The 52337-nt window shown below is 67.9% G+C and carries 47 protein-coding genes (2 of these 47 running past the window's edge); 14 read left to right on the top strand and 33 right to left on the bottom strand.

What is annotated here, in order from left to right:
- From J3R73_RS05250 to ppaT, 4 genes are all read right to left on the bottom strand, one after another.
- Positions 1 to 389, bottom strand: partial view of an ABC transporter permease gene (locus J3R73_RS05250; protein WP_307423308.1) — the 5' end (the start) only. It extends 442 nt beyond the left edge of the window; 389 of the gene's 831 nt are visible here — the first part of the coding sequence; it begins with the start codon at positions 387 to 389; its stop codon lies beyond the left edge, outside the window.
- Positions 386 to 1366: an ABC transporter permease gene (locus tag J3R73_RS05245; protein ID WP_307423306.1), complete on the bottom strand. Its 981-nt coding sequence runs from the start codon at positions 1364 to 1366 to the stop codon at positions 386 to 388. Before J3R73_RS05245 ends, J3R73_RS05250 begins: the two co-directional genes overlap by 4 nt.
- 239 nt (positions 1367 to 1605) lie before the next feature.
- Positions 1606 to 3210 (bottom strand): ABC transporter substrate-binding protein, encoded by a 1605-nt coding sequence (locus J3R73_RS05240; RefSeq protein ID WP_307423303.1) that lies wholly within the window; start codon positions 3208 to 3210, stop codon positions 1606 to 1608.
- On the bottom strand, positions 3200 to 4414 hold the full coding sequence (ppaT, locus tag J3R73_RS05235) for a pyridoxamine--pyruvate transaminase (RefSeq protein WP_307423301.1): 1215 nt from the start codon (positions 4412 to 4414) through the stop codon (positions 3200 to 3202). The genes J3R73_RS05240 and ppaT overlap by 11 nt, the downstream gene beginning before the upstream one ends.
- A 422-nt stretch (positions 4415 to 4836) precedes the next feature.
- On the opposite strand from ppaT, the gene J3R73_RS05230 reads away from it, so the two are divergent.
- Entirely contained in the window at positions 4837 to 5862 is a 1026-nt protein-coding gene (locus tag J3R73_RS05230; RefSeq protein WP_307423298.1) for a lysylphosphatidylglycerol synthase domain-containing protein, read from the top strand.
- 16 nt (positions 5863 to 5878) lie between these two features.
- On the opposite strand, the gene J3R73_RS05225 is transcribed toward J3R73_RS05230, so the two are convergent.
- From J3R73_RS05225 to J3R73_RS05150, 16 genes are all read right to left on the bottom strand, one after another.
- Positions 5879 to 6793: a bestrophin family protein gene (locus J3R73_RS05225; protein ID WP_307423296.1), complete on the bottom strand. Its 915-nt coding sequence runs from the start codon at positions 6791 to 6793 to the stop codon at positions 5879 to 5881.
- A gap of 123 nt (positions 6794 to 6916) precedes the next feature.
- Positions 6917 to 7219 (bottom strand): hypothetical protein, encoded by a 303-nt coding sequence (locus tag J3R73_RS05220; protein ID WP_307423293.1) that lies wholly within the window; start codon positions 7217 to 7219, stop codon positions 6917 to 6919.
- Between the two features lie 73 nt (positions 7220 to 7292).
- A complete protein-coding gene (locus tag J3R73_RS05215; RefSeq protein WP_307423291.1) occupies positions 7293 to 7916 on the bottom strand; it encodes a GNAT family N-acetyltransferase in 624 nt (207 codons plus the stop codon).
- Between the two features lie 56 nt (positions 7917 to 7972).
- Positions 7973 to 8152 carry a hypothetical protein gene (locus tag J3R73_RS05210; RefSeq protein WP_307423288.1) on the bottom strand — a complete coding sequence of 60 codons (180 nt, stop codon included), beginning with the start codon at positions 8150 to 8152 and terminating at the stop codon, positions 7973 to 7975.
- A 171-nt stretch (positions 8153 to 8323) separates the two neighbouring features.
- Positions 8324 to 9091, bottom strand: coding sequence for an SDR family oxidoreductase (locus J3R73_RS05205; RefSeq protein ID WP_307423286.1), 768 nt, complete (start codon positions 9089 to 9091; stop codon positions 8324 to 8326).
- A 193-nt stretch (positions 9092 to 9284) separates the two neighbouring features.
- Positions 9285 to 10058 (bottom strand): SDR family NAD(P)-dependent oxidoreductase, encoded by a 774-nt coding sequence (locus J3R73_RS05200; protein ID WP_307423283.1) that lies wholly within the window; start codon positions 10056 to 10058, stop codon positions 9285 to 9287.
- 33 nt (positions 10059 to 10091) lie between these two features.
- Positions 10092 to 11453, bottom strand: a complete 1362-nt coding sequence (locus J3R73_RS05195) for a dihydroorotase (RefSeq protein WP_307423281.1) — start codon at positions 11451 to 11453, stop codon at positions 10092 to 10094.
- A 245-nt stretch (positions 11454 to 11698) separates the two neighbouring features.
- A complete protein-coding gene (locus J3R73_RS05190) occupies positions 11699 to 13429 on the bottom strand; it encodes a thiamine pyrophosphate-requiring protein (RefSeq protein WP_307423279.1) in 1731 nt (576 codons plus the stop codon).
- A gap of 26 nt (positions 13430 to 13455) precedes the next feature.
- Complete coding sequence (locus J3R73_RS05185) at positions 13456 to 14484, bottom strand: NAD-dependent epimerase/dehydratase family protein (RefSeq protein WP_307423277.1); 1029 nt, start codon at positions 14482 to 14484, stop codon at positions 13456 to 13458.
- Between the two features lie 43 nt (positions 14485 to 14527).
- The gene (locus tag J3R73_RS05180; protein ID WP_307423275.1) at positions 14528 to 15295 is read right to left on the bottom strand and encodes an SDR family NAD(P)-dependent oxidoreductase; all 768 of its coding nucleotides are present in this window, start codon (positions 15293 to 15295) and stop codon (positions 14528 to 14530) included.
- A 35-nt stretch (positions 15296 to 15330) separates the two neighbouring features.
- Entirely contained in the window at positions 15331 to 16608 is a 1278-nt protein-coding gene (locus J3R73_RS05175) for an MFS transporter (RefSeq protein WP_307423272.1), read from the bottom strand.
- Entirely contained in the window at positions 16605 to 18701 is a 2097-nt protein-coding gene (locus J3R73_RS05170) for a dipeptide ABC transporter ATP-binding protein (protein ID WP_307423269.1), read from the bottom strand. The genes J3R73_RS05175 and J3R73_RS05170 overlap by 4 nt, the downstream gene beginning before the upstream one ends.
- A complete protein-coding gene (locus J3R73_RS05165; RefSeq protein WP_307423267.1) occupies positions 18698 to 19570 on the bottom strand; it encodes an ABC transporter permease in 873 nt (290 codons plus the stop codon). The genes J3R73_RS05170 and J3R73_RS05165 overlap by 4 nt, the downstream gene beginning before the upstream one ends.
- A 4-nt stretch (positions 19571 to 19574) precedes the next feature.
- Positions 19575 to 20588 carry an ABC transporter permease gene (locus tag J3R73_RS05160; RefSeq protein WP_307423263.1) on the bottom strand — a complete coding sequence of 338 codons (1014 nt, stop codon included), beginning with the start codon at positions 20586 to 20588 and terminating at the stop codon, positions 19575 to 19577.
- Positions 20589 to 20804: 216 nt separating this feature from the next.
- A complete protein-coding gene (locus tag J3R73_RS05155) occupies positions 20805 to 22433 on the bottom strand; it encodes an ABC transporter substrate-binding protein (RefSeq protein WP_307423261.1) in 1629 nt (542 codons plus the stop codon).
- Positions 22434 to 22739: 306 nt separating this feature from the next.
- Entirely contained in the window at positions 22740 to 23744 is a 1005-nt protein-coding gene (locus J3R73_RS05150) for a GlxA family transcriptional regulator (protein ID WP_307423259.1), read from the bottom strand.
- Between the two features lie 42 nt (positions 23745 to 23786).
- Between J3R73_RS05150 and J3R73_RS05145 the strand changes: the two genes are divergently transcribed.
- Positions 23787 to 24188, top strand: coding sequence for a VOC family protein (locus tag J3R73_RS05145; protein ID WP_307423256.1), 402 nt, complete (start codon positions 23787 to 23789; stop codon positions 24186 to 24188).
- Between the two features lie 94 nt (positions 24189 to 24282).
- Here J3R73_RS05145 and J3R73_RS05140 read toward each other — a convergent pair whose 3' ends face one another.
- Positions 24283 to 24948 carry an O-methyltransferase gene (locus J3R73_RS05140; protein WP_307423252.1) on the bottom strand — a complete coding sequence of 222 codons (666 nt, stop codon included), beginning with the start codon at positions 24946 to 24948 and terminating at the stop codon, positions 24283 to 24285.
- Positions 24949 to 25043: 95 nt separating this feature from the next.
- Here J3R73_RS05140 and J3R73_RS05135 point away from each other — a divergent pair, with 95 nt between their 5' ends.
- The gene (locus J3R73_RS05135; protein ID WP_307423249.1) at positions 25044 to 25676 is read left to right on the top strand and encodes a TetR/AcrR family transcriptional regulator; all 633 of its coding nucleotides are present in this window, start codon (positions 25044 to 25046) and stop codon (positions 25674 to 25676) included.
- Positions 25677 to 25715: 39 nt separating this feature from the next.
- Here the strand turns inward: J3R73_RS05135 and J3R73_RS05130 are convergent, their stop codons facing one another.
- Positions 25716 to 27425 carry a caspase family protein gene (locus J3R73_RS05130; RefSeq protein ID WP_307423247.1) on the bottom strand — a complete coding sequence of 570 codons (1710 nt, stop codon included), beginning with the start codon at positions 27423 to 27425 and terminating at the stop codon, positions 25716 to 25718.
- 249 nt (positions 27426 to 27674) lie between these two features.
- Between J3R73_RS05130 and J3R73_RS05125 the strand changes: the two genes are divergently transcribed.
- From J3R73_RS05125 to J3R73_RS05105, 5 genes are all read left to right on the top strand, one after another.
- The gene (locus J3R73_RS05125; protein ID WP_307423245.1) at positions 27675 to 28577 is read left to right on the top strand and encodes a metal ABC transporter solute-binding protein, Zn/Mn family; all 903 of its coding nucleotides are present in this window, start codon (positions 27675 to 27677) and stop codon (positions 28575 to 28577) included.
- On the top strand, positions 28574 to 29374 hold the full coding sequence (locus J3R73_RS05120; RefSeq protein ID WP_307423242.1) for a metal ABC transporter ATP-binding protein: 801 nt from the start codon (positions 28574 to 28576) through the stop codon (positions 29372 to 29374). Before J3R73_RS05125 ends, J3R73_RS05120 begins: the two co-directional genes overlap by 4 nt.
- The gene (locus J3R73_RS05115; protein WP_307423239.1) at positions 29374 to 30165 is read left to right on the top strand and encodes a metal ABC transporter permease; all 792 of its coding nucleotides are present in this window, start codon (positions 29374 to 29376) and stop codon (positions 30163 to 30165) included. The genes J3R73_RS05120 and J3R73_RS05115 overlap by 1 nt, the downstream gene beginning before the upstream one ends.
- A 165-nt stretch (positions 30166 to 30330) precedes the next feature.
- Positions 30331 to 30510, top strand: a complete 180-nt coding sequence (locus J3R73_RS05110) for a hypothetical protein (RefSeq protein WP_307423237.1) — start codon at positions 30331 to 30333, stop codon at positions 30508 to 30510.
- A 399-nt stretch (positions 30511 to 30909) separates the two neighbouring features.
- Complete coding sequence (locus J3R73_RS05105) at positions 30910 to 32160, top strand: MFS transporter (protein WP_307423235.1); 1251 nt, start codon at positions 30910 to 30912, stop codon at positions 32158 to 32160.
- Positions 32161 to 32184: 24 nt separating this feature from the next.
- On the opposite strand, the gene J3R73_RS05100 is transcribed toward J3R73_RS05105, so the two are convergent.
- A complete protein-coding gene (locus J3R73_RS05100; RefSeq protein WP_307423232.1) occupies positions 32185 to 33582 on the bottom strand; it encodes an aminotransferase-like domain-containing protein in 1398 nt (465 codons plus the stop codon).
- A gap of 118 nt (positions 33583 to 33700) precedes the next feature.
- On the opposite strand from J3R73_RS05100, the gene J3R73_RS05095 reads away from it, so the two are divergent.
- The 3 genes from J3R73_RS05095 (at position 33701) to sciP (ending at position 36392) form a co-directional block, all read left to right on the top strand.
- Positions 33701 to 34561, top strand: a complete 861-nt coding sequence (locus tag J3R73_RS05095; RefSeq protein WP_307423230.1) for a DMT family transporter — start codon at positions 33701 to 33703, stop codon at positions 34559 to 34561.
- 136 nt (positions 34562 to 34697) lie between these two features.
- On the top strand, positions 34698 to 35987 hold the full coding sequence (locus J3R73_RS05090) for a chloride channel protein (protein ID WP_307423227.1): 1290 nt from the start codon (positions 34698 to 34700) through the stop codon (positions 35985 to 35987).
- Positions 35988 to 36116: 129 nt separating this feature from the next.
- Positions 36117 to 36392 carry a CtrA inhibitor SciP gene (gene sciP / locus J3R73_RS05085; RefSeq protein WP_307423224.1) on the top strand — a complete coding sequence of 92 codons (276 nt, stop codon included), beginning with the start codon at positions 36117 to 36119 and terminating at the stop codon, positions 36390 to 36392.
- Positions 36393 to 36942: 550 nt separating this feature from the next.
- Here the strand turns inward: sciP and J3R73_RS05080 are convergent.
- The 8 genes from J3R73_RS05080 to J3R73_RS05045 form a co-directional block, all read right to left on the bottom strand.
- The gene (locus J3R73_RS05080; RefSeq protein ID WP_307423222.1) at positions 36943 to 37170 is read right to left on the bottom strand and encodes a hypothetical protein; all 228 of its coding nucleotides are present in this window, start codon (positions 37168 to 37170) and stop codon (positions 36943 to 36945) included.
- A gap of 504 nt (positions 37171 to 37674) precedes the next feature.
- Positions 37675 to 39378, bottom strand: a complete 1704-nt coding sequence (locus J3R73_RS05075; protein WP_307423219.1) for an AMP-binding protein — start codon at positions 39376 to 39378, stop codon at positions 37675 to 37677.
- Between the two features lie 242 nt (positions 39379 to 39620).
- Positions 39621 to 41051, bottom strand: coding sequence for a gamma-aminobutyraldehyde dehydrogenase (locus J3R73_RS05070; protein ID WP_307423216.1), 1431 nt, complete (start codon positions 41049 to 41051; stop codon positions 39621 to 39623).
- Positions 41052 to 41074: 23 nt separating this feature from the next.
- Entirely contained in the window at positions 41075 to 41878 is an 804-nt protein-coding gene (locus J3R73_RS05065) for an ABC transporter permease (protein ID WP_307423213.1), read from the bottom strand.
- Positions 41879 to 41890: 12 nt separating this feature from the next.
- Positions 41891 to 42832 carry an ABC transporter permease gene (locus tag J3R73_RS05060; protein WP_307423210.1) on the bottom strand — a complete coding sequence of 314 codons (942 nt, stop codon included), beginning with the start codon at positions 42830 to 42832 and terminating at the stop codon, positions 41891 to 41893.
- A complete protein-coding gene (locus tag J3R73_RS05055; RefSeq protein WP_307423207.1) occupies positions 42832 to 43869 on the bottom strand; it encodes an ABC transporter ATP-binding protein in 1038 nt (345 codons plus the stop codon). Before J3R73_RS05055 ends, J3R73_RS05060 begins: the two co-directional genes overlap by 1 nt.
- Before the next feature lie 248 nt (positions 43870 to 44117).
- Positions 44118 to 45236, bottom strand: a complete 1119-nt coding sequence (locus J3R73_RS05050) for an ABC transporter substrate-binding protein (protein WP_307437110.1) — start codon at positions 45234 to 45236, stop codon at positions 44118 to 44120.
- A gap of 595 nt (positions 45237 to 45831) precedes the next feature.
- Positions 45832 to 46740, bottom strand: a complete 909-nt coding sequence (locus J3R73_RS05045) for a LysR substrate-binding domain-containing protein (protein WP_307423203.1) — start codon at positions 46738 to 46740, stop codon at positions 45832 to 45834.
- 121 nt (positions 46741 to 46861) lie between these two features.
- On the opposite strand from J3R73_RS05045, the gene J3R73_RS05040 reads away from it, so the two are divergent.
- On the top strand, positions 46862 to 48085 hold the full coding sequence (locus tag J3R73_RS05040) for a BaiN/RdsA family NAD(P)/FAD-dependent oxidoreductase (RefSeq protein WP_307423200.1): 1224 nt from the start codon (positions 46862 to 46864) through the stop codon (positions 48083 to 48085).
- Between the two features lie 13 nt (positions 48086 to 48098).
- On the opposite strand, the gene J3R73_RS05035 is transcribed toward J3R73_RS05040, so the two are convergent.
- Positions 48099 to 49064, bottom strand: coding sequence for a nucleoside hydrolase (locus J3R73_RS05035; protein WP_307423197.1), 966 nt, complete (start codon positions 49062 to 49064; stop codon positions 48099 to 48101).
- A gap of 218 nt (positions 49065 to 49282) precedes the next feature.
- On the opposite strand from J3R73_RS05035, the gene J3R73_RS05030 reads away from it, so the two are divergent.
- Positions 49283 to 49792, top strand: a complete 510-nt coding sequence (locus J3R73_RS05030) for a hypothetical protein (protein ID WP_307423194.1) — start codon at positions 49283 to 49285, stop codon at positions 49790 to 49792.
- A 72-nt stretch (positions 49793 to 49864) separates the two neighbouring features.
- Positions 49865 to 51856, top strand: coding sequence for a CocE/NonD family hydrolase (locus J3R73_RS05025; RefSeq protein ID WP_307423190.1), 1992 nt, complete (start codon positions 49865 to 49867; stop codon positions 51854 to 51856).
- Positions 51857 to 51874: 18 nt separating this feature from the next.
- On the opposite strand, the gene J3R73_RS05020 is transcribed toward J3R73_RS05025, so the two are convergent.
- Positions 51875 to 52337: the 3' end of a sensor histidine kinase gene (locus J3R73_RS05020; protein ID WP_307423188.1), read on the bottom strand. It continues 1151 nt past the right edge of the window; only the last 463 of its 1614 coding nucleotides appear in the window; its start codon lies beyond the right edge, outside the window — the gene reads right to left on this strand; its stop codon occupies positions 51875 to 51877.

Genomic DNA, 52337 nt, shown 5'->3' with positions numbered 1-52337 from the left:
ACCAACGCCAGGGCGAGCAGGAAGGCCGGCACGGTCTGGAAGGCATCGCTGACCCGCATCAGCACGTCGTCGGTCCAGCCGCCGAGAAAGCCGGCGACGGTGCCGACGGCGGTGCCGGCGACGAGCGCCGCCAGCGCGGACGACAGCGCGACCAGGAGCGTGGTGCGGGCCCCCCAGGCGAGTTCGGCCAGGAGGTCGCGGCCGAGGCGATCGGTGCCCAGCACATGGCCGATGTCGGTGAAGGGCAGGATGAGGGGCCGCGCATTGATGGCGAGCGGATCGCCGGGGAAGAGCCAGGGCGCGGTCGCGGCGAGCAGGACGAAGAGCGCCAGGACGATCGTACCCGCCCGCCCCTCGCCGCTGCGGACAAGTTCCGCCAGGATCCTCATTGGCTCCCTCCCGCTGTCCCGATGCGGGGGTCGAGCCAGGCCTGCGCGGCATCGGCCAGCAGGTTCATCGCCAGGACGACGACCGCGCTGCACAGGACGACCCCCAGCAGCAGCGGCGTGTCCCGCCTGGCGACGGCCTCCGCCGCGAGGCGGCCGAAGCCCGGGATGGCGAAGACGCTCTCGATCACCACGCTGCCGCCGAGCAGCGAGGCCGACTGCAGGCCCAGCATGGTGATCACCGGCGCGAGGGCGTTGCACGCGACATGGCGCAGCGAAAGGCGGAGGCCCGAAATGCCGCGCGCCCGGGCGGCGCGGATGAAATCGGCGCTCCAGATCTCCTCCATGCCGTCGCGCAGCAGGCGCAGGAACAGCGTCATGTAGACGAGGCCGAGCGAGGAGACCGGCAGGACGAGATGGCGGGCGATGTCGAGGCCCCGCGCCAGGCCCGTCTTGTCCGAGGCGATGGTCTCGAAGCCGCTCGCCGGCAGCCAGCGCAAGGAGACGGAAAAGACGGCGATGAGGACGAGGCTCAGCCAGAAGCCGGGCATGGCATAGAGCGCCAGCGAGCCGACGGACAGGATGCGGTCGAGCCAGACATCCGGCCGTGCCCCTGCGGCGAAACCGAGCACGACGCCGAGCAGCAAGGCCATCGCCAGCGCCGATCCCATCATCGCGAAGGTGACGGGCAGCCGCTCGAGCAGCAGGTCGCGCACCGGCCGCTGGAATCCGGTCGACCAGCCGAGATCCCCGTGCAGCAATGCCACCGCATAGGCCCCCAGGCGCGGCACGGGGCCGCGGTCGAGGCCCCATTCGGTGCGCAGTTGCGCGATCCGCCCGGCATCCGCGCCCCCGATGCCGGCGACATAGGCGTCGATCGCATCGCCCGGCGCCGCCTCGAGCAGGAAGAAGGCCCCGACGACGACCAAAGCGAGGACCACGACGGCGCCGGCGAAACGCCGCAAAAGCAGCCCGGTCATGATGAGCGGTGCTGCGGCAGCGCAGGCTCGCAGATGGCGTCTGGCAGCGTATACGCCCCGTCCACTCTTTCGTGGCGACCGCCGCAGCGAGGCCTTGCGGGCGCGGGGACATGCCGGGCACCAGCCGGGAACTCAACGACATCCGGCCGGCATGCCCGGCCGGAACCGGCGACGACGCGGGAAGACGGAAGCGGGCGGGAGACCCACGATCCCCGGGGATTTCCAGGCACGGGCGTTTCCTACGGTCCGAAATCCTGAAGCGCCGTATCGCCCCAGGACGACACGGCCCAGCGCGGATTGCTGGAGACGTTCAGCACATTCTCGCTCGCCACCGTGATGAAGGAGAACTCGGCGACGTTGATGAGCGCGATATCCTCGACCACCAGCTTCTGGAACTGCCTGTACAGCTCGGCGCGCTTGCCGGCATCGAGTTCGACCGCCGCCTGCGCGATCACGGCGTCGACCTTGGGGTTGGCATAGCCGTACTGGTTCGAGAAGGGCACGCCGGCCGGCAGGCCGCTCTGGAACAGAATGGTGGTGGAAATCGCCGGATCCGAGCGATAGACCGGCGTGCCCACGGTGATATCGAAGGCATGGTCGGTGTAGACGGCCTTCAGATGCGCCGGCGTGTCGTTGGCGACGATCTCCGCGTCGATGCCGATCTTGCCGAGCGCCTGGCGCAGATAGTCGCCGAACTGCCTGGTCTCGTTGAAGAAGGGCGCCGGCAGCAGCTTGAGCCGGAAGCGGGTGCCGTCGGTTCCCTTCCTGTAGCCCGCCTCGTCCAGCAGGGCCTCGGCCTTGGCGGGATCGAAGGCGTATTGCGTGACGTCGGGGGTGTAGAAGGTCTTGTCATATTGCGGCACCGGTCCGGTGGCGGACTTGGCATAGCCGAGGAAGATCGTCTTGATGACGAAATCCCGGTCGATGGCGTGGGCGAGCGCCTGCCGCACCCGCAGGTCGGCGAGTTCCTTGCGGGTGTGGTTGATCTCGACGATCAGCTGGTAGGTCAGCGCCTCATAGCCATTGGCATAGACCTTCATGCCCTGCACCTTCGAGATGCGGTCGAGGTCGGCGAGCGGCACCGCCGAGAACGCGGCGAGCTGGATCTCCCCCGCCTCGAGGGCATCGCTGGCGGAGGCGCGGTCGGACAGCACGCGGAAGAGGAGTTCGTTGATCTTGGGCTCGGTCGGGTCCCAATAGGCCTCGTTGCGGCGCAGGAGATAATATTCGCCCGGCTTGTGCTCGGCATATTTGAACGGCCCGGTGCCCACCAGCCTCTCATTGGCCGGATTCTTCATGATGTCGGTGCCCTCGAACACATGCCGGGGCAGCACCGCCGTCAGGGCCGGCAAGGCGTTGCGGATCAGCTGGAAGGGGGTCGGCGCCGAGAAGCGGAAGATCGCGGTCCGCGCGTCGGGGGTGTCGACGGCTGCGAGGTCCTTGAACACGACCCGGCCGAGATTCTGCAGCTTGCGCCAGACCTCCAGCGCCGAGAAGGCGACGTCGGCGGAGGTGAACTTCTGCCCGTCATGCCACGTCACGCCCTCCCGCAGCGTGAAGGTGATCGACTTGCCGTCGGGCGATCCTTCCCAGGCGGTCGCGAGCCGGGGAGCGAGCCCGTCGGGCGCATTGTAGTCGGCCTCGGCCAGCGGCTCGATCACCTTGCTGGCGACGAAGAACACGCCGTTCGAGGCGGTGATCGCCGGATTGAGGTTGGAGGGCTCCGAATCGGCGGCGACGATGAGCCTGCCGCCCTGGGCCGCGGCGCGCGCCGCTCGCGGCAAAGCGAGGACGAGGGCGGCGCTGGCGCTCCCGAGCAGAAGAGCACGGCGATCAATCGGCATGGACAGCCTCCCGGGAAACATCATGGACGACGGCGGCCGGCGACGGCCCGTCGAGACTGGCGAGGGCGGCATCGACGGCGACGCCGGCGTCCCCCTTGGCGCCGAGACGGCGCAACGCGGCGCCCAGCGCGGCGATCGCCGTCACCGCCAGAAGGGGCTCCGCGCCCGGGCCCATATGCCCGATGCGCAGCACCTTGCCGGCCGTGAAACCGCGTCCGAGCGAGACGAGCACGCCGTAGCGGTCGAGCAGCGTGTCGCGCAGCGCCTTGTCCTCGATGCCGTCGGGCACGCGGAAGACGCTGGCGGACGGAGCGGCGATCGCCTCGCTCTTCGGCCAGAGCCGCAGGCCCAGCGCCGCCAGGCCGGCACGGGTGGCGGCTGCCGTCCGCGCATGGCGCTGCCACACTTTTTCCGGGCCCTCGGCGAGATAGAGATCCAGCGCCGCGTCGAGCCCATGGAACTCGGCCAGCGACGGCGTGACGGGAAACGGGCGGCCCGGCTCGCTCGCCAATTCCCAGTCGAGCAGGCTCAGGAAGGAGACTCTCGGCGCGTCCGGATTGGCCTTGATGCGAGCCCACGCCCGGTCATTGATGCCGATCAGCGTCAGGCCGGGCGTCGCACCGAGGCATTTGGCGGCGGAAGCGACGAAGACGTCGACATGGGCGGCATCGGGATGCACGTCCATGCCCCCGAAGGAAGACACGGCATCGGCGATGACGAAGGCGCCGTGCTCCCGTGCGAGCAGGCCGATCTCGGCGAGGGGATTGAGGGTGCCGGACGGCGTATCGTGGTGGCAGACGGCGATGATCGTGATATCCGGCCTGTCGAGCAGCGCCCGGCGCACCGCTTCGGCGTCGATCGCTTCGTCATAGGGCACTTCGAGCTCGATCACCTCGCCGCCATGGCGCCGCGCCCAGTTGCCGTAGCCCTTGCCATAGACGCCGGAGACGAGGTTGAGCACCACGTCCCGGCGCCCGATCAGGGACGCCGCCGCCGCTTCGAGCCCGAGCAGGGCGTCGCCCTGCAGGATGACGGGCAGTGCCGCCGATCGCATCGCCTGCCGCACCTTGCCGACGACGTCGCGATAGAATTGCTGGAACGCCGGATGCCCGTCATAGAGCACCGGGCGCGCCATGGCGTTCAGCACTGCCGGATAGGCCGTCACCGGGCCGGTCGTCAGCATGAAAGGCGGTGCAACGGGCATGAAGGCAATCCGCATTCTGCGCCGGACACGGACGTCGCCATCCGCCGACCCGACGCGATAGGAAGCTAGCTTTGCGGCGCTTTCCTGACAATCGGCAAATGATACCGGGAGCCCCTGCGGGGTCATATGCCGCTGGCCCCTCGCACCGTGGACATGCCGGTCGCAGGGCCCGGACAGCGTCGAGGCAGATGGCGGGGAAACCGAAGAGACCTTCGTGGCATCGAAGGATTCACCCCGTTCTCTCCAGTAACGCGCACGGCCTGCTGCCGAAAACAGGCCGGGAGCGTGCCCGAAGATTACCGAAATGTCATGCACGCGCCACCTCCGCCCAAGATCTCACCAGGGCGCCGTCTTGTGTTCGACACGTTCCCGTTGTTTATGGCGGTTGGAAGACGGCCCGCAAATCCAACATTGACGGAACCATGAAGAACAAGCTCGAATATCTGTGGCCGATCGTCGGGCTCGCCGCCGTCGTGTTCTCGATCTATCTGCTCTCCAAGGAGTTGAAGGGGGTCGAAGTCGGCCAGGTCTGGCAGGCAGCGCTCGACCGCGGGCCGCTGATGTTCCTGTGCGCGGTCGGCTCGACCCTGCTCGCCTATGCCGCGCTCGCCTGGTACGACCGCATCGCGCTCCTGCATGTCGGCAGGAAGCTGTCCTGGCCGATCGTCTCCCTCGTCTCCTTCACTGCCTATGCCCTCGGCCACAATATCGGCGTGTCCGTGCTGTCGTCCGGGCTGGTGCGCTATCGCGCCTACAGCCGGATGGGCCTGACGGTCGGCGAGGTCGCGATCGTCACGGCCTTCTGCGCCTTCACTTTCGCCTATGGCGCCCTCTTCCTCGGCGGCCTCGTGCTGACGGGCGAGCCGGGCCTGCTGTCGCGGCTGTTCAGCTTTCCCGTCGGGGTGGCGTTCGCCATCGGCCTCGGCATGCTCGTCCTCGTCGCGCTCTACCAGCTCGGCGCGATCTTCAATTTCAAGCCGCTGCGCTTCCGCACCTTCGAGATCGCCTATCCCAAGCCCGGCATCGCCTTCCGCCAGCTCTTCGCTGCGCCGCTCGAGATCATCGGCGCCGCCGGCATCATCTATTTCGCCCTCCCGGACAGCCTCAATCCGGGCTTCTTCGTCGTGCTCGGCATGTTTCTCGCTTCGTTCTGCGCGGGCCTGATCTCGAATGCGCCGGGCGGTGCCGGCGTGTTCGAAGCCGTGTTCTTCATGATCATGCTGCCGCACGGCTCCAATCCCGACGATCCGGCCGTCATCCAGAGCAAGGCGGAGATCCTGGCGGCCCTCTTGATGTTCCGCCTGCTCTATCTCCTGATCCCCTTGGCGATCTCCTGCGCCATCGTGCTCTACACCGAGCGGCAGACCATCGCCGGCCTCTTCGGTTCCGTCACGGGCGGACGCAGCCGGCCGGTCGAGGCTGCGCGCCAGGAGCCTCCGAAGCAGTAGGCGCGAGCGCGGGCGTTCACTCCAGGATGAAGTTCACCGGCTGCGGCGCGGACGGCAGGTTCGGCTCGCCGAGATCCTCCAGGATATTGATCTCGATCGTCCGGCAGATCGCCATCAGCGGCAGGCTGTTGCTGGTGGTGCCGAAGGGGACGACCAGCTCGTCGCCCAGCGTGTCCAGCCCGAAGAAGGTGTAGGACATGATGGCCACGATGACCGGCGTCCACAGGCCCATGCTGTCGGCGACGCCGAAGGGCAGCAGGAAGCAGAACAGATAGACGGTCCGGTGCAGGAGGAGCGAATAGGCGAAGGGCAGCGGCGTCGACTTGATGCGTTCGGCCGCCGCGAGGTCGCCCGAAAGCGCGGTGACCCGTTCCTCCAGCGTCTGCGCCATCTGCGGCGAGATCTGCCCGCGGCCGAGCGCGCCGGCGATCGCCGTGCTCATCAGGGCAAGAACGCGGTTGGGAACGTGGCGGCTCGCCTGCATCAAGGCCCGCTCGCGAGCATCCAGATGCCGCAGCGCCGGCTCATCCAGCGGCTCGTCGCGGAGCAGGCAGCGCAGCGTGTCGCAGAAGGCGATGGAATGGAGGGCGAGGCGCCGGGCGACCGCGGGCTCGGCGGCGAGATAGGCCAGCGCCTGCCGCGACAAGCCTCTCGCGTCGATCACCATCTGGCCCAGGATCTTGCGGGCCTCCCACCAGCGGTCATAGCTCGCGGTGTTGCGGAACGCCGCGAAGATCGAGAGCGCCACGCCGATCAGCGAGAACGGCAGGGCCGCGATCGGAGCGACGTGGATATAGCCATGCGTCTCCAGCAGGGTGACCGCCACCGAAAGCAGGGTGACGATGATCATCTGGGGCCAGATATGCGGCACGATCGAGCCGCGCATAACGAAAAACAATTCCCACGGACGTGGGCTCTTACGGACGATCACGGCGGTGGCACATGTTCACGAGGGTGATCCTCCTCTTGTGCCACGATGCGGGGATATATTGCACTGCAAAAAACTTGAGACCGTCAGTTTTGGCTCGGTTGTGGGGCAACCTGGCGTGCCCGGTCACTGGATCGTCGCCGATCCCACCGCGGGCGCGCTTTGCGGCTGCGGCTGCGCCAGCATCTTCAGGGATTTGTCGATGGCGTCCCTGAGGGCCTGCGCCGCCATGGGGCTGCAGCGCAGGCGCCCGCAGGCGACGAGCTCGATCGCCACGTCCTTGCCCGCCGGCGACAGCGTGCGCGCCGCCAGCTCGATCTGGACGGTGCCCTGCATCACGCCGAAGCTGGGAACGACGTCGAAATAGACGAAAGGCGCAGTGTCGACATTGCGGTAAGGCGGCGTCGCGGGGCGTTTTGGATCGGCCATCATTGCGTTCCTGATTGACTGCGCCCGACGCTATCACAATCGCGCCGGCCCGACACGCGTGCGGCCCGCCTCCTCAGGGGCCGAAATCGGCCAGCGGCACCTGCGGCGCCACCTCGCGCGGCAGGTGCCCGCTCAGGCGCGGATCGGGCGAGACCTCCACCTCGAACGAGAAGGGCACGAAGCCGGAGCGGCGATAGAAGCCGAGCGCCGCCGGGTGGTCGAAGGTGCAGGTGTGCACCCATAGCCGTTCGATCGGCCGCGACCACGCCTTGGCAAGCGCCTGGTCCATCAGGAAGCGGCCCGCTCCCTGCCCGATCGCTTCCTTGACGAGGCCGAAAAAGGCGAGCTCGCATTCCCCCGGCCGGCGGAAATCGAGTTCCAGCAGCCCGATATCCCGGCGCATCGAGGACAGCACATGGATTTCGACGAGAGGATCCTCGAGGATGCCGCGCAACTCGTCGTCCGGCATGGTCAGGCGGGAATACCACAGCCAATCCTGTCCGACGGCGCGGAACAGGGCGCGATAGGCCTGGAGATCCGGCTTTTCGACGCGCTGCAGCACCATCGGCGTATCGACCGGACGCAGCGGGCGGGGGCGCGGGCGCTGCGTCATCTCCAGGCAAGTGACGACGGTGGCGATCATGCCGGGGGGGACGGCGGAGTAGCCGGCGGAGAGAAGTCTGGCGGAGCTAGTCATGCTCCACCGGAAATCCTATTGCGGCACGCGCGTCAAGGGGGCCACGGCGAGCGCCCTCAGTAATTGAGAAGGCGCAATACGATCCACACGATCGCGAAGGTGACGAGGAAGACGACAAGCACCATCGCGAGCCCGCGCGGGTTGCGCGGCAGGCCGAGGCTTCGGCCCGGACCCGCGAGCACATACCAGATCGCCACGATCAGACCGATGATGGCGGCGATTTCGTTACGCGGCATGGCGATTCCCCCGGATGCGGAAGCCCAAACGGTTCCGCTCCTGAAGAAAGCCGTTCGAGGCGGCCGATGCAAGCGGCGAATCGGACGGAACGCAGCTCTATGCCGGCAACCTCGCGGATCGTCCCGCCGCGGCACCGGGATCGCCCGTCGGGCGCCCCGGTCCGCCGCGTTCTAGATGCTGCGGATCATGCCGCCGTCGATGCGTATCGTCGTTCCCGTCACATAGGAGGCCTGCGGGCTGGCGAGGAACACCGCGGCGGCTGCGAATTCCTCCGGGCGTCCATAGCGGCCCATCGGAATGGCGGCGCGCGAGGCGGCCTCGACTTCTTCCGCCGTGCGGCCGGTGCGCTGGGCCGCCGCCGCGTCGAGCGAGGCGACCCGCGATGTCGCGATCCGGCCCGGCAGTACCATGTTGACGGTGACGCCATGGGGGGCGAGTTCCGTCGCCAGTGTCTTGGACCAGCCGACCAGTGCCGAGCGCAGCGTGTTGGACACGGCGAGGTTGGGGATCGGCATCTGCACGCCGGACGAGGCGATCGTGAGGATGCGCCCCCATTTGCGCTCGACCATGCCGGGCGCCAGCCTGTCGGTGAGCTTCATCAGCGACAGCACCATCGCCTCGAACTGCGCCTTCCACACTTCGGCGGAGACACCCAGCGCCGGCGAGGGCGGCGGGCCGCCCGAATTGTTGACGAGGATGTCGACGCCGCCGAGCGCTGCGAGGGCCTGGTCGGCGATCGCGTCGGGTGCACCGGCGGCGGCGAGATCGGCGACGATCCGGGCCTTCGCCTCCGGCATGGCCGCCTGGAGCCGCTCGGCCGAACGGCCGACGACGGCGATGTCCGCGCCCGCTTCCCTCAGGCCCGTCGCAATGGCGGAGCCGAGGCCACCGCTCGCGCCGAGGATCAGAGCGCGCTTGCCGCTGAGGTCGATATGCATTGCTGGAATTCCTTTCACCAAGCGAGGCCCGGGAGCCATAGATGCTCCGCGTCGCATCGCGCCGATTAGCTTGATTTATACCCGGCCGCCAAGCGAGGCTTCGGCAGCCGGGCCGTCGTCCCCGCCGGGACACGCAGCCGAGAAGGCTCGCTGGGCCGGGATGCCACCCTGCGAGGTATGGCCGTGCCGGCGGTCAGAAGGCCATCCAGCCGCCGTCGACGAGGAGGTTGACGCCGGTGATGTAGGTCGCCATGTCGCTCGCCAGGAACAGCGCCGCACCGGCGACGTCGTCCGGCCGGCCCAGCCGCGGCCACGGCGTACGGCGATGCGAATAGTCGAGCGCCTGCGGGTCGTTGGCGACGCCCGGCTTGCCCGTGATGATCTTGCCCGGCGCGACGGCGTTGCAGACGATGAAATCCCTGGCGTGGTCGACGGCGATCTGGCGCGTCATCTGCACGATGCTGCCCTTGCTGACGCCGTAGGGCATGTCGCCGGGTGAGCCGACCATGCCGTGCTGCGAGGAAATATTGACGATGCGGCCCCTCACCTCCTCCACCGGATCCTGGGTGAGCATCTGCTGCACCGCCCGCTTGCAGCCATGGAATACGCCGGTGACGTTGACCGCCATCACGCGGTTCCACTGCTCCTCGGTCGTCTCGACGAGATTGGTGCTGGTGTAGATCGCCGCATTGTTGACCATGACGTCGAGCCGGCCGAAGCGCGACACCGCGGCCTCGACGAGGGCATCGACGTCAGACCATTTCGAAACGTCGGTGCGCGGGCTGATGGCGCTGCCGCCGGCGGCGAGGATGAGGGCCTGCGTGGTCTCGCCGCCCTCGATCGGCTCGTCGCGGACATCGGCCAGCACGACGTTCGCACCCTCTCTGGCATAGCGCAGGGCAATGGCGCGTCCCAGCCCCGAACTCGCGCCGGTGACGATGGCAACCTTGTCTTTCAGCAGGGGCATTGTTCTCTCCTTGGCAGGCGTGAGGGATATCCATCATCGATCGGCATGGGCCGACGTCGGGCCGGCGGTGACCACGGCCCCGCCGCGCGCCTCGGCGACGCCGCCGGCGCCGAAGATCTCGCGGCCGCGCAGCAGGACGCGGAGGAGGCGCCAGGGCACGTCGAGCCCGTCGAAAGGCGTGTAGCCGGCGCGCGACAGCTGGTCCTCGTTGTGAACGACCGTTCGCTTCGACGGGTCGAGGATGAGGATATCGGCGTCATGCCCGGGACGGATGGCGCCCTTGCGCCCGCCGAGGCCGAAACGTGCCGCCGGATTGGCACTGCACATGCGCACGAGGTCCTTCAAGGCGATGTCGCCTTGGTCGACGAAATGCAGCATCGTGGCGAGAAGCGTCTGCACGCCCGGCATGCCGCCCGGGATGTCGGCGAAATTCGCATAGGAAGCAGCCTTCTCGGCCGGACTGTGCGGCGCGTGGTCGGTGGCGACGATGTCGATCGCGCCCGCACGCAGGGCCTCGCGCATGGCGACGAGATCCTCCTGTTCGCGCAGCGGCGGCGACGCCTTGAGGTTGGCGCCGAGCCTCTCATAGCTGTCCTTGGCGAAGAGCAGGCATTGCGGCGTCGTCTCGATGCTGGCGTCGGCCATGTCGCGCAGGCGCCGCCAGGTCGCAATGCCCAGGGCCGAATTGGTCTGCCGGATATGGATGCGCGCGCCGGTCGCGGCGGCGGCGAGGACGGCGCGGGCGATGCCGGCCGATTCGGCCAAAGGCGGCCGGCTCGCCTGGAATTCGCAGACGCCCCCTGCCCGCCCGGCGTTGCGCCGGGTCTCGCCGGCCAGGATCGACTCGTCCCCCGGCGACACGCCGATCAGCACGTCGAGCGGAGCGAGCGCCCGCATCGCCCGGTCCATGCCGTCGAGCGTGTCATGTAGGAAAGCCTCGGGGACATCCGCGGTGAAGAGTTCGAAGGAGACGGGAGCCAGTTCGCGCAGCTCCCTCAGCCCGGCGAGGTCGCGCCGCACCACCACCTGGAAGCCGACATCGGTGTGCAGCCGCCCGGCGGCGAGCTGCATCTTGTCGCGCAGCTGGCCTGCATTCCAGGTCCACGGCTCGTCGGTCGGCATGTCGAGCAGCGTCGTCACGCCGCCCACCGCCGCCGAGCGCGTGCCGGACTGGAAATCCTCCTTGTGGGTGAGGCCGGGGTCGCGCAGATGCACATGCGCGTCGACGAGCCCCGGCAGGAGGTCGCAGCCGGCGACATCGATCTCGTCGCGGGCCACCGCGCTCTCGCCGGGCGCCAGCAGCGCGGCGATGCGGCCTCCCTCGATCGCGACATCGGCGCGCGCCGCGCCGCCCGCATTGACGACGTTTCCTCCGCGCAGGAGCAGATCGAACATTCTGGTGCCCTCGTGAAACAAGTGCCGGAACCCGCGTCCCGGACACCACGGATAATATGGCCGGCATCGTGCCGACAAATTCGGGCCGCGCCGGCGGTCCGGGGCCTCTGATGCCCGGAGGGATGGAAACCCCGGCCGAGCGCCGCGGCGGGTCGGGTCAGGAGACCCGCCCACCGCGGTGTGCCGGTCCCCGACCGGCACTTTCCGGTCGCTCTGCGGCCATGACCGCGGGTCTCGGAACGTTGTCAGGCCTCGTAAAGCCCGGGCAGCCTTCCCTCCTCGTGGGTGATGACCTCCAGCAGCGCCGCCTGTCCGGCTCCCACATGATCGAGGCAGCGCCGCAGCGCCGGTCTCAGCTCGGCCGGCTGGGCGACGCATTCGCCATGGCCGCCCAGGGCGCGGGCGATGGGCGCATATTCGCCCGACATGCGGTTGGCGCCGAATTTGCGCGTCGCGATCGGCATGGAGGCGGCATAGCCGCCGAGAACATTGTTGCGCATCACGATCGTCAGGATCGGCAGGTTGCAACGCGTCGCCGTCTCGAAATCGATGCCCACCATGCCGAAGGCCGATTCGCCCATGATGTTGACGACCGTCGCATCCGGGCGGGCGAGCCGGGCGCCCATGGCGAAGCCGAGGCCGCTGCCGAGCTGGGTCGTCTTGCCCCAGCCGATATAGCTGCCCGGCTTGACGGCCCGGTAGAAGGGACAGAACTGGTCGCGCGGGTTGCCGGCATCATGGGTGACGATGGTGCGCTCGGGATCGACGGCATTCATCACCTCCCATACGAGACGGTAGGGCGAGAGCGGCACGGCGTCGGACGTCAGGAACGGCATCCACCGGCGCATGAACTCGGCCTGCACTCCATGGATCTCACGCGCCAGCGCGGCGGTGCGCGGACGCAGCCGCTCGATCGCGGTGCGATCCTCCAGGGCGCGGTCGCGCATCTGCAGCAGCACCGAGCGGGCATCGCCGACCACGCCGAGGGCGACGGGATAGTCCTTGCCGAGGTCGGCCTCGTCGATGGTGATCTGGAGCAGCGTCTTGTCGCCGGGAATCGGCAGGATGTAGTGCGACCGCGTCAGGCTGGAGCCGATCGCCAGCACGACGTCGGCCTTGGCGAGGAAATGATCGACGGTCGCCGGCCGGGCGCGCCCCGCCGTTCCCAGCGAAAGCGGATGGTTTTCGGGGAAGGCGCTCTTGCCGTTCGGCGTCGTCATCACGGGAATGCCGAGGATCTCGGCGAACTGCGTCAGCTCGGCGGAGGCCTGGGCGGACAGCACGCCCTGGCCGGCGAGGATCAGCGGATTTTCGGCGCGCAGCAGCGTGTCGACGAGTTCGCCGATCTCCTCGGCGCCGGCCTGCGGCACCGAGCGGCGGGGGCGCCGGTAGTCCTGAAGGTCGGCATCGTGCGACTCGGCGAGAAGGTCGACCGGCAATTCGAGCAGCACGGGCGACGGCGCCCCGTTGCGCAGGCGCGAAATCGCCGAATGCATCAGCTTGGGCAGATCCTGGACACGCGTGGCCGCCTCGCACCATTTGGTGACGTTGCGGAAATTCCGGCGAGCCTCGAAATTCGGCGCCACCGCCTCGTGCCCGCGCGGATAGCCGGTGGGCAGGAAGAGAACCGGGGCGCGGTCGTTATAGGCCTGCGCGATGCCGCCGAACGAACTCTCGACGCCCGGCCCGTATTGAACGGTGACGACCGCGAGTTCGCGGCCGGCGGTGACGCGGGCATAGCCTTCGGCGATGTTCACCGCGACGCGCTGCGTGCGGGTGATCACCGGGGGAATGTCGATCTCGGCCGAGGCTTCGAGCAGTTCGCTGTGCGGAAAGCCGATGATCTGCTTCATGCCCTCGCGCTTCAGGATGGCGGCGACGATCTGGGCGCCCTTCAGGCTTCCGTCCCGCGCAACCGCGGCGGCATCCGTGATGGCGGCGGACGCGCCGTCGGCGTTCGTTTCGGGCCTGCGCATGATATTCCTCGTATTCACCGTCCGGCTCAGGCCGGATCGGACAGGTCGTGCTCGGCGACCCAGTCCATGTAGTCGTGGAAGCCCACCCGGCCCGGGCGCGGGCGCCATCCGGTGTCGTGCGCGATGCGGGCGATGTCGTAGGCGCCCCACATGCCGTCCTTCAGCCGCGGGTCGTGGACGACGTTGGCGTCCGCGCCGGTCGAGACCTCGAAGCGCAGGCCCGGCACCTTCTCGGCGGCCCAGGCGATGAGCTCGCCCGTCGTCGTCGTGACGCCGCTGGCGATGTTGTAGTGGCGGTAGCGCAAGGCGGGCGCATCGACGAGCGCATGGATGGCATGGGCCACGTCGACGGCGCTCAGATAGTCGCCGACGGCGTCCAGGCTGTTGGGCCGGATCGTCTCGCCCGTCAGCGCCATATGGGCGATCCGATTGGGCACGTGGCGGAAATTACGGCTCGCGGTGGCGCGGTCCATCGGCCCGTAGATGGAGGAGAGGCGGACCGACGCCGCCGAAAGGCCGAACAGGTCGGCATAGCGGTTGACGACCATCTCGGAAGCGAATTTCGAGATGCCGTAAAGCGTCACCGGCGCGACATAGCCGTCTTCCGGCAGGGGTTCGCCGGCCCAGTCGGGCCCCTGGTTGCGATAGACCGAGCCGGAGCTGACATAGATGAAGCGCCGGACCGCCCGGTTGCTGCGTGCCCAGTCGGCGACGCGCACGGTGCCCATCAGGTTGACCTCCATGATGCCGGCGGGATTCCCCGCCTCCGGATGGAGCTTGGGGTCGGTGCCGCGCGAGATCGGCGTGATCGTGGCGCCGTGGACGATCGCGGTGATGCCGAGGCCGTCGAGCCGGTCCTGCCAGCCCTGCGTGGCGCAGACATCGCCTTCGATCACCGTCAGGCGGTCCCGCATCGGCGCGAAATAGCGCTCCGCCATCGCGTCGAGGCCGGACCGGTCGAGGATCGCCACCTTGTTGGCCGGATCCCGCTTCAGCCATTCGCCGGCGACGACGCTCATGACGAAGCCGCCGCCGCCCGTTACCAGAAGTGTCATGGTCGCTCCGTTGCGTTGTCGTGCCCGCCCGCCGCCGGGACTGTCACCGGGCGGTGTAGCCCCCATCGACGAGCAGGTCGGTGCCCGTCACGAAAGATGCGTCCGAAGACAGGAGAAAGGCCGCCGCCGCCGCGATCTCGTCGGGAAAGCCGATGCGCCCGAGCAAATGCCGGTCGCCGAGCCCGGCATTGGCGGCCTCGAGGTCCGGCCAGCGCAGCAGCAGGCGCGAGGTGCGCACCGCGCCGGGCGACAGGCTGTTGACGCGGATATGAGCGGCGGCATGGTCGACGGCCATCAGGCGTGCGAGATGGATCAGCCCGGCCTTGGCCGCGCAATAGGCGACCGCCTTGTGCGTGGCGACATGGCCGAGCTGCGAGGCGACCAGCACGATCGAGCCGCCGCCGCCCTGCGCCATCAGCGGCACCGCGAACTTGCTCATCAGGAAGGCGCCGGTCAGCGAGACGTCGATCTCGCGGTGCCAGTCCGCCGGATCGAGCTCGGTCACGTCGCCGTCGACGGAGGGCGCGGCGGCGTTGTGGACATAGCCGTCGAGACGCCCGAACCGCGCCGCCACCTGCTCGACGGCATGGCGCGCCGCTTCGAGATCGGTGACGTCGCAGCCGATGCCGATGGCGCCGCCCCCGATGCGGTCCGCCAGGGCTTCGGCGGCGGCGGCGTCGAGGTCGGCGCAGGCGATCACGGCGCCTTCGGCCGTGCAGCGGCGGGCGGTCGCCGCGCCGATGTCGCTGGCGGCGCCGCTGATCAGGATGACCCGGCCTGCGAGGCGGGAGTTCGAAATGAGGTCAGGCATGAGAAAATCGGCTTCGTTCATGGCGTGGGCGGCGTTCATTCCGGCAGACCGGGCGCCGGCGAGCGCTCGGCCGGGCTCGTCTGGACGGATCTCCGCAGGGGCGCGCGCAGCAGGTTGTAGGAGGCGGCGATCATCACGAGGAACGCGCCGGTGCCGAGGAAGACGAACAGGGCCTCCGGCTGGAAGCGCGCCATCACCTGCGTCGAGATCACCGGCGAGAACACGCCGCCGATGGAGTAGAGCAGCAGCAGCCGGCCGGAGACCGACACCATGAAGCGCGTCTCCAGCCGGGCGTTGGCGAAGGCGATGGCGACGGGATAGATCGTCAGCGTCACCGCGCCGTAGAAGAAGAACAGGGCGAAGAGCACCCAGGCCGAATTGTTGCCGAGCAGGGCGATCAGGCCGCAGAGGAGCGCGGCCAGGCCGCCGCCGACGACGAGCAGCATCCGCCGGTCGACGGTGTCGGACAGCCAGCCGACGGGCGTCTGCGCCAGCAGGCCACCGATGCTGAAGGCCGTCGTCAGGCCGACCGTCGTCGACGTATCGAGGCCGATCTGCGCCCCGTAGAGCGGCGTCATCACGAAGACGTTCAGATTGGTCATGCCGGCCTGGACGGCGGCGATGACGGTGACGGGTGCCAGACAGGCCAGCCGCCACAGGCCGAAGGGCTCGGCGGCCTCCCGCCCGCCCAGGGGCAGCGCCGCTTCGGGGCTGGAGGCGGGAAGGGCCGGCCATCGGCCGCCGAAGCTCGCATACAGCACGCCGGCGAGGCCGACGCAGGCCGCCAGCAGGAACAGCGTGCTTCCGCCGGGATCGGCCAGCCGCACCATGAGCTGGCCGAGCAGCACGCTGAGCGAGGTCATCAGCATGTAGAGCGAGAACAGTGTCCCCCGGTTGGAGGCGCCGGCATAGAGATTGATCCAGCTTTCGGCGACGATGAACAGGACCGCCATCGACAGGCCGTTGACGAAGCGCAGCACGAACCAGAGGACGGGCTGGCTGTCCAGCGCGAAGCCCGCCGTCGCCGCCGCCGTCAGCGCCGCGAAGGCCAGGAAGGTGCGCTGGTGGCCGAGCCGCGCCACGAAGCTGCGAGCGGCGAGGCAGCCGCCGACGAAGCCGATGGGAAAGGCGGTCAGCACGAGGCGCACCGCCACGTCGCCGAACAGGCCGCTGCCGAGATGCAGCGACAGCACGGTGGTCAGCAGGCCGTTGCCGGCGCCGGCGACACAGATGCCGACCATCAGCGGCAGGATCTGGCGGGAAAGCGCCAGGGTTCGCCGCAATCCGGATGCGGGCGCTGCTCGGGTGATCATGACGATACGGCGTCCTCGGCCGGCGCGTCGAAGACGGGCGGCATGGCGTTGAGCGCCTCGGGCGCGATATGGCAGGCGATCTCGTGGGTCGGCGACATGCGGTGCACCGGCGGCGGCACGCTGTCGCAGATCGCCCCGACCTTGCGGTGGCAGCGCGAGGCGAAGCGGCAGCCGGGCGGCGGCGAGATCGGGCTCGGCGTCTCGCCGGAGAGCCGGATGCGCTCATGCGGCACGGCATCCGGGTCCGGGCTGTGCACGGCCGACAGCAACGCCTCGGTATAGGGATGATAAGGCGGGCTGAAGATCTCCTCGACGCGTCCGCGTTCCATCACCTTGCCGAGATACATCACGACGACGGTATCGGCGACGTGCCGCACCAGCGCGAGGTCGTGGCTGATGAAGAGCAGGGTGCTGTGCCGCTCCTTCTGGATATCGAGCAGCAGCGTCACCACCGCGGCCTGCACCGAGACGTCGAGGGCCGAGACCGGCTCGTCGGCGACGATCAGCGCGGGGTCGGAGGCGAAGGCGCGCGCGATGGCGATGCGCTGCTTCTGGCCGCCGGAAAGCTGGCCGGGGCGGCGTGCGGCGATCGCCGGCGGCAGGCGGACCATCTCGAGCAGTTCGCGCACGCGCTGGTCGATGGCCGCCCTGCCCTTGCGGATGCCGAACTTGACGATGGTGCGGCGGATCGACCACGCGGCGGAATGCGACGGATTGAGCGTGCTGTCCGGGTTCTGGAAGATCATCTGGATCGACTGCAGCAGCGGGCGCGAGCGGTGCCGCGCATCGGCCTTGGCGATATCGGTGCCGTCGAAGCGGATCGCGCCGGATGTCGCCTGCTCCAGGCCGACGACCATGCGCGCCAGGCTCGACTTGCCGCAGCCGGATTCGCCGACCAGCGCCACGATCTCGCCCTTGGCGGCCGCGAGCGAGACCGCCTCGTTGGCGACGACCGCACGGCCCCGGCCGAGCACATACACCTTGTCGAGGTCCTCGATCTCCAGCGCCTTCGCCCGCACGGCGAACGAGGCATCCTCGGCGTGATGCGGCGGTTGCGGGGCCTCGATCTCGTTCCACCTGACGCAGCGCACGCCATGGTCGCCCGCCGCAGGCTGCATCGCGATCGGCTCGCCCCCGCAGCGCGGCGCGTCGAAATGGTCGCAGCGCGGGCCGAAGAAGCAACCCTGCGGTCGCTCCTGCGGCAGCGGAATCTGCCCCTTGATCGGCGCGAGGGCCCGTGTCGTCTTGTCGGCGCGGATGTCGGGAATGCAGCCGAGCAGGCCCTGCGTATAGGGGTGGCGGGGCCGGCGGAAGAGCTGGGCGGTCGGCCCCTCCTCGACGATCTCGCCCGAATACATGATGCCGACGCGGTCGCAGGTCGAGGCGATCAGGCCGAGATTGTGCGAGATGTAGAGCAGGCTGGTGCCGTAGCGCTGCCGCAGATCGGCGATGAGGTCGAGCACTGCCGCCTCGACGGTGACGTCGAGCCCGGTGGTCGGCTCGTCCAGCAGCAGCAGGGCCGGACGCGCCAGCAGGGCCATGGCGATGACGATGCGCTGCTGCTGGCCGCCCGAAAGCTGGTGCGGATAGCGGCGCAGGATCTCGCGGGGGTCGGGCAGCCTGACGTCCTCGATCATCGCCGCCGCCATGTCCAGGGCCTCGGCCCTGCCGGCGCCGAGATGGCGGCGCGGCACCTCGGCGAGCTGGGCGCCGATGGTCTTGACCGGATTGAGGGCGCTCATCGGCTCCTGGTAGACCATGGCGACGCGCCGCCCGCGGATCGAGCGCAGCTGGCTCGGCGTCGCGCCGACGATCTCCTGGCCCTCGAAGCGGATGCTGCCGCCGGTCACCCGGCCATTGGCGCCGAGATAGCCCATCACCGCCATCGCCGTCGTGGTCTTGCCGCAGCCGGATTCGCCGACGAGGCCGTAGCTCTCGCCGGGGGCGATGCGGAAGGACACGTCCGGCACGGCGAGGACCGTGTCGTCCTTGCCCTTGAACTCGATGCGCAGATTGCGGACCTCGAGCAGGGCATCCGCAGGCATGGCCGGCGCGCCGGAAGCGCCCGGATTGGCGATATCGAGTGCGATCATGGCTTCCAGGCCTCCCGCATGCCGTCGGCGAGCAGGTTGAAGCCGAGGACGAGGCTGACGATGGCGATGGAGGGGGCGATCGACATCAGCGGCCAGACATTGATCACCGTCGTCGTCTCGCGCACCATGCCGCCCCAGTCGGGATTTGGCGGCGGCAGGCCGAGGCCGAGAAAGCCGAGGATGCCGATGGTGATGATGGTGTAGCCGATGCGCAGGCAGGCATCGACGATCAGCGGTCCCCGGCAATTGGGCAGGAGCTCGACGATCATGATGTAGAGCGTGCTCTCCGCCCGGAGCCGGGCGGCGGCGACATATTCGCGCTCCTTCAGGTCCAGCACCAGGCCGCGCACGATGCGCCCGATGCCCGGCGCCGAGGCGATGGTGGTGGCGACGATGATGTTGAGGACGGAGGGGCCGATATTGGCGATGAGGATGACGTAGAGGATCAGCACCGGGAAGGCGAGGATCACGTCCGACATCCGGCTGACCAGCATGTCGACGAGGCCGCCGAAATAGCCGGCGAGCATGCCGATGACGATGCCCACGATCATCGCGACCGCCACCGAGAGCGGCGCGACGACGAGAACCGTCCGCGCGCCGAAGATCAGGCGGGAGAGGATGTCGCGGCCGAGGATGTCGGTGCCCAGGAGATGGGCGGCCGAGGGATTGGGATCCGCCATCGCCATCACGTCCTGGTTCGTCGGCGAGACGAGCGGCAGCACAGGGGCGAGGACGGCGAGCATGACCCAGAACAGGATCAGCGCCAGCCCGATCACCGCGGTCGGCGAACGGAAGAGCCTCAGCCAGTTGCGCCGGCGGCTGGCGACGCGGACAGGAGGCGGCATGGTATCGATGCTTTCGGTCGACATGCGATCACCTCAGCCGGATGCGGGGATTGAGCGCCATGTAGCCGAGATCGCCCAGAAGCTGGGTGACGATCGCGACGGCCACGGTGACCAGCGTCGCCGCCTCCACCGTGGAGATATCCCCGAACAGGCTCGCCTCGAGCAGCATGCGCCCGAAGCCGGGATAGGCAAACACCAGTTCCGTCACCACCACGCCGCTGATCAGGAAGTTGAGCTGCAGCAGCAGCACGGTGAAGGGGGCGATCATGGCATTGCGCAGGGCGTGGCCGAGGATGACCTGGCGCGGGCTCAGCCCCTTCAGGATGGCGGTGCGGATATAGGGCTTCTCCATCACCTCGATCATCGAGACGCGGATCATGCGGGCGACATAGCCGAAATCGTAGATGACCAGCACGGCCACCGGCAGCACCATCTGGGACGGCACCGACCATCCGCCGCTCGGATCGAGCGGGCTGGTGCCCGGCAGGACGGGCCAGAGGATGACGAACAGCGTGACGAGGAACACGCCGGAGGCGAATTCGGGGATGGAGGTGAAGGTGATGCAGAGCACCGACAAGGTGCGGTCGAGCCCGCTCCCCTCCTTCAGGCCCGACAGCACGCCGAAGAGGATGGACAGCGGCACGATGAGCGCGAAGGCGAGGCCGGCGAGGATCGCCGTATTGCCGAGGCGGTCCCACAGCACGTCGTTGACCGGCAGCTTGTAGAGGGTCGAATAGCCGAAATTGCCGAAATATCGCGCACCGCGCGGATCGCTGAAGTTGAGACCGTTCGTCGGGTCCTGCAGGGGATCGGGAATGGCGCCGACGAGGACGCCGAGCCAACGGCCGTAGCGGACCGGCAGCGGATCGTTCGCCTTCAGCTTCTCGGTGAGGATGTCGACCTGTTCCTGCGTCGCGAATGGCCCGAGCGACTTGCGCGCCACGCTGCCCGGCGTGAACTCGGAGACGGCGAAGACGACGAAAGACGCCACCAGCATGGTAGCCAGCATCAGGACGAGGCGTTTGGCGAGGAAGGCGACCATTGAAACGATACGATGTCCGGTTGTTCGGAGCGTCGGGGCATCCCGGACGCGAAGCAGCACGTCAGCGATGCCTCGCGTCCGGGATCGCATGTCGAAAGAGGTTCATTCTGCGGGAGGTCCCGTGTCCGCACCACACCCTTGGGAGGGTGCAGTGCGCACGGGATGTCTCCGTCTCTTCGGCTGCGATTGATCCGCTGAAGGCGCGGGGCGGCCGGCTCAGGCCGAGACCGCGCATTCGTTGGCGAAGATGTATTGCGAGGGATGCAGCTTGAATCCCTGCACCTTCTTGTCCATCACGGTCGAGAAGACGCGCCAGAAGGGCTGCACGATCGGCCCGTCATCCTGCATCAGCGCCTCGATCTTGGCCATCACCACCTTGCGCTTGTTGGCGTCGAGGATGCCTTCGGCCTCGCTCAGCAGCTTGTCGAACTCCGGATTGGAATAGCCGGATTCGTTCCAGGCCGCGTTGGAGCGGTAGGCGAGCGCCAGCGTCATGATGGCGAGCGGGCGATGGCCCCAGGCCGTGAGGCTGAACGGCACCTGCGTCCACACTTCCCAATACTGGGCGCTGGGCAAGGCCTTGATGTTGACCTTGACGCCGATGTCCTTGAACTGCTCGGCCAGCACCTGTGTGGTGTTGAACTCCCACATCGGATCGGGCCGCGTCACCATGTCGATCTCGAAGCCGTCGGGATAGCCCGCTTCGGCAAGGAGCTTCTTGGCCTTCTCGACGTCGCGGCCATATTTCGGCAGCGGCGCATATTCGGGATGCGAGGGGGCCACATGATGGTCCTCGGCCGAGATGCCGGCGCCGAGCAGCGAGGTCTGGATCACCTTGTCGTGGTCGATGGCGTAGCGCATGGCCTGGCGGACGCGCTTGTCGCCGAAGGGCTTGTGGTCGGGGCGCATGCGGGCGACGGCGGTCTGCGTGGTCTCGACCTTGAGCACCTGCACATGCGGGAAATTCTTCATCGCGTTGATCTGCACCGCGTCGGCCTCCGACAGGCCGTCGACCTGGCGCGAGGCCATGGCGGAGATCAGCGCGCCCGGATTGTCGCCGAGATCGATGAACTCGAAGGTGTCGAGGTGCGGGCCCTCGCCCCAGTAATCCTTGCGGGCCTTGTACTTGGCGCTCTTGCCGACGGTGAACTCGACGAGTTCGAACGGCCCGGTGCCGTTGGAGCCTGGCCCGAACGAGCCCTTCTCCGCGGGATCGATGATGAACATCGGATAGTGGAAGAGGTGCTCGGGCACCGCCACCTGCGGCGCGAACGCGTTGAGGCGCACCGTATGGTCGTCCACCTTCTCGATCGCCTTGTCGGACCACAGCCGGCTCGACTTCTTGGGCTTGCCGTCCTTGTCCTTCTCGCCGGTCTCGTATTCCTCGACGAGATAGCCGGTGAACAGGCCGAGCATCGAGGAACCGACGGCGGGATCGCTCACGCGCTTCAGGTTCCACACCACGTCGTCGGCGGTCAGCGGCCGGCCGCTGTGCCACTTGATGTCCTTGCGCAGATGCAGCGTCCAGGTCTTGAGGTCGTCGCTCGCCTCCCACTTCTCCAGGAGATAGGGCCGGGTGATGTTGTCGCGCCCGGTGAAGGTGAGATATTCGCAGACCTGGCGGATGACGTTGGAGCGCTCGGCGAAATCCGCCAGATGCGGGCTCTTGATCTCCATGCAGCGCATGCCGATGCGCAGATTGCCGCCCTTGGGGAGTTCGTCGGCCTTCGCGGCCGAGAGGGTCGGATCGACTTCGCCGATCGCCTCATAGGCGACCGCAGCGGAGAGGCCGAGCAGGGTCGCGAAACGCAGGAACGATCTCCGGTGGAGCTGGCCTGCCTTCATGTCTTCGATAAGTGCCGGTATTTTCGGATGCGGATGTTCTGTCACCGGATCGTTCCCCGTCCTGTTGTGCATACTCTGGATCTAAAGCTTTTCGTCTTCTTCCGTCTCGCTCTGGAGGCCGTTTTTCTCCAGATAAGAGGAATTATACTTCGCTTGTACAGGTGAAACTCATTCCTTCGGATTGGATCCAGAAGGCCTTGCGACTTAGAACTAGGGCCTATTGCCGACCGTGAAAACGCACAAACGCGACATTTGACCTACAATAGGCGACAAGCTGCGCCCGGATTGATCACCCTGTGCTCTTGCTCAATTTTTCGGCACGAGACCCTCGTTCCGCGTCGTCCGCGGCGTCACGCCGAAATGTGCACGATAAGTGCGACCGAAATGGGTGGAGGACATGTAGCCGCAGATCTGCGCCACCGCGGAGATCGACAGGTCGGTGCGCAGGAGAAGGTCGCGGGCCCGTGTCATGCGAAGGTCGGTGTAGAAGGCCGACGGCGTCTTGCCGAGATGGGACATGAACAGGCGCTCGATCTGTCGTGTCGACATGTGGACGCGGCGCGCCAGCACCTGCAGGTCCACCGGATTCTGGATCGAGTCCTCCATCGCCGTGATCACCTCGGCGAGCTTGGTATGTCGGATGGAGAAGCGCGATTGCGGCGTCATGCGCTGGAACGCGTTCTGCTGGCGGATCTCCGGATGGTTGAACTGGTCGGAAATGCCGGCGGCAAGGGTACGGCCCCGGCAGGCCGCGATGATGTAGAGCATCATGTCCAGCGTCACCGTGCCGCCCGAGGAGGTGATGAAGAGCCCGTCCACCGCGAAGATCTCGTTGGTCACGATGCATCGGGGGAATTCCTCCTGGAACAGCGGCAGGAGCTCCCAATGGACGGCGCAGCGGCGGCCGTCGAGCAGCCCGGCCTGGGCGAGCAGGAAGGGACCGGTGCTGATGGCGCCGAGCACGACGGCCTGCCGGTGCAGCCGCCTGAGCCAGGCGAAGACCTTGGGATTGTAGTGGCTGGCATGGTCGAGCCCGGCGCAGACCATCACGAGATCGCAATGCGGCATCGCGTCGATCGAGCAGTCCACCGGCATCACCGTGCCGGCGCTCGCCATCACCCCGGCCCCGTCGATCGAGATCAGCGTCCACTTGAACACCGCCCGGCCCGCCAGGCGGTTGGCCTGGCGCAGCGGGTCGAGGGCTGCGGCGAAGGTCATGAACGGGAAATTGCGCAGGAGGAAGATGCCGATGCTGATGGGTTCGGCCGCGGCGGCCAGCATTTCCAGGGCATTTGCGGCTTGAGTCTTCATGGTGCGACTTTACAAGAGACGCATCCGCGGAGCGAACCCTTCATGTCCCAGCATCTCGGCGCCGTCAGCCTCGTCGTGCGCGACTACGACGAGGCCAAGGCCTACTATGCCGGCGTCCTCGGCTTCGACATCGTCGAGGACCGCGACATGGGCGAGGGCAAGCGCTGGGTCACGGTGGCGCCTCCCGGATCGGGCGGGACGCGCCTCCTGCTCGCCAAGGCCGCCGGGCCGGCGCAGGCGGCGGCGATCGGCAACCAGACCGGCGGGCGCGTCTTCCTCTTCCTCCACACCGACGATTTCGGGCGCGACTATGATCTCTATCGCTCCCGCGGCGTCGAGTTCCGCGAGGAGCCGCGCCGGGAAGCCTACGGCACCGTCGCGGTCTTCGAGGATCTCTATGGCAATCTTTGGGATCTCCTGCAGAGCCGGATCGAAGGCCGCTGACGGGGCCGTCTGATCGTCACGCAAGGCAGCCGCCTCGGAGGTGAGGAGAGGCCGAGGGTCCGCCGGCTTTTGGTTGGCCCCTCGGGAGATCGGCTCAGCCGATCCACATGGAGACTTCGACATCCTCGGCGAACGGCGTCGACAGGTAGCCGCTTCGAGGAGAGCGTACGCGGGCCAGATATTCGGGGCTGTCGTCGGCATTGTCGGCAACGATGAAGGCGCCCGGCCCGAGGCGGCTCTCCAGCAGGCCGAGGATGTCGGGATAGAGCGACTTGGCGCCGTCGAGCAGGACGAGGTCGATCGTCTCGGGCAGATCGGCGCTCAGGGTCCGCAAGGCGTCGCCCTCGCGGATCTCGACGAGGTCGACAAGGCCCCCTTCCCTCAGGTTTTCGCGGGCACGCGCCACCTTCGAAGGCTCGAACTCGGTGGCGATCAGAAGGCCGCCGCCATTGTCCCGCAGGGCTGCGGCGAGGTGCAGGGTCGAGATGCCGAAGGAGGTTCCGAACTCGACGATCGTTCGCGCCCGGGAGCCGCGCGCCAGCATGTAGAGCAGCATGCCCGTCTCGCGCGAGACCGGGAGCGGAAAATCCTTCAGGCGGCCGTAGAAGGCGAGATAGTCGGTCCTGCTGTGTATCAGGCGCGCCAGTTCGTCGGGGGAGACGGCCGCGAAGTCGGGGCTCGCCTCCGGCGAAGCCGCGGCGGCCTCTTCGAACAAGCGGTCCAGCAGGGGCGCGAGCGGGGCGGAGGTCAGGGAGGTCATGGCGGGGCTCCGGTCTGGGGTAAGCGCGTCCTTGCGCCGGATTGAAAATACGACTAATTCATCGCATTCCCTATTCGCATTGCCGCGTTCCCCGCATGACCGACCGCCGAAGTACCCGGATTTCCTCACGAAAACAGCCCAGGCAGGTCCGTTCCGCCGGGCTGGTCGCCGCCATTCTGGAAGCGGCTGTTCAGGTTCTGGCGAAAGAGGGCGCGCAGCGCTTCACCACGGCGCGGGTGGCCGAGAAGGCCGGCGTCAGCATCGGCTCGCTCTACCAGTATTTTCCGAACAAGGCGGCGATCCTGTTCCGGCTCCAGAGTGATGAATGGCGGCAGACGACCGCGCTGCTGCGCGGCATTCTGGAGGATGCCGGAACGCCGCCGCTCGAACGGCTGCGCACCGTGGTCCGCGCCTTCATCCGCTCGGAATGCGAGGAGGCCGCGATGCGCGTGGCGCTCAACGACGCCGCGCCCCTCTATCGCGATGTGCCCGAAGCGCAGGAGGCGAAGGCCGCGGGAGACGGCATCGTCGAGGCCTTCATGCGCGAGGCGCTGCCCGATGCTCCGGAAGCGACCCGCGCTTTGGCCGGCGATCTCCTCACGACGACGCTCGGCGAAGTGGGCAGGCGGTTCTCGGAGGTCCCTCGGACGCCGGCGGAGATCGAAGCCTATGCCGACGCCATGGCCGCCATGTTCTGCGCCTATCTGAGAAGCCTCGGAGGGGGGTGAGGCAAAGGCCGGCGCCGATCGGCGAGGTTCCGGCCAGGCTCAGTCCCGTTCGATCGTGTTGACGTCGGACTGGGTGCCGTCGCGCCAGGTGATGCGCAGGCTGATCGACTTCGTCCTGGGCGGCACCTTGACATAGATCTTGGCGTTGTCCGGCACCGAGAACGGGTCCTTCATGTTGCAGGCCGGCAGGTCGAAGCGCTTGAGCGGCTCGCCGCCGTCGAGGCCATAGCGCAGGTCGCTGATGGCGCAGCGATAGGTGACGAGCGTGGTGAAATAGACCAGCGTGCCGTTGAAGTCGCGGAACTCGACCCAGCTCGGCGCGATCTGCTCGAGATTGCGGCGCTGGTCGTCATAAAGGGCGACCTCCGGATCGAAGCGGATCGGGAACGGGCCGACATCGGCGCCGTCGATCGTCCGGTAGCGCACGTCGATCACGCCGGCGGGCGCGCGCGGCGACATCTGGAAGGAGGGATTGGGCATGCGGTTGCCGGTGCGCTGGTCGAGCACGTCGAGCAGGCCCGTCTCCTTGAACTCGCCGCTGCCGCCGATGCGGTAGGCGATCTCCGTCGCGGGCTCCGGCAGGGACAGCGTCACCGTCCAGCCGGCATTGGAGCGCATGAAGCTGGCGATCGGCGCACGGCCGCCGCCTTGCCCCGCCTGCCCCAGCCTGGCATCGGGGCGGATCAGCGCCAGTTGCTGGCCGCCGGCAGTGCCCTGCTGGATGTTGAGGGCCTTGGCCGGATCGACCGTGGGCGGATTGGCGGGATTCTTCAAGGCGATCTTGGCATCCTTGCCGCCGATGATCACGCCCGGGCCGATCGTCACGCCCGTCCCGATGCTGACGCCGGCGCCGGCCTGCGTGGTGCCGGTGGTGTTGATCCGCGTCGGGACCGACGAATAGACATGGCCGGTTTCGGTCATCGCCGGCCCGCCGGCCTGCGCCCCTGATGCGCTGCCGTCCGAGAGCACGACGTCGCCGATCACCTGGTCGTAATAGGCCGGCGTCTGCTCGTAGCCGACGGAGGCGGCGAGGGCGCGCACGTCGACCTGCGTCTTCTTGGCGATCTCGACCAGCGTGCGGCCGGGCCGGGCGAGTTCGCCGAGGAAGCTGCGCGTGAACACCGAATTGGGATCGGCGTCCTGGTCCGACAGCCGGTCGAGCGCCTCCTGCTTGGCGCCGGCCGACATCAGCACGAACACGCCCTCGGGGGCGTCGATGCGGGCGAGCCCGCGCGCGACCGCCGCCGAGCGTGTGGTGTCGCCGGCGAAGGGGTTGTCGCGGCAGGCGTCGAGCACCAGGATCGAGACGCCGGCGCCGCGCTGGCGGATGCCGTCGATGATGCGCTGGACCGGGAAGGCGGCGTCGCGGATGAGGTCCTCCTGGTCCGACCGCGCCGCCGGCACGTCGGTGGGCAGGAGGTAGTTGGTGCCGCCGATCTCGAAGCCGTGCCCGGCATAGAAGAACAGCGCCCGGTCGCCCGGCTGGACGTCGGCGTCGAAATCCACCAGCGCCCGGCTCATGCCGCGCTGGTCGACATTGTCGACGCGGCGGACGACGAAGCCGAGCCTTTCGAGCTGGTCGCCGACGGCATGGGCATCGTTCACCGCCTTCTGCAGCGGGGTGACGTTGGCATAGGCGTCGTTGCCCACCACCAGGGCGACGTTGCGGGCCAGGGCCGCCGTACCCGCAAAGATGCAGGCGAGCCCGGCCAGCAGCGGCGCGGAAAGACGGCAAAGGCGGCGGCGCATGGAAATCCCCTCCTGCAGGCGAACATCGCAAACCTACATCGCCGCCACGAAAAAGGCACGACGGGCGGCCCCGCGCCGTGCGCCGACGCACGCCATGGCATCGCCGTCCGGCGCCGCGCTCCCGATCGCCGCATTGACAACCCCGCGCCCTCCGCTTAAAACGAGTTTTGTTATAACATAACACAGATTATCCCGGGCCGGCAGCGAGCCGGTCGCGGGTCCGAAACGATGGAGACCATGATGCGTCCAATGCCGAATGCGAAGGGCTGGATAGTGGCGACGGCCCTGCTGGCGGTGGCGTCGGCGGTGCCGGGCGTGGGGATGACCACCCGCGCCCTGGCGGCCGAAAAGACCAGGATCGTCGCTGCCGAGAATTTCTACGGCGACCTCGCCGGCGAGATCGGCGGTGAGCATGTCAGCGTCACCAGCATCCTGTCCAATCCGGACGACGATCCCCATTTGTTCGAATCGAGCGCCTCCACCGCCAAGGCCCTGGCCGACGCGGAGATCGTCATCTACAACGGCGCCGATTACGATCCCTGGATGGACAAGCTGCTCTCCGCCTCCACCAATCCCGACCGCAGGACGATCGTCGCCGCGGATCTGACGGGCCGGAAGAGCGGGGACAATCCCCATCTGTGGTATGCGCCGGCCACCCTGCCCGCTGTCGCCGCCGCCCTCGAAGCGGAGCTCGAAAAGCGCGACGGCGCCCATGCCGCCGCCTTCAAGCAGAACCTCGCCAGGTTCGACGCCTCCTTCGCCGCCCTGATGAAGCAGGTCGATGCGATCAAAAGCAAGTATGCGGGCACCGAAGTGACTGCCACCGAGCCGGTTTTCGGCTATATGGCTGAAGCCCTCGGCTTCAAGATGCTGAATTACGAATTCCAGGTCGCCACCATGAACGACACCGAACCGAGCCCCAGCCAGGTGGCCGCCTTCGAGAAAAGCCTCGCGGACGGGTCGGCCAAGGTCCTGTTCTACAACAGCCAGGTCACCGACGAGACGACCAAGCGCCTGCTGCGGCTGGCCGAGGAGAACAAGGTGCCGGTGGTCGGCGTGACCGAGACGGAACCCGCCGGCAAGACGATCCCGAGCTGGTTCGGCGGCCAGTTGCACGAGGTCGAACAAGCCTTGGCCGGTCTGCACAAGTGACAGCCATCGCCTTCGAGAAGGTCAGCCTGACTTTCGGGAAACGCCGGATCCTTTCCGGCGTCTCCTTTTCCATTCCCGAAGGCCTGTTCGTCGGCGTCCTCGGGCCGAACGGCGCCGGCAAGACCACACTGATGCGGGCCGTGCTCGGCCTCGTCACGCCGCAGAGCGGGCGGATCGGCGTGCTCGGCCAGCCGCCGCGCCGCGGCAATCCCCAGATCGGCTACATGCCGCAGATGCGGCGCGGTGCAGCGCAGCTCGGCCTCAGCGGCTTCGAGCTGGTGCTCGGCGCCGTCGGCGGCACGCGCTGGGGCTGGCCGCTGACCTCGAAGGCCGACAAGGAAGCGGCATGGTCGGCGCTGGAACGCGTCGGCGCGGCCGACCTCGCGAAGCGGCCGATTTCGCAGCTTTCCGGCGGCGAGCGCCAGCGCGTGCTGATCGCCCAGGCGCTGATCGGCGAGCCGAAGCTCCTGCTCCTCGACGAACCCCTCGCCAGCCTCGATCCGGCTCATCAGCGCGGCGTGGTCGAGCTCGTGCAAGACATCGCCCGCGAACGCCGCATCTCCGTGCTGTTCTGCGCGCATGAGATCAATCCGCTGCTGCGAGCCCTCGACCAGGTGCTCTATCTCGGCAATGGCAGGGCGGCGATCGGCGCCGTCGACGAGGTGGTGAACCGCCACGTGCTGTCGGACCTCTACCGCACCCCCATCCATGTCGCCCGCATCAACGGCCGCATCTTCGTGATGGCCGAGGAGGGAGAATTGGAAAGCCACCGCCATGACGAGGACGGCGCCGCCTGATGTTCGAGTATGAATTCATGCGCAACGCCTTCGCGGCGTGCACCATCGTCGGCATCGTGGCGGGTGCGGTCGGTTATTTCCTCGTGCTGCGCGGCGAGACCTTCGCCGGCCATGCGCTCTCGCATGTCGGCTTTCCCGGCGCGACCGGGGCGGTGCTGATCGGCATCTCGCCCTTCCTCGGCCTCACCTTCTTCACGGTCGTCGCCGGCATCGGCATCGGCCTGCTCGGGGAACGGGCCCACCGCGACGTGGCGATCGGCATGGTGCTCACGCTGTCGCTCGGTCTCGGCCTGCTCTTCCTGCATTTCTACACCGCCTATGCCAGCATGGCGACGAACCTGCTCTTCGGCAACGTGCTCGGCATCAGCCGGGACACGGTATGGATCCTGGCGGCGCTCGGCCTCGCCTGCCTCGTCGCCCTCGCGGCGATCGGGCGGCCGCTGCTGTTCGCCAGCCTGCAGCCGGAACTGGCGGAGGCGCGCGGCGTGCGGCTCGGCCTCGTCTCCGCGCTGTTCATGGTGATCGTCGCCGTGACGACGGCGGAGGCGATGCAGATCGTCGGCGTGCTGCTCGTCTTCGCGCTGATGGTCGCCCCCGCCGCCACCGCCATGCGTGCGACGAAACGCATCAGCCACGGCATCCTCGTCTCGGTCTCGGTCGCCGTCGTCACCGCCTGGCTCAGCCTCGCGCTCGCCTTCTATACGGACTGGCCCACGAGCTTCTGGATCACGGCGATCGGCGCGGTTGCCTATCTCGCTTCGACGCGGGTCGCGATCGGGAATTCAAGGTAATTTAATACCACTCCGTGCGCGCCTTCACCTCTCGTTGAGGAAGTGTCATTTCAATGACAGTAGAAAGGCGCCCGCCACGGTGTCGTCACTTGCCCGGCGCAATTGGGGGTGCTACGCGTACCGGCGTTTGGGGGTTTAGGCGTCAAACATTCAAGGAGACCGACTATGTTGAAGAAGATCGTTGTGGCTGGCGCGGTGTCGCTGGGCGTCCTCGGTGCGGCTCTCTCCGCGTCCTCGGCCCAGGCTGCTGTAAAGCATCATCACCACCGCCATCATCACGTGGTCCATCATCACCATGTGGTGCATCACCATCATGTGATCCATCACCACAAGAAGAAGATGTGATCGCGAAGAAGATCTAATCGTGTCGGCTGCACCGCGCGCAAGCTGGTGATGCTTCGATAACCTCGCCCGGCCGGGCAACCGTGCCGGGTTTATCTTTGTCCGGCCACGGCCAGGTCGGCGCAGACCTGACGATCGCTTCCGCCCGCTGCGATGCGCCGTGCCGAACGCCATGGCGGAGCGATGAATCGGGCTGCCCAGGACACCCCGAGCATGGACAGAGCGTCCCTTCCTTGCTTTACCGGGTATGGCAGCCACCGGTCCGGGACAAGGGTGGATTCCGTGGCGTCGTCCCCTTCCCGCATCTGGCGTCGGCGGCTGTCCTGCTGATATAGGACACCATGCCACGCGCCGAAGTTGCAGAGGTCCGCGGCCTGATATTCCAATCCGGGGACGTTTCGCGTGACAATTCTGGACAGTCAGCCCGATAGCGGCGGCGACATCGATTCCCGCTATGCCTGGACGAGGCTCGCCCTGTCCGTCGTTCTCGGCACCATCGCCTGCGTCGGCACATGGTCCGTCGTCGTCGTCCTGCCGACGATCGAGGTCGAGTTCGACACCATCCGCGGCGGTGCGTCCCTCCCCTATACCTGCACCATGCTCGGCTTTGCGGCCGGCAGCGCGGTGATGGGGCGCCTCGCCGACCGCTTCTCCATCGTGGCGCCCATCTGCATCGGCGCCGTCCTTCTCTGCGCAGGCTATGTCCTCGCCGCCTTCTCCTCGGATATCTGGCAGTTCGCGCTCGTCCACGGGCTCTTCATCGGCGTCGGCTCGGCGTCGGGCTTCGCCCCCCTGATGTCCGACCTGTCGCATTGGTTCCGGAAGCGTCGCGCGCTCGCCGTCACCATCGCCGCCTCCGGCAGCTATGCCGCGGGCACGGTCTGGCCGCTCGTGGTCGAACATTTCCAGGTCTCGCAAGGCTGGCGGGCGACCTATGTGGGCATCGGCCTGTTCGTGCCGGCCGCCATGCTGCCGCTCGCCTTCCTGATGCGCCGCCGTCCGGTATCCGCGGCCATCGCCGAAGCGGAATCCACCACCCGGGAGGCACGCGTGAGCCTGGGGCTGTCGCCGCGGGCGCTGCAGGGGCTGCTGGTCGTCGCCGGTTTTGCCTGCTGCACGGCGATGTCGATGCCGCAGGTCCATCTCGTCGCCTATTGCGGCGACCTCGGCTACGGCGTGGCGATCGGCACGCAGATCCTCTCGCTGATGCTGGGCCTGGGTATCATCAGCCGCCTCGCCTCCGGCCTGGCTGCCGACAGGATCGGCGGCGGCCCGATGCTGCTGCTGGGATCGGCCATGCAGGCCGCCGCCCTCCTCCTCTATCTTTTCTTCAATTCCCTCTCGTCGCTCTATGTGATTTCGGGCCTGTTCGGCCTGTTCCAGGGCGGTATCGTCCCGATGTACGCCGTCATCATCCGGCAGTTCCTGCCGCCGCGGGAAGCCGGCGCGCGGATCGGCTTCGTCATCATGGCGACCATTCTCGGCATGGCCTTCGGCGGGCTGAGTTCCGGACTGATCTTCGACGCCTCGGGCTCCTACCGCCTGGCCTTCCTGCACGGCTTCCTGTGGAACTGCGTCAACCTCGCTTTGGTGGCATGGCTGATCCTGCGGCCGAGAGCGAAACCCCGCGCCGGCGAGGCAGCCTTCCGCTGAGTTTCGCGCCAGGCGGGCCGCCGCCTATCCCTGCGCCATGGCGCGGGCGAGCACCTCGAAGACACGCCCATCGCCGCATTGGGCGGCGTTGAAGCGCATGAAGCGGCCGGCACCGCGCGAGACACTGAAGACGTCGCCCGGCGCCAGCACCACGCCCTCGTCGAGGGCGCGCCGGGCGACCGGTCCCGAATCCAGGCCCTCAGGCAGCCGCATCCACAGGAACATGCCCGCCTCGGGTTCGACGAAGGGCGTGAGCCCGAGCGCCGTCAGCTGCTGCAGCGTCCGGGCCATCGCCCTGGCAAGACGGGGCCGCAGCGTATCGAGGTGGCGCCGATAGCTGCCGTCGGTGAGCAGCCGGAAGGTCGTCTGCGCCGCCATGTCGCTCGCCCCGAAGCTGGTGGCGAGGGCGAGATCGGTCAGCCCCTCGATCCAGTCGGCGCGCGCCACGACATAGCCGCAGCGCAGCGCCGCCGTCAGCGTCTTGGAGAAGCTGCCGAGATGGATCACCCGCTCGAGCCCGTCCAGCGCCGCCAGCCCCGGCGAAGGCCTCGCCTCGAAATCGGCGAAGATGTTGTCCTCGACCAGGATGAGGTCATGCCGTTCCGCCAGCTTCAGCAGGCGATGGGCGACACCCGCCCCCACGGTCGCACCGGTCGGGTTGTGGAGGACCGCCGTGGTCAGATAGAGCTTGGGCCGATGCTCGGCACAGAGCGCGGCGAAGCGCTCCAGGTCCGGCCCGTCCGGCGTGTAGGGAACGCCGATCGGCCTGGCGCGCTGGGCCTGCAGCATGGACTGGAAGTTGAAATAGCAGGGATCGTCGACAAGCACGGCGTCGCCCGGCTGCAGCAGGAAACGACAGACGAGGTCGATCGCCCGCGACCCGCTGTCGGTGAGCAGGATCGAGCCGGGCCCCGCATCGAGCCCGCGCTCGTCGAGACGGCGCGCCAGATGGTCCCGCAACGGGCGATAGCCCTGCGGCGTGCTGTAGCCGGTGAGGTTCGCGCCGGCATCCCGGGCGATGGCGCGCAGGCTGCGGCGGATCATGTCGCCGGGAAGCCAGTCGTCGGGAAGCCATCCGCAACCCGGCTGCAGCAGCCCGGCCTGCGCGGGATCCCGCCGTTCGAGCGACTGGCGCACGATCCATAACGGGTCGATGGCACGGTCCAGGCGCGGGCCGGCCTCGGCGAGCGCGAAGGGACGGACGCGCCCCGCCGCATAGAAGCCGGAGCCGGGCCTCGCCTCGACAGCGCCCTCGGCGACCAGCCTGTCATAGGCTTCGACGACGGTCGACTTCGACACGCCCTGCTGCTCCGCCAACCGGCGGATCGAGGGCAGCCTGGCGCCCGGCGCAGCGGCGGCCATCCGCCGGATCGCCGCCATCGCCACCTCGATCAGCGTGCCCCCCTCGACCTGCTGCAGCATCCGTCATCCTCCGTGGACCGGTACAGTTTGGACATATTGTACCGGCCCGTCCCTGTTGTCGCCAGTCCCGATATCCCATGGTCCGGCGCGAAAGACGGATTGAACGGACGGTGAAGCCATGGACGACAGAACCGCGGGCTGGATGAACGGATTTGCCGGCGTCGCCATCTTCTCCGGCTCCCTGCCGGCGACCCGCCTCGCCGTGCACGATCTCGATCCGCTCTTCCTCACCACGGCGCGCGCCGCCATCGCCGGCCTCGTCAGCATGGCCCTGCTGCTGATGCTCCGCCAGAAATGGCCGGCCCGCCCTCACCTCCTGCCGCTGGCGGTGGTCGCGCTCTGCGTGGTGGTCGGCTTCCCCCTGCTGACGGCGATCGCCCTGCAGAACGTGACGGCAGCGCGGGCGACGATCTTCATCGGGCTTCTGCCGCTCTCCACCGCCGTCTTCGGCGTGCTGCGCGGCGGCGACAGGCCGCGGCCGGGCTTCTGGCTGTTCTCCCTCGCCGGTGCGGCTCTCGTCGCCTTCTATGCGCTCGGACGGAACGGTTCGGGCAATTTCGTCGGTGACGCGTTGATGGCTGCGGCGATCGTGGTGTGCGGGCTCGGCTACGCCGAAGGCGCCAGGCTCTCGCGCGAACTCGGCGGCTGGCAGGTGATCTGCCTGGCGCTCGTCCTGGCGCTTCCCGTGATGCTGCCGCTCACCCTGGTGTGGCGGCCCGCCGGCCTCGCCGGGATCGGCTGGCCCTCGCTCGCCGGGCTCGCCTATGTCTCGCTGTTCTCGATGCTGATCGGCTTCGTCTTCTGGTATCGCGGCCTCGCCAAGGGCGGCATCGCCGCGGTCGGCCAGTTGCAGCTGCTCCAGCCTTTCCTGTCGCTCGCCCTGTCCGCCCTCCTGCTTGGAGAGCAGGTCGGCCTCGCGGTCTGGGGCGTCGCGGCCTGCGTCGTGCTCTGCGTCGCCGGCGCCCGGCGCCTCGCCTGAGAGGCCCCGCGGCAGCCCTGGGCACCGGCCCGCTGCGACGGATCGTCCCGATAAAGGGGTTGAACACCTGCCGCTCCCGGGTCCATAGGCTTCCGACATTATCGGTCCGCCAATGTGACGAGGAAAAGCGAGCATCATGAAGGCGCAGGAATTTCCGGTGCTTCTGCGCCGCCGTACGGCAACCACCGCCGGGGCCATCGTCCTCGGGCTCGTCGCGCTCGTCTTCGCCTGGACGGCGGACCAGGCCTCCCGGCTGTTCGAGATGCTGTTCGCTCAGGCGCCCTATGCGCCCTTGATCGTCACGCCCCTCGGCCTCGGCCTGATCGTCGCTTTCACCCGGCGCTATGCGCCGCAGGCCCGGGGATCCGGCATCCCGCAGGTCATCGCCGGATCGGACGAACCTGACCGGGCCGTCGGCGCAGGCCTCATCTCGATGAAGACGGCAGCGGTTAAATTCGTGCTGACGGTGATGGCGCTGCTGATCGGCACCTCGGTCGGCCGCGAGGGACCGACAGTTCAGATCAGCGCCGCGATCATGGCCTTCATGCACCGCATCCTGCGCATCGAGCTTTCTTCGGCCGTGGTCATCGCCGGCGGCGCAGCCGGCGTCTCAGCCGCCTTCAATACGCCGCTGGCAGGCGTCGCCTTCGCCATCGAGGAACTCGCCGCCTCCTATCATCAGCGCCTCGCACTGCTCGCCATGGCGGCGGTGATGATCTCCGGCCTCGTCAGCCTCGGCCTGGCCGGCGATTACGTCTATTTCGGCGCCATGCACGAAACCCTGCCGCTGAAGGGGTCGCTGATGGTCGCACCGCTGGCGGGCGTCGTAGGCGGTGTCGGCGGCGGCCTGTTCTCGCTCGCCGTGCTCTCCTTCGCCGGCACGGCGTGGGCACCCGTGGCCTTCCTGCGCCGGCGGCCGGTCCGCTTCGCGGTCCTGTGCGGCCTCCTCCTCGCGATCTGCGGCATCGTCACCGGCGGTGCGACATGGGGAGCGGGCTACGATACGGCGAAGGCCCTGGTCGAATCGCATCCCGAGCCCTTGTGGTTCGGCCCGGCGAAATTCTTCTCGACCCTGATCACCATGCTGAGCGGCACGCCCGGCGGCATCTTCGCCCCCACCCTCGCCACCGGTGCCGGCGTCGGCAACATGCTCGCGGCCTTGTTTCCCGGCCAGCCCCTGGGCGGCGTGGTCCTGCTCGGCATGATCGGCTATTTCGTCGGCGTCGTGCGGGCGCCGCTGACGGCCGTGCTGATCATCTCCGAGATGACCGACAGCCGTGCCATGGTGCTGCCGCTGCTCGCCACCGCCATCATCGCCGACGGGGTCTCCGCGCTGGTCTGCCGCGAGCGGCTCTACCATGCGCTGTCGAAGGCCTTCATCCTGCCGCAGCAGCACGCGCAGCGGGTCGAGACGGCCAAGGCCTGAGCCGGCCCCTCGCCGAATTGCGGCCAAGTACGCAGCCGACGGTAATTTCGGTGTTTTCCTTCAGCAATTTTTAAGCGGAGCCGCCTAGTTTCACCTCGACCTGGTCAGTTGCATTGTGTGAGCGTATCCATGACCGAGACTCTTCGCCCGCGGGTGAAATATGTAATTGGCCCGGACGGCAGTCCGTTGACCATCGCGGACCTGCCGCCTCCCGGCACCCAGCGCTGGGTCATCCGGCGCAAGGCAGAGGTGGTGGCGGCCGTTCGGGGAGGCCTTCTCAGCCTCGACGAAGCCTGCAGCCGCTATGTGCTGACGACGGAGGAATTCCTGAGCTGGCAGGCCTCGATCGACCGGCACGGGCTGGCGGGCCTGCGCACCACCCGCATCCAGCATTACCGCCAATAGGTCCGTTCGCGAATTTTCACGCCCTCCGGGAGACGGTTGAGAATTCGCGAGCGATCCGCCCGGCGCAGCGCCTTCTCTCTATGCGATGTGGCGCTGCCCCTCATCCCGGCCCTCTCCCCGCAAGCGGGGAGAAGGGGCGGCGGGCGCCGCGTTCCGAACCGACCCCTGTGGGGCACGATCCCCGGTTGGGCGAGATCGCATGCCGCAGATCTGTCTCGACGCCGAAGCCCCCTCGCCCCGCTTGCGGGGAGAGGAGAGAGGTGAGGGGCGGCGCAGCGGCCCAATGGCGATGGGCGAGGACCATTTCGGGCATGTGATCCGCTGCAAGGCTCAACCCCATTCACGCCTGTCTCAGAGGCCAGAGCGGCGGCGTGACCGAGCATTCCGGTCCACGCTGAAATCGAAACCCGATCGAGCAAACTCTTTCCGAACTACCTCAGATCCAGTAATCTCGGCGACCGCCTCCCGCCCTTGAGATAGATATACCGAAAGCCCTCATGCCGACCTGGGGAGCTTGGACGAAGGTCATCACCCAAACATAATAGACCGCCTATAGCGAATTCAAAATTCTCATCAAAACATCTTCTCCGCCTTCCACGCTCTCGTCCCCTGAAAAGCGGCTTATCTCTATATGCTCATCTTCAAATATATCTATTTCTATTCTTTCTCCGGGAATCGTAGCGGTAATCCGAATAGAGTCCGGACGCGTCCTTTCGATATAAAAATGAAGGCGGGCATCTTCGAGAAGACTGATCGTCTTGAAAATTGCGGATGACATACGACGCTCCCGGAAACCTGTCATTGTTCAAGAGGATGGCCAGCACTTCCTCCTGGCGCCGAGGGGGCAATTTTCCGTGACGCACGACACGTCCTGCAACGTGGCGCAGCCCCTCATCCTTACCTTCTCCCCGTGAGAACGGGGAGAAGGGGCGGCCGGCGTCGGGTTTCGAAACGGCAGAGCGAGTTTGCGGCCCGATAGCCTGCCGCGACGCCGAAGCCCCCTCGCCCCGCTTGCGGGAATAGGTAGAGGTGAGGGGCGGCGCAGCGGCCGGCATGCCGTCTGTGTCGGGCCTCTTCCTCGGCGAAACACAGCCCGCCACATGATTCGAACTTTGCGGATTTCGGCATAAGCCCTTCATCCTGAACGTGAATCCAAACCGGTTCACAATCAAAACGAAACACGCCTTTCGGCCGCGCCGGCCGGATTCGGGATTTCAGCGCGATGGCGTAAAGCCTTGTTGCCACATCGCTTTGCCGGAAAGCGGGATCCGCCTTGCCGCCGCTAGGCCCGCAATTCCCGCCTCAGGATCTTGCCCACATTGGATTTCGGCAGGTCGTCGCGGAACTCGACGAATTTCGGCACCTTGTATCCGGTGAGATGGGCCTTGCAGTGGCTGCGCACCATCTCCGCCGTGATCGCCGGGTCGCTGCGCACGACGAAGGCCTTGGGCGCCTCGCCCGCGGCACCGTCCGGCACGCCGATCACCGCCGCCTCCCGGATGCCGGGCAGCCGGGCGAGAACATCCTCGACCTCGTTGGGGAAGACGTTGAAGCCCGAGACCAGGATCATGTCCTTGCGGCGGTCGACGATGCGGAAATAGCCGTCCGGGTCCATGGTGGCGATGTCGCCGGTCAGGATCCAGTCCCCGCGCATCACCTTGGCGGTCTCGTCGCTGTAGCGCCAATAGCCGGCCATCACCTGCGCGCCCCGGACGGCGAGTTCGCCGGGCGTCCCCGCCGGCACCTCGTTGAAATCCTCGTCGACGCATTTGACGTCGGTGTCCGGGATCGGAATGCCGATCGTGCCGGGCCGGTAGGACCCGAGCGGGTTGAAGCAGACGACGGGCGAAGTCTCGGTCAGCCCGTATCCTTCGCCAAGCGGCACGCCGACGATCTTCGCCCACCGTTCCGCCACCGCCGCCTGCAGGGCCATGCCGCCGGCGACGCAGATCTTGAGATGCGGCTTCGGCAGGGCGACGAACCAGCTTTCGTTCAGCAGCCCGTTGAAGAGGGTGTTGACGCCGGTGATGAAGGAGATCGGATATTTCTCGAACACCTTCCGGAGATTGGCCAGCGGCCGCGGATTGGGCACCATGACGATATGGCCGCTGCGGGCGGCGAAGGTCAGGAAGTTCACCATGAACGCGAAGATATGGTAGAGCGGCAGCGCCGTGAGGATGGTGTCGTTCTGCGAGATCTTGCTGCCGGCGAAGGCCAGCACCTGCAGGACGTTCATGATCAGGTTGGCATGGGTGAGCATGGCCCCCTTGCTCACGCCGGTGGTGCCGCCGGTATATTGAAGGCATGCGACGGCGGAGGGATCGAGCCCGGCCGTGATGTCGGCGATCTTCAGGCCCCGCGCCAGGCGCGCGCGGCCCTGCGCCAGCGCCGTCGCGAGCCGGATATGGGGAAAGGCGGCCGGCGGAATTTCCTTGCGGATGCGCTTCTGTACGAAGCCGATGACCGTGCGCGGGACGACCGGGAAGAATTCGGCGGCGCTGACGAGGACGACATGCGGCACCGGCGTCACCGTCAGGACGGCCTCGGTGCGCTTGGCGAACATGTCGATCACGACAAGGGCCGAAATCTCGGCGTCCGCGAACACCGCCGCGGTCTCCTCGGCGACATAGAGGGGATTGACGTTGACGAGCGTGCAGCCGGCCTTGAACACCCCGAAGGCCACCACGGGATAAGCCAGGCCGTTGGGGGCCTGGATCGCCACCCGCGAGCCGGGGGCAAGCCGCAATTCCCCGCTGAGATAGGCGGCGAACTGGTCCGAGAGCCGGTCGACCTCGCCATAGGTGAGGGACCCCGCCATGCCGTTGGGCATGACGCAGGTAAAGGCCACCTTGTCGGGCGTACGCCGCGCCGCCTGGGTCGCAATATCGCCGAGCAGCCGATACGGCACCTCCTCGACATGCGGCTTCATCTCGCCGCTATAGGATGCCAGCCATGGTTTGCTGGTGGCTGACACGACCGCTGCCATGATTCCTCCCGGGAACGCCTGTACACGGCCATCATGCGCCTTTTGCCAAGTCGGGCAAGCGAGGAGATGCCGCGGCCCGGATGGCCGGGCATCGACCCTGCCCGCGCAAAGGCGCGAGTGGAAGGGCGATCACCGATCGCCCTTTTCGCAAACGGAGAGCCAACCGAAAAGGAGGAGGTCGATCGGTGATCGACCCTCCCATCGCGTGGCCCACTCGCCGCGGGAAGGCTCGGAGGGGCACACTACCCCATCTTCACCATGACATGGCGCACCACCGTGTAGTCCTCGAGCGCATACATCGACAGGTCCTTGCCGTAGCCCGAGGACTTGACGCCGCCATGCGGCATCTCGTTGGTGAGCATGAAGTGGCAGTTCACCCAGGTGCAGCCATATTGCAGCCGGGAGGCCGTCTGCATCCCCTTCGAGACGTCGCGCGTCCACACCGACGAGGCGAGCCCGTAGTCGGAATCATTGGCCCAGGCCACCGCCTGGTCGACATCGTCGAAGCGCGTCACCGAAACCACCGGGCCGAACACCTCGCGGCGCACGATCTCGTCCGATTGCAGCGCCCCGGCGACCACGGTCGGCTCGTAGAAGAAGCCCCTGCCCGGTTCCTGATGGCCGCCGGCGGTGACATGGATGTGCTTGTGTTCGGTCGCCCGCTCGACGAAGGAGGCGACGCGCGAACGCTGGCGGGCCGAGATCAGCGGGCCGATATCGTTGTCGTCGTCGTTGGGCTGGTTGTATTTGAGGCTCTTCACCGCGGCGGACAGGTCGGCGACGAGATTGTCGTAGACCTTGCTGCCGGCATAGATCCGGCAGGCGGCCGTGCAGTCCTGCCCGGCATTGTAATAGCCGAAGACCTTCACGCCCTCGACCACCGCATCGATGTCGGCGTCGTCGAAGACGATCACCGGCGCCTTGCCGCCCAGTTCCAGATGGGTGCGCTTGATCGTCCTTGAGGCGGCCTGCAGCACCTTCTTGCCGGTGGCGACGTCGCCCGTCAGCGACACCATCGCCACCTTCGGATGGTTGATCAGGGCGTTGCCGACGCTCTCGCCGCGCCCCACCACCACATTGACCACTCCCTCGGGGAAGATCTCCGCGATCAGGGTCGCCAGCTTGAGCATGGTGAGCGGCGTCTGCTCCGAGGGCTTGATCACGATGGTATTGCCGCCGGCGAGCGCGGGGGCGAGCTTCCAGGCCGCCATCATCAGTGGATAGTTCCACGGCGCGATCGAGCCGACCACGCCGATCGGGTCGCGCCGGATCATCGAGGTGTGTCCGGGCAGATATTCGCCGGCCGCCAGGCCGTGCATGTTGCGCACCGCCCCGGCGAAGAAGCGGAAGCAGTCGACGATGGTGGGGATCTCGTCCTGCAGCACGCGGATACGCGGCTTGCCGCAATTGAGGGCCTCCAGCGTGGCGAAGCCCTCGGCTTCCTTCTCGATCGCGTCGGCGAGCTTGAGCAGCAGGGCCGAGCGTTCGCCGGGCGTCGTGCGGGACCACGCGGCGAAGGCCTTGTCGGCGGCCTCCACCGCAGCGTCCACCTGCTCGACCGAGGCCTCCGGCAAATCGATCAGCGTTTCCTCGGTCTTGGGATTGAGCACTTTTTCAGGCGATTCCGTCCCGGTGATGAACCGGGATCCGATCAGCATCTTGGTGTCGAGCATGGCGAGCACTCCCTCTCTGGTTGCTATTTGCCGGAACCGGCGATGTTCTCGCCCTCGCGCGTCAGGTAATAGGCGGCGAGGATGGGCAGAGCCGTCACCAGGATGACGATGACGGCGACGACGTTGGTGACCGGGCGCTGGCGAGGCCGGATCAACTCGCCCAGCATCCAGATCGGCAGGGTCTGCTGCTGCCCGGCGGTGAAGGTGGTGACGATCACCTCGTCGAAGGACAGGGCGAAGGCCAGCATGCCGCCGGCGAGCAGGGCCGTGCCGATCGACGGCAGCACGACATGGCGGAACGTCTGGAAGCCGTCCGCCCCGAGGTCCATGGAAGCCTCGACCAGCGAGGGCGACAGGCGCCGGAAACGGGCCACGGCATTGTTGTAGACGACGACGATGCAGAACGTGGCGTGGCCGAGCACGATGGTCCAATAGGAGAAGGGAATCTCGACGAGGCTGAAGGCCGAACGCAGGGCGATGCCGGTGATGATGCCCGGCAGGGCGATCGGCAGGATCAGCAGCAGGGAGATCGCCTCGCGCCCGAAGAAGCGGCTGCGCGACAGGGCCGCCGCCGCCAGCGTGCCGAGGACGAGGGCGACCGCGGTCGACGCCAGGCCGACCCGCACCGACAGGCCGAGCGCGGCCCACACATCCGGCCGGTTCCAGGCCACGGCGAACCATTTCAGCGTATAGCCGGGCGGCGGGAACTGGTAGCTGCGCTCCTCGCTGGTAAAGGCGTAGAGGATGATGAACAGCAGCGGCAGATGCAGGAACACCAGGCCGGCGCCGGCGGCTATGCGCAGGGCAAGGGGCGAGCGGCTCGTCATGGGTGCTCCCGATCACAGCGCATCGAAGGCCCCCATGCGCTTGGCCGCGGCGAGGAACAGCCCCATGATCACCACCGGCACCACCGAGAAGGCGGCAGCGAGCGGGATGTTTCCGGCCGTACCCTGCTGGGTGTAGACGACCTGGCCGAGGATCAGCGAGGACGGCCCGACGATCTGCGGCACGATGTAGTCGCCCAGCGTCAGCGAGAAGGTGAAGATCGCGCCGGCGACGACGCCGGGAAAGGCGAGCGGGAGGATGACGCGCCGAAAGGTCTGGCGCGGGCTCGCCCCGAGGTCGCCGGAGGCCTCGATCAGCGACACCGGCACCCGTTCGAGCGCCGCCTGCACGGGCAGGATCATGAAGGGCGTCCACAGATAGAGGAACACCAGCACCATGCCGGTATAGCTCACCGACAGCGAAGGGCCGCCGACGAGCGGCGCGGCGAGCCATGCATCGAGCAGGCCGGCGAGGCCGAGCCGCTCCATCACCCAGCCGACGACGCCCTCCTTCGCCAGCAGCAGCTTCCAGGCATAGACCTTGACGAGATAGCTCGACCACAGCGGCATCATCACCGCCAGGTAGAAGACGGCCTTGAGGCGTCCCCGTGCATAGCGGGCGGCGTAGTAGGCGATCGGAAAGGCGATCAGCGCCGACAGCAGCGTCACGATCGCCGAGACCAGCACCGTGCGCTCGATGATGTCCAGATTGGCCGGCGAGAGCAGTTCGCCATAGGTCTTGAGCGTCGGCTCGCGGATGATGGTGCCGGAGAATTCGTCGATCGAGAAGAAGCTCTGGGCGAGAAGCGCGAACAGCGAGCCGAGATAGACGATGCCGAGCCACAGGAGCGGCGGCACCAGCAGCAGCATGAGGTAGAGCCCCCGCCGGGCGACCAGCACGTCGGACAGGTGCCGCAGGATGCTCTCCCGCGGCGCGGCGGGCACGGCCACCGTCATCACGGGCCCTCCATGACATGGAGCGCGCGGCGCGAAAAGCTCGCCCGGACCGGCGCGCCGGACGCATCCGCCGCCGCGAACGCGGCGGCGACCGTCGCCAGCAGCCTGCCGCCGCCCTCGGTTGCGATCTCCACGCGGTTGACCGCGCCATGATAGAGCACCTGGGCGACGGTGCCCGTCAGCGTGATCGCATCGGCTGCCGGCGAGGCGCCTTCGGCCAGCAGCGCGATCTTTTCCGGCCGCAGGCTCGCCGGCCGGTCGATGCCGGTCCAGGCCTTGACCTGCGCCGGCTCGATGATGTTGGAGCTTCCGACGAAATCAGCGACGAAGCGGGTGCGTGGCCGTTCATAGATGTCCTGCGGGCTCGCGACCTGCACGATGCGGCCCTCGTTGAACACGGCGACGCGGTCGGCCATCGACAGCGCCTCGCTCTGGTCATGGGTGACGAAGACGAAGGAGAGCCCGAGCGAGCGCTGGAGCGATTTCAGCTCGCTCTGCATCTCCTCGCGCAGCTTGAGGTCGAGCGCGCCGAGCGGCTCGTCGAGCAGGAGGACCTTGGGCCGCACCACCAGGGCCCGCGCGAGGGCGACGCGCTGGCGCTGCCCGCCCGAGAGCTGGCCGGGCCGGCGCTGCTCCATGCCGGAGAGCTTGACCATGGCCAGCGCCTCCCGGCCCTGCCGGTGGCGCTCGGCCTTGCCGATGCCGCGTATCATCAGGCCGTAGCAGACATTGTCGAGGATATTGAAATGCGGGAACAGCGCATAATCCTGGAAGACGGTGTTCACCGGCCGGCGATAGGCGGGAACGCCCTCAGCGGTCTCGCCGAAGATCTCGATATGCCCCGCCGTCGGCTGCTCGAAGCCGGCGATCAGGCGCAGGCACGTCGTCTTGCCCGAGCCGGAAGGGCCGAGCATGGCGAAGAACTCGCCGGGGGCGATGTCGAGATCGACACCGTCGACGGCCCGAACGGCACCGAAATGGCGCTCGACGCCGCGAAAGGAGACGGCCGCGGCCGAAAGGGGGAAGGAAGAAGGCATGGAAGCTTCCTGGGAGCGCGGGCGTCCCGCCCATATGCGCTAACTTAACTTAGCCGGGTGCAATGCTCGGGTCTCCCTTCCCCCTTGCGGGGAAGGGATGGGGGTCGAGACATAGTCTCGACCGATCACCGATCGCCCTTCTTGGAAACGCCGAGACTGCCGGAAAGGAAGAGGTCGATCGGTGATCGACCCTCCAATCACGGGCCGAAGTCAGCGCATAGGCGCGAGACGCCCGCTCTCAGGGTATCCTACCGGCCGCCGAGGACGGCGATATAGTCGGTGACCCAGCGGTAATAGGGCACGCAGGTCCCCTGCGTCGTGCATTTGGCGATCGGCGTCTTCCAGAAGCGGATCTTGGAGAAATTGTCGTAGCCGTTGGTCTGGCAGCCGGTGTCGGTCAGGAGCTTGGACGCCTTGCAGGCAGCGGGAACCGAGGGCAGCGAGCCGAACCAGGCGGCGACATCGCCCTGGACCTGCGGCTCGAGCGAATGTTCGAGCCACATATAGGCGCAATTCGGATGCGCCGCATCCGCCGCCATCATGGTGGTGTCGGCCCAGCCCGTCGCGCCCTCCTGGGGAATGGTGGAGGCGACCGGCTTCTTGTCGGACTGCAGCAGATTGACCTGGAACGGCCAGGAGCCGGAGGCGACGACGCCTTCGTTCTTGAAGTCGTCGACCTGCACATTGGCATCGTGCCAGTAGCGCTGGATCAGCGCATGCTGCTGGCGCAGGAGTTCCAGAGCCGCCTTGTACTGGTCCTCGTTGAGTTCATAGGGATCCTTGATGCCGAGCTCCGGCTTCTTGCTCATCAGGTAGAGCGCGGCATCGGCGATGTAGATGGCCCCGTCATAGGCCTGGACACGGCCCTTGTTGGATTTGCCGTCCGGCAGCTTCTGCTCCTCGAAGACCACGCTCCAGCTCTTGGGCGCTTCCTTGAACACGTCTGTGTTGTACATCAGGACGTTGGGGCCCCACTGGTAGGGCACGCCGTAATGCTTGCCGCCGACGGTGTGCCACGGCGCGTTCTGAAGCCGTTCGTCCACCGTCTTCCAGCTCGGGATGAGCGCGGTGTCGATCTCCTGCACCCGCTTGCCGGCGACGAGGCGCAGCGAGGCGTCGCCCGATGCGGTGACGAGGTCGTAGCCGCCCTCGTTCATCAGCGCGACCATCTCGTCCGAGGTGCTCGCAGTCTTCACATTGACCTTGCAGCTCGTCTTCTTCTCGAAATCGGTGACCCAGTCATAATTCTTGTCGGTGTCGCCGCGCTCGATATAGCCGGGCCAGGCGACGATATCGACTTCCCCCTCACCCTTGCCGAGATCCTTGGCGAGGGCCGGTACCGCCAATGCCGCAACGCCCGCGAGCATGACGATCAGTTTCAGCTTCGACATGATGTTCCCCCTGTTTGCCGTCGGGCGGATGCTGCAGAGTCGCGACGAGGACCACCTTCGCTCGGCTGACGCGCAGCATGACTCGACCTCGTGCGCGACGCCACATCATTCGAGAGATTGGCGGTATCGGAAAATCCGATAGGTACGAGGACAAATCGCTTCCCGGGAGCGCGGGCGTCCCGCCCATAAGCGCTAACTTAACTTAGACGAGCATAACGCTCGGGTCTCCCTTCCCCCTTGCGGGGAAGGGTAAGGGATGGGGGTCGAGACATAGTCTCGACCGATGAGATTGCCGTCCCGACCCCCACCCTTCTATTCCCTCCCCACAAGGGGGAGGGGGTCCCAAATGTCACGTTTATCAATCTAAAGTTAGCGCATATGGGCGTCACGCCCGCTCTCGGAAACGCCGCAACTGCCGGGAGAGGCGCGACTTTGGAAGGGCGATCACCAGATCGGCCTTCCTGGAAACGCAGAGCTTGCGACGCGGGAAGAGGTCGATCGGTGATCGCTCTCCCCACCCCGTGGCAACCATGCCGCCTCTTGCGGGCGGGACGCCCGCGCCCCCGGGAGGTCAGCGCCCTCGGCCTGCGCGGTAGGTGCGGGCCACCGCCACGAACTGGGCGGCGATCGGGTCCAGAGGCGAGCCGCGGCGCCAGCCGATCACCACCTCCACCGGCGGCAGGATCTCGGCGAGGTCGCGCGCTTCGATCTTGTCGCCCTCGAGCGACCAGGGCCGGTAGGTCAAATCGGGCAGGATCGCCACGCCGGCGCCGGTCGCGACAAGGCTCCGCGCGGCCTCGACCGAGCGGGTGCGGATCGCCACCGGCGGGCGGACGCCGGCGCGCCGCCACGCATATTCGGCCGCCTGCGCGATCTCGTCCAGCGCCAGCAGCACGAAGGGCTCGTCGGCGAGCTGCGCCACGCCGACCCGGTCGGCCTCGGCGAGGCGATGGCCGATCGGCAGCCAGAGCCGGTAGGGCGAAGCCTCCATGGTCTCGACCTGCAGCGCCGGTGCGGTCTTCTCCACGCCGGCCACCATCACCGCCACATCGAGCTCGCCCCCGACCAGGAGATGGTCGAGATAGTCGCGGCCGTCCTCGACGATCTCGACGACCACATGCGGGAAGGCCCGGCGGAAGCGGGCGAGAAGGTCGGGCAGCACGTAGCTCGCCACCAGCGGCGTGACCCCGAGCGCCAGCCTTCCCTCGACCGGAGCCGCCTCGCTGCGCAGCGCCCGGCGCGCATCGGCGATCTCCGACAGGATCTTGCGCGCATGGCGCAGGAATTGATGGCCCTTCAGCGTCAGTTCGACGCCGTGGGCCCGCCGGTCGAACAGGCTGAAGCCGAGATCGCCTTCAAGCTCGCGGATCGCCTCCGTCACCGTCGATTGCGAGATCGACAGCACATGCGAGGCGCGCGACACCGCGCCGTTTTCAGCGACGGCGACGAAATACTGGATTTGGCGGAATGAAAAGGCCATGACGGGCGGGAGCATAGGCAATCGCAGGCGCGACTGCCATCCGGCTCGGTTCACGCTTCGCCAGTTCAAGCAAGCGCTCCTCCCTTCGTCCCATCGGAGAAGGCAAAATCAGCGGCGCGTCGTGACGGACAATTCGGACATCATCATCGTCGGCTCGGGACCGGCCGGGCTCATCGCCGCGGAAATGCTGGCTAAGGCGGGGCACCGGGTCTCGATCCATGAGCGCCTGGCCTCCCCGGCGCGCAAATTCCTGATGGCCGGGCGCGGCGGCCTCAACCTCACCCACGGCGAGGACATGGCCGCCTTCCTTCCCCGCTACGGCCCGGCACGCGCCGCGCTGGAACCGGCCCTCGCGGCCTTTCCTCCCGAGGCCCTCCGGCAATGGGCCGAGGATCTCGGGCAGAAGACCTTCGTGGGGTCGAGCGGGCGCGTCTTTCCCGAGGGCTTCAAGGCCTCGCCTCTCCTGCGGGCCTGGCTCGGACGGCTCGCCGGCCTCGGCGTCACGCTGCACAGCCGCCATCTGTGGACCGGCTGGGACGAGGACGGCGCGCTGACCTTCACCGGCCCGGACGGCGCCACGCTCCGGCGACGTCCCGCCGCGACGCTGCTCGCGCTCGGCGGCGCGTCCTGGCCGCGGCTCGGGTCGGACGGCGGCTGGGTGCCGCTGCTGCGCAAGCGCGGCATCGACATCACGCCGCTCGTCGCCGCCAACAGCGGCGTCGAGATCGCCTGGAGCCCGTTCTTCCGCGACAAGTTCGCCGGCGAGCCGCTCAAGCGCATCGCCCTCACCGTCGGCAGCGAGAAGACGCGCGGCGAGGCGATGATCACGGCGCAGGGCCTCGAAGGCGGCGCGGTCTACGCGCTGTCCCGGCCGATCCGGGACTTCATCGCTTTGCAGGGCCAGGCCAAGCTGCGGATCGATCTCAAGCCCGATCTCACCCAGGGCGCCGTCGCCGCAGCCCTGAGGGCGCCGCGCGGCAGCCACTCCCTCGCCAACCATCTGCGCAAGACGCTGAAACTGCCGCCCGCCGCCATCAGCCTGCTGCGCGAGGCCAGCGGCGCCCACGGGCCGTCGGAGCCCGAGGCGCTCGCGCGGCTGATCAAGCAGGTGCCGCTGATCGCGACGGGGCAGAGCGGCCTGGAGCGCGCCATCTCGACGGCGGGCGGCATCGCCCTCTCCGCGCTCGACGAAGGCTACATGCTGCGCGATCATCCCGGCCTGTTCGCGGCCGGCGAGATGCTCGACTGGGAGGCCCCGACCGGCGGCTACCTCCTCCAGGCCTGCTTCGCCACCGGCGTCGCCGCGGCGAAGGGCATCGATGCCTGGCTGGCGAGCCGGCCGTAGCCGCCCCGCCCGGTCACGCCGCGGCGCGCCGAAGGGTCCGGCGGTAGAGGTCGAGCAGGGCCGGCCCGTCGACGCCGGTGCAGACGGCATGCGAAGGGCGGCCGTCCCAGGCGCCCGGCGGAAAGCCGAAACGATCCGGCTTCTGGATCGTCTGGCCGAACGCCAGCCCATCGCGGACCACGCGGATCGCTCCCCTCCGCGTCTCGAACAGATGCGGGGCCACGAGATAGATGGCCGCCGAGGAATCGTGCACGGAGATGCCATCGAGCCCCTTCCGGCGGTAGAAAGCCTCGTAGAAGCGCGAGATGTCCCAGATGAAGCGGCCGACGTCGCCGGCCTCCGCCGCGAGGTCCCGCAGATAGTCGGTCGTCATCAGCACTTCGTGGGTGACGTCGAGGCCGATGGCGGTGATCGGCCAGTCCGCCGCGAAGATCTCGTCCGCGGCCAGGGGGTCGCCATGGATATTGGCCTCGGCTGCCGGCGTGACGTTGCCGCCATGGCCGTTGTGGCCGAAGGCACCGCCCATGATCACCACGGCCTTGACCAGGCCGGCGATGCCGGGGTCCTCGCGCAGGGCCAGCGCCAGATTGGTCATCCGCCCGACCGCGAGCAGGGTGATCTCGCCGGGATGACGGCGCACCGTCTCGATGATGAAGCGATGGGCCGGTTGGTCGATCGGCTGCAGCGCCACGGTCTCGGGCAGGTCGATCCCGCCGAGACCGTTCTCGCCATGGACGAAGGCGGCGTGATGCGCCTCCTCTCCCGACAGGGGACCGGCCGCGCCGCGCGCGATCGGGGCATCGATGCCGAAACGCTCCGCCAGATAGAGCGCATTGCGGGTGGTGGTCTCGACCGGCGCATTGCCATGCCCGGTGGTGATGCCGACGAGTTCGATATCGGGCGAATAATGCAGAAAGAACAGCGCCATGGCGTCGTCGACGCCGGGATCGGTGTCGTAGATGATCTTATGGGAAGGCATTCGGGCACCAGAAACGGAAAAGTGACGGAAAACCCGTCGTCTGCGCTCCCGCCCCGCCAATGTCAATCGGCCTCCATTCTCGACAGTACAGGCTGGAATCTCTATAAACTATTGAAAACAAAAGGTTTTTTATTGCCGGATCCGCGTCCGTGTGCTGATATGGTGGCCCAGTCTCACAATGCCGGGGCCTTGAACCCCGCGGATTGAAGGATCGACCCATGCCGCTTCCCACCCCCGAGCAGACCCGTCCCGTCGGCTATCATGTCGACGCTCCCGCGGAAAACCTGCTCTTCACCGTCTATCGCTGCTGGATGGCCGGCTATGCCACCGGCGACGTCGCCTGCTGGGACATCGCCTGGGAGGCGCTCGCCCGCGAGATGCCGGCCGACAACGCCAAGCCGCTCTTCGGGGAATTCCATCATTTCGCCCGCACCTTGCGCGAGACGGCGCCCGACGGGATCCATTGGCGCCCCGCCGCCTGCCGGGCCCTGTGCCGCGACGAATGCTTCGTCCTCGCCATGGTCGATGCGGCGCAGCGCAACGACCGGGTGCAGCTTCTGAAAGCGGCGTCGCACCTCCTCGGGGCCGAGGGCCTGCATCCGGCGCTCGACGCGACGATGGCGCTCGCCAGGGCGCTGGCCCGCGCCGGCCTGTTCATCGCGCCGGTCAGCGCCGGTGCCCTCGACGTCATGACGCGCATGAGGCCGCCATCGGCGACGACCCATTGAGGGGCGGGCGCAGCTCGCAGCACGCCGCCCGCGCCTGTGCTATAGGCTCGGTCTCTCCTTCCCGAGTCGCCCATGCCGCATCCCGTCCGGACCTTCGAACACCTGACCATCCCCATGCCGGACGGCGTCAGGCTGGCCGCGCGGCTCTGGCTGCCGGACGGTGCCGAGGCCCAGCCGGTCCCAGCCGTCCTCGAATATATCCCCTACCGCAAGCGGGACGGCACGCGCTCGCGCGACGAAGCCATGCATGGCTGGTTCGCCGCGCGCGGCTATGCCGCCATCCGTGTCGACCTGCGCGGCTCGGGCGACAGCGAGGGCCTGCTGGAGGACGAATATCTGCTGCTCGAACAGGAGGATGCCTGCGCGGCGATCGCATGGATCGCGGCCCAGCCCTGGTGCGACGGCAAGGTCGGCATGATCGGCAAGAGCTGGGGCGGCTTCAATGCGCTGCAGGTCGCCGCGCACCGCCCGCCGGCCCTGAAGGCGGTGATCAGCGTCTGCTCGACCGACGACCGCTATGCCGACGACGTGCATTTCATGGGCGGCGCCCTGCTGTCCGACAATCTGTGGTGGGGGTCGGCGATGATGGCCTGGCAGGCCCTGCCGCCGACGCCGTCGCTCCATGGCGAGGGGTGGCGCGAGGCCTGGCGGCAGCGGCTCGACCGCCTCCCCTTCTTTCCGGCGATCTGGGCGTCGCACCCGTGCCGCGACGCCTATTGGGCGCAGGGCTCGGTCTGCGAGGACTGGTCGCGCATCGCCGTGCCCGTCTTCGCCGTGGGCGGATGGGCGGACGCCTATTCCAATGCCGTGCCGCGCCTGCTCGAACATCTGCCCGGCCCCCGCCTCGGCCTGATCGGGCCATGGGCGCACCATTATCCCCACGAAGGCGAGCCCGGCCCCGCCATCGGCTTCCTGCAGGAAGCGCTGCGCTGGTGGGACCACTGGCTCAAGGGCCGTGACACCGGCATCATGGCCGAGCCGATGCTGCGGGCCTACATGCAGGAACGCGGGACAGGCGGATGCGAGCGCGCCGGGCGCTGGGTGGGCGAATCCTCCTGGCCTTCCCGCCTCGTCACGCGCCGGCCGATGTTCCTTTCGCCCGGGCAGCTGTGGTGGCGGCCGGCTCCCTCGGCCGATCTCGCCATCCGCTCGCCGCTGTGGTGCGGCTCCGCCGCCGGCGAATGGATGAGCTCGCACCTGCCCGGCGAAGCGCCGGCCGACCAGCGCCTCGACGACGGCCTGTCGCTGGTGTTCGATTCCAAGGAGCTCGCCGACCGCACCGAAATCCTCGGCGCGCCGGAACTGGTGCTGGAACTCGCCTCGGACGCCCCGACGGCGCAGATCTGCGTGCGCCTCAACGACGTCGCGCCGGACGGCTCGTCCGAGCGCGTCTCCTACGCCATCCTCGACCTCACCCATCGCGCCGGCCACGCGGCACCCGAGCCGCTGACGCCCGGCCGCTTCGAGACGGTGCGCATCCGCCTCAACGACTGCGCCCACGCCTTCGCCGCGGGCAATCGCATCCGCCTGGCGATCTCCACCTCGGCCTGGCCGACCACCTGGCCGGCGCAGGACCAGGCGACGCTCACCATCCGCACCGGCGAAGCCGCGATGATCCTGCCCGTGCGCCGCCCCCGCCGGGAGGATGCCGCGCTGCGCTTCGAGCCCGTCGAGACGGCGCCGGTCGACGCGGCGACGGCCGGGGACACCGATACGCGCCGGCATTTCGGCCTCGACCTCGTCGCCGGCACCGCCCATCTCGTGGCGGAGGGGGACGCGTTCGGTGCCGCGCCGCTGCGATTCGAGGCGATCGACACCGCCTTCTCGCACCGGTTCCGCCGCGAATTCTCGATCCGCGACGGCGAGCCGGACAGCGCCTTCCAGGCGGTGACGCATCGCTGCGTGCTGGCATGCGACGGCTTCGAATTCCGCGTCGAGGCGGAGGCCCGGATGACCTCGACGCGCGAGGCGTTCGAGTTGACGGCCGCCATGCGCGCCTTCCAGGACGGGGCTGTGGTCTCAGAGCGCCATTTTCGCGAGACGATCTCCCGCCAGCCGGCATGATCGCTCGGCGCGGCCCTCTCAGGCCTGCGGCGCCCCGCCGGCATGCAGTCTCAGGCGCAGGTGGAAGCAGGCACCCTTTCCGCCGTCGACGAACTCTATCGTCGAGCCGCTTCCCGCCAGCAGCGAGCGGGCGATCGGCAGGCCGAGGCCGGTGCCTCCTTCGCTGCGCCTCGTGGTGAAGAAGGGCTCGAACAGCCGCTCGCGATCGGCGACCGCGACGCCTGGCCCGTCATCGGCGAGCACGAGGACGAGAAAGTCCTGTTCCCGCTGCGCCGAGATCACCATGGTCCGGGCGCCCGCCTGGCCGCTGTTCTCGATCAGCGTGGCCAGCACCGCTTCGAGCACCGCCGCCGGCACGCGGACCGCCGGCAGCGGCGTCTCGTAGCGCAGTTCGACGGCGAAGTCCGGATCGCGCAGCGCATCGGCGATGCGCCGGACAGCACCGTCGACCTCGGTCGGCACGACGTCGCCGCCGGTGGCC

Origin of the sequence: Labrys monachus, assembly GCF_030814655.1 — a bacterium.
Lineage (GTDB): Bacteria > Pseudomonadota > Alphaproteobacteria > Rhizobiales > Labraceae > Labrys > Labrys monacha.
This window is presented reverse-complemented; position numbering and strand designations above follow the sequence as displayed.

Bases quoted from the DNA above. Each gene is read 5' to 3' on its own strand.
- J3R73_RS05245 (WP_307423306.1), bottom strand. From the start codon at position 1,366: ATGACCGGGCTGCTTTTGCGGCGTTTCGCCGGCGCCGTCGTGGTCCTC.
- J3R73_RS05240 (WP_307423303.1), bottom strand. From the start codon at position 3,210: ATGCCGATTGATCGCCGTGCTCTTCTGCTCGGGAGCGCCAGCGCCGCC.
- ppaT (WP_307423301.1), bottom strand. From the start codon at position 4,414: ATGCCCGTTGCACCGCCTTTCATGCTGACGACCGGCCCGGTGACGGCC.
- J3R73_RS05230 (WP_307423298.1), top strand. From the start codon at position 4,837: ATGAAGAACAAGCTCGAATATCTGTGGCCGATCGTCGGGCTCGCCGCC.
- J3R73_RS05220 (WP_307423293.1), bottom strand. From the start codon at position 7,219: ATGGCCGATCCAAAACGCCCCGCGACGCCGCCTTACCGCAATGTCGAC.
- J3R73_RS05215 (WP_307423291.1), bottom strand. From the start codon at position 7,916: ATGACTAGCTCCGCCAGACTTCTCTCCGCCGGCTACTCCGCCGTCCCC.
- J3R73_RS05210 (WP_307423288.1), bottom strand. From the start codon at position 8,152: ATGCCGCGTAACGAAATCGCCGCCATCATCGGTCTGATCGTGGCGATC.
- J3R73_RS05205 (WP_307423286.1), bottom strand. From the start codon at position 9,091: ATGCATATCGACCTCAGCGGCAAGCGCGCTCTGATCCTCGGCGCGAGC.
- J3R73_RS05200 (WP_307423283.1), bottom strand. From the start codon at position 10,058: ATGCCCCTGCTGAAAGACAAGGTTGCCATCGTCACCGGCGCGAGTTCG.
- J3R73_RS05195 (WP_307423281.1), bottom strand. From the start codon at position 11,453: ATGTTCGATCTGCTCCTGCGCGGAGGAAACGTCGTCAATGCGGGCGGC.
- J3R73_RS05190 (WP_307423279.1), bottom strand. From the start codon at position 13,429: ATGCGCAGGCCCGAAACGAACGCCGACGGCGCGTCCGCCGCCATCACG.
- J3R73_RS05185 (WP_307423277.1), bottom strand. From the start codon at position 14,484: ATGACACTTCTGGTAACGGGCGGCGGCGGCTTCGTCATGAGCGTCGTC.
- J3R73_RS05180 (WP_307423275.1), bottom strand. From the start codon at position 15,295: ATGCCTGACCTCATTTCGAACTCCCGCCTCGCAGGCCGGGTCATCCTG.
- J3R73_RS05175 (WP_307423272.1), bottom strand. From the start codon at position 16,608: ATGATCACCCGAGCAGCGCCCGCATCCGGATTGCGGCGAACCCTGGCG.
- J3R73_RS05170 (WP_307423269.1), bottom strand. From the start codon at position 18,701: ATGATCGCACTCGATATCGCCAATCCGGGCGCTTCCGGCGCGCCGGCC.
- J3R73_RS05165 (WP_307423267.1), bottom strand. From the start codon at position 19,570: ATGTCGACCGAAAGCATCGATACCATGCCGCCTCCTGTCCGCGTCGCC.
- J3R73_RS05160 (WP_307423263.1), bottom strand. From the start codon at position 20,588: ATGGTCGCCTTCCTCGCCAAACGCCTCGTCCTGATGCTGGCTACCATG.
- J3R73_RS05155 (WP_307423261.1), bottom strand. From the start codon at position 22,433: ATGAAGGCAGGCCAGCTCCACCGGAGATCGTTCCTGCGTTTCGCGACC.
- J3R73_RS05150 (WP_307423259.1), bottom strand. From the start codon at position 23,744: ATGAAGACTCAAGCCGCAAATGCCCTGGAAATGCTGGCCGCCGCGGCC.
- J3R73_RS05145 (WP_307423256.1), top strand. From the start codon at position 23,787: ATGTCCCAGCATCTCGGCGCCGTCAGCCTCGTCGTGCGCGACTACGAC.
- J3R73_RS05140 (WP_307423252.1), bottom strand. From the start codon at position 24,948: ATGACCTCCCTGACCTCCGCCCCGCTCGCGCCCCTGCTGGACCGCTTG.
- J3R73_RS05135 (WP_307423249.1), top strand. From the start codon at position 25,044: ATGACCGACCGCCGAAGTACCCGGATTTCCTCACGAAAACAGCCCAGG.
- J3R73_RS05130 (WP_307423247.1), bottom strand. From the start codon at position 27,425: ATGCGCCGCCGCCTTTGCCGTCTTTCCGCGCCGCTGCTGGCCGGGCTC.
- J3R73_RS05125 (WP_307423245.1), top strand. From the start codon at position 27,675: ATGCCGAATGCGAAGGGCTGGATAGTGGCGACGGCCCTGCTGGCGGTG.
- J3R73_RS05115 (WP_307423239.1), top strand. From the start codon at position 29,374: ATGTTCGAGTATGAATTCATGCGCAACGCCTTCGCGGCGTGCACCATC.
- J3R73_RS05110 (WP_307423237.1), top strand. From the start codon at position 30,331: ATGTTGAAGAAGATCGTTGTGGCTGGCGCGGTGTCGCTGGGCGTCCTC.
- J3R73_RS05100 (WP_307423232.1), bottom strand. From the start codon at position 33,582: ATGCTGCAGCAGGTCGAGGGGGGCACGCTGATCGAGGTGGCGATGGCG.
- J3R73_RS05095 (WP_307423230.1), top strand. From the start codon at position 33,701: ATGGACGACAGAACCGCGGGCTGGATGAACGGATTTGCCGGCGTCGCC.
- J3R73_RS05090 (WP_307423227.1), top strand. From the start codon at position 34,698: ATGAAGGCGCAGGAATTTCCGGTGCTTCTGCGCCGCCGTACGGCAACC.
- sciP (WP_307423224.1), top strand. From the start codon at position 36,117: ATGACCGAGACTCTTCGCCCGCGGGTGAAATATGTAATTGGCCCGGAC.
- J3R73_RS05080 (WP_307423222.1), bottom strand. From the start codon at position 37,170: ATGTCATCCGCAATTTTCAAGACGATCAGTCTTCTCGAAGATGCCCGC.
- J3R73_RS05075 (WP_307423219.1), bottom strand. From the start codon at position 39,378: ATGGCAGCGGTCGTGTCAGCCACCAGCAAACCATGGCTGGCATCCTAT.
- J3R73_RS05070 (WP_307423216.1), bottom strand. From the start codon at position 41,051: ATGCTCGACACCAAGATGCTGATCGGATCCCGGTTCATCACCGGGACG.
- J3R73_RS05065 (WP_307423213.1), bottom strand. From the start codon at position 41,878: ATGACGAGCCGCTCGCCCCTTGCCCTGCGCATAGCCGCCGGCGCCGGC.
- J3R73_RS05060 (WP_307423210.1), bottom strand. From the start codon at position 42,832: ATGACGGTGGCCGTGCCCGCCGCGCCGCGGGAGAGCATCCTGCGGCAC.
- J3R73_RS05055 (WP_307423207.1), bottom strand. From the start codon at position 43,869: ATGCCTTCTTCCTTCCCCCTTTCGGCCGCGGCCGTCTCCTTTCGCGGC.
- J3R73_RS05050 (WP_307437110.1), bottom strand. From the start codon at position 45,236: ATGCTCGCGGGCGTTGCGGCATTGGCGGTACCGGCCCTCGCCAAGGAT.
- J3R73_RS05045 (WP_307423203.1), bottom strand. From the start codon at position 46,740: ATGGCCTTTTCATTCCGCCAAATCCAGTATTTCGTCGCCGTCGCTGAA.
- J3R73_RS05035 (WP_307423197.1), bottom strand. From the start codon at position 49,064: ATGCCTTCCCATAAGATCATCTACGACACCGATCCCGGCGTCGACGAC.
- J3R73_RS05030 (WP_307423194.1), top strand. From the start codon at position 49,283: ATGCCGCTTCCCACCCCCGAGCAGACCCGTCCCGTCGGCTATCATGTC.
- J3R73_RS05025 (WP_307423190.1), top strand. From the start codon at position 49,865: ATGCCGCATCCCGTCCGGACCTTCGAACACCTGACCATCCCCATGCCG.